Source organism: Paenibacillus sp. J22R232, assembly GCF_056269165.1.
Genome location: NZ_JBWDNK010000010.1, coordinates 57,672 through 115,342, shown reverse-complemented (window position 1 = coordinate 115,342; position 57,671 = coordinate 57,672). Strand labels below are relative to the sequence as shown.

Sequence of the window (57,671 nt, the reverse complement as noted above, 5' to 3'; positions counted from 1 at the left end):
CAAGCTTAATAAGAGAGGGAGCACAACGGCAAGAGCAGTGTTCTGCTTTCTGATGCCTTCGTTGTTTCGAACTAATGTTCCTCGTTAGCGAAGCGATGATCTTGTTGTGAATAAATTATCATGCATGATATACTTATAAAAAATGGAAAGAAGGGATTAAAGATGAACGCAAAATCAAACCTTCGCCACCAACGTTTCAACACATTTCATCATAACCATAATCAACGAGTTGCAGAGTTTCATAAACGTCACGCTACTCAAATCGCGAACGGGGATAATGGTAATCGTTTATTTGCGAGATGGGAAAGATTTGTTTATAACAAAGCACTGGATATATTGAAGATATTTAAAAAATAATTTATTCGAGGCTGTTCCTAAGCGGAGCGGCCTCTTTCATTTCTTCTCAAGTTTACCTCCCCGATACTTCAGTAAACAAAATAGGATCTGCCGCGAAGCAGATCTTAATGTCTAGTTCTTCGTTAGCGTAATACACGGTTCAGCTATTCACAAAACTCAGTGTCATTAGGTCCGACAGAAAAGGCTTTTGTAGTTCCGTCTTGGTTAACAGATTCTAATTCCTAGCCTTCCGTTGGCAACGAATAAACCTCGACTATTGATGCTGTATCTCCTACATATTCGCCTTCTTTAGGATAATTCATGAGTGATTTCGTCACCTAGAACAACTTATTCCTCACAGTTAAAACCTCTATAAGATTAAATTCAGTCTCCCGATAGCTTAATAACTAAAGTCATCAAAACTCATCTTTAATGATTATCATAAAATGCTTAATATTATATAATCTGTAATACTATACATTTGAACATAGTTCTTTTATTTTGGTCTAAACTTCTCAGGCATTTTGACATAACTCTCCACAATAAACTTACTGCTAATATCATTCCTATCCTCAATACATAAGTGTTTGCCATGTTGATTCTGCTGTTAAAAGAAAAAAAGCGATACCGCTGTGAACGGTATCGCTATCCTGCTATATTTCGTAACCTTGAATTTCCTGTTTCATAGCAATAATAATTGACAATTGATTCTTAGGGTAACCTATAACCTTGGTTTTGGTCGTGCACATATCGCACCCGCAATGTGTTTTGCCTTTAGAAAGGCTGCCTTCTTTACCAGGAGCAACATACCATTGTCCCAATTTAACACGCTTCATTTTCTTATTGATCACGCGGTTCCGATGGTGGCGATAATAAGCTCTGTCTCTCACACATATCACACTCGCTCTGAGTTATTCACTCATCCTGAAAATCACCTCAGAGAAGGTTTTAAATGACTTTCAGGCTGGGTGTTGCGATATGTGAGTTTTGAATAAGCATAATGATCATCCTTTGGCTGTGTTGTAGAAACAAATTTATTATAGCATACCGCCGAAGATTGATAAAAAGTACAATTTGTCTCCAGCTATACAGACCTTAGTTTAATAAAATGGGCAGGCCACCTCAGCGCCTGCTCATTTTATTAAACTATAGTTCGCCGTTAGCGTGTAATGGTCAGTGGCGCAAATCTTATTATTGAATGCCTGCAACTCCGAAGGTACTATTAATTACTTTTTTATAGATATCCCACTCAAAATAAAAGGGCCCGATATTAATTTTTTTCATTTCAGGCTCAAGGTAAAAGTCCCTCCAAGTAACAACATTATTCTCTTTATCAATTTTTACGGAGATAAATCCACATCCTTCATCACCACACCACGAGCATACCATGAGGGGATACCTGTACCACATTGTTTCATGTGGTTTTCTAAGTAAAAAATAATCAATCACTTCTCTTTGCCATTCATTACTCATCCAGCCTAGAGAAGGAACCATATTGTACTTTATCAGCATTTTATATAGTGATTTTCCATCAACGATCAGGTCAGCAAATTTTGTGTTTTTCTGCCCCTCCTCGATAGATTCAAAATCAGAGCGACTTACAGGTTTTGTTTCTAAGGTATTCAGCCTCTTCATTTTTACTATTTACCGTCCAATCTCTTTATATGAAAAGCTAGTCCTTTGTTCGGTTCAACTATCGTGTCCCGTTTGCTTAATGGAGAAATTTCTAAATTTTCATAAGGAGTTTTACATATTCACCATACTCATCTTCACCAATAAATAATACGTTTATAAAACCCTTCTTTTCATATAGATGTTTTGCGTTTAAGTTATCTGTATCTACGCCAAGTGCTATTTCCTGATATCCAAGTTGTTTAGCATAATCAACCAAATAATCAACAATAATGCCACCTATTCCAAGATTGCGATGCTCTTCTTTGACAATCATTCGAGACAGATAAATCCGTTTATCTGGAATTGTATAATCTGGGTCATTGTTACTAAAAACTAAGGAACCTTCTCCTATAAATTCGTTATTCTCTAAATAAATAAAGGTATTCTTGTTTCCGCTTGCTAATTCGTCATAAAACATCTTTGCCATTTTCGGATTTTTTTCCATATCCCAAATATTACTGCACTTATCATAGTCATCGAGTTTTAATTTCTTTATTTCAAACGAAATCATAATCTACCCCTCTGTTTTTTAGTTGTAGAAAGATGCGGTTGTTCCATTATACTGCTAGTTAGCTCAACGAGGCTGCCGATTTATGCCGGCAGCCTCGTCCTGGTGATGAAACTATAGTTACCCGTTATCGTAACGTTTACTGCCATACGACGAACTACTCACGCAGGTGTGTCCTCCTGAACCTCCTGAATTCGCTAACTCGAAATGCCTCTGTTGACCGAGGATCGGTGATAAGAATCTGATGCGCGAACATATATGAAGTCCACTTCTACGTAGCTCTAACCGAATACCAATTCTTATCCAGTTTTTTCACTTCCACAAAGCCTCCGCCAAAAAGCATTTCATCAGGGGTGCTATCATTAGCGGTATAAATGAATCCAGCCATATTATCTACTACTCCACGATAGGTATAAAAGAGAATTTGAGCACGCTGTCCAGATCCGTCAACCCAGATCTCACCACCGCCTTTGGACAGTCTCTTATATTCCTCCGGCAAACGAATCAATAATTTATTATTGGATACATTCGGTTTCAATGCGCCATCCAATACCATTCGAACTACGTCTTCTCTTTCTTCCTTATTGAAGCGAAAATCGAAATCTAAGACTATTGAGGTAAACGGAATAACTAACACCAAAATAAAAATAATTAGATTCAACAAAAAGGGTATTCCGTTTCTTGCTTTATTGAAGGATTTACTTGCGACAAAATACACAAAAACAATCAGTGAGCAAATAAAGAAAACAATATAACCCAGTATCTCAATAAATGGCGCAAACAAGGGAGTGAGGATATCAACTAAAGTCAATCGAAAGATATTCAGAAACAATATTATCATTGATCCAATTATTGCGATTGAAAGCATGAAATAGAATACTATATTCGATTGATTATTCTTAATTCGCTTTATTTCATCCTCCATGAAACTCCTCCATAACAAAAGTTTTTAAGTGAAGATCCTATATCGTCTTATTTACTAACTTCACGAAATTTCCATATTCAAGGTATTCGTGACGTGAATTAAACAATCCTGCCCGTTCAATGAAACGCTAACACATGGCGTAGTTTCACCACTTTTATACATTAAACCTTAAAAAAGGAACAGCTGCCGCAGCAAACTACTCCTTGATTGTTAATCAATCGTCTCCCACTAGTTCGATTTGCGCCTTGTATTTCTCTCCAATCAAGAGCATCTTCTGTAACTGAGAGAGTTGCGCATGAAAGACGAAACGGTATCCTGCAGGCTGCAGGATACCGTTTCGTTAGTGCATTTATTTGCCGTTATACGCAGCGCTCAGTGCTTCAACAACCGCCTCGCCGCCAAGCTGTTTGAATTTGGTTACATACTCGTCATAGGCTGACAACGGCAGCGCTCCTGTGATTATTTTCAGGAAGTATTCGTTGCGCAGGTCAATCAGCTCTTGGTTCGTCTTGTCGACCAATTCGACCGGTGGAACAAGGTTTACCACGTTTTCGTATTTCGCCGTTTTATCGACAGCCTCGAAGTAAGGCGCGAATCCCTTCTGCTCAAGGCGCTGCAAACCAAGCTCAACCGTGTCGAACATATTGTAATATACGCGATAACGGATATTCTCCTGCTCCGGAAGCGCAACGATCTTGCCGTCCTTCGTCTCGTAATGCGTGCCTTCGATGCCGAATGAGATCAAATTGATGATTTCGTCATTCGTCACGCCGTTCAAGAATTGCATCGCTTCCTGAGCATGTTTGCTCGCCTTCGGAATCATAAAGTATTTGGCGGTTGTGGAGTTGCGGGAGAATCCGGCGGCACCGTTGTCGCCAACCGGTGGAGACATAAACACCATCTCTGCTCCAGGCTTCTTCTCCGCCAAGGCTTTGCTGGTCGATGGCTCTTCATACCAGCCGACCGTACTCATGGCCGCTTGCCCGCTAACCAACTTTTCCTTTAAATTCTCGGATTTTGATACGATTGCTTCCGGATCGATCAGCCCTTCTGCATACAGCTTGTTCGCGAAAGCAAGGAACTCCTTGGCGGCAGGCAATAGCGGCGTGTACACAACCTTGCCATCCTGCTGGACATAATCAACCGGCGGGTAGAACATGCTCGCGATGGCATCCAGCGAGGATAAGCCTTGCGCCAAATTGGCGGCGTACGGAATGATCGATGGATCCTTCGCCTTCAACGCCTTAAGCGCTTGGTAAAATTCTTCTTGCGTCTTGATCTCGCTAACCCCGGCAGCTGCAAGCAGATCTTTTCTTGCGAGCAGTCCGTTGACCGCACTGGAGAAATTGACCGTACGGACCGCGTAAATTTGGCCGTCGAAGGAAGCCGACTTCCATTGATCCTCCGTCAATGTGTTCTTGATATCGGGTCCGTCGGAATCAAGCAGTTCGTTTAGCGACGTCAGCAAACCTTGCTGCACGAAGTTGCCGAATACCGCCTTATCATTCATGATAATCAGATCCGGCGTGTCGCCGGAAGCCATAAGCACGTTCAGCTTCTGCCTGGCCACTTCCGGGTCCTTCGGCAGCAGCTCCCATTGAATATCGAATCCGGTCCGCTCGCGAAGCTCATTAATGATGACGTTGTTGTTCACATCGGAACCTGCCGGAAATTCCTCCATATTGTTCTCGCCGAGAATGCGCAGCGTCACCTTATCCTTCGGAGCTTCCGTCGCTCCTGTTGTTGGATCCGCGGATGCGCCCGCTCCCTTGCCAGCATTGTTTGTATTGCCGCAAGCCGCCAGTACACTTACTGCCAGCATCAGGACAAAAAAGACAATACCCGCTTTTTTCGTTTTTCTGATCATGCCCATCCAATTGACCTCCCATAATTTGTTTGTTTGCTATTGTCAGCCTTTGACGGCGCCAAGCACCATACCTTTGACGAAGAAACGCTGCAAGAAAGGATAGACGATCACGATCGGCAGCGTAGCCGCTACAACCGTTGCCCCGCGTATCGCTTCCTGCGGCACATCGGCGCTCGATAGCATATCGATATTGCTCGTCGCATCCGACACGCTCATCAGCATCTCTCTCAGAAACACTTGCAGAGGCAAACGTCCGCTGTCGTTAATGTACATTAACGCATCAAAGTAGCTGTTCCAATATTCGACCGCGCAGAAGAGCGCTATCGTAGCGATAACCGGATAAGCAAGCGGAATCATGATTTGGAACAAAATGCGCAGGTTGCCCGCTCCATCCATCTTCGCAGATTCCTCCAGGCTATCAGGTATGCCATAGAAGTACAGCCGCACGATGATCATGTTGAATGGACTGACTAGCGACGGTAGAATAAGCGCCCATAAAGAATTCAACAAACCAAGTTCTTTTATAATCAGATACGTAGGAATGATACCCGCGCTGAAGAGCATGGTGAATACGTACAGCATCATAATTGCCTTGGCTCCCCGAAGCCTTGAACGGGACAAGGCGTACCCGGTGAATATCGTCAGCAGCACGTTGAGAATCGTGCCCGTCACCGTAATGATAATCGAATTTTGGAAGGATACCAGAAATCTCTGGCTGTTCAATACGACCTCATACGCGTCTATATTGAAGTTGATCGGCCACAGGAACACGTCTCCTGCCAGTATGCTCGCTTCATCGCTGAACGACTTGGCCACAAGATTCACGACGGGAATGAGACAGATCAGTATGACGAGCAGCAACAGAACGTAGTTCATGACGGAGAATGCGGTTTCTCCTTTGGATTGCAGCTTGGTGTTCATTTATGCAGCCTCCCCTACCATAAGCTTCTCTCGCCGAATTTCTTGCTTAGCGTGTTGGCGCCGAAGATCAACGCCATGCCAATCAAGGATTGGAAGAGACCAATCGCCGTCGTGAAGCTGTACTTCATCTGGCCAAGCCCGATCCGGTATACATACGTCCCGATTACATCGCCTACGCTGTACACGAACGGACTATATAACATAAGCACCTGCTCCAGGTCGTTGCCAAGCGCCGTACCGATGCGCAGCATAATTATGAAAACAATTACGCTGCGAATGCCCGGCAAGGTGATATGCCAAATCTGTCTCAACTTGCCCGCTCCGTCGATCTTGGCGGCCTCGAACAACTGCGGATCAACGGCCAGAATCGCCGATAGATAAATAATGGAGGACCAACCGGTTTCTTTCCACGCCGACGAAGCGACAAGCACTCCCCGGAAAAACCGTTCGTCCGCGATCATCATCACATGGCTCATGCCAAGGAAAGCGAATACATCTTTGAGAATACCCGTTTGCGGCGACAGCACATTAATGAACACCGCGCTAATGATGACCCATGACAAGAAATGCGGCAAGTAGGTAATCGTCTGCGCAAACCGCTTGAACATCAGGTTCCGCACTTCATTAATCATAAGCGCCAGCAGAATAGGCAACGGGAATTGAAAGACCAGCTTGTAGAAATTGATGAGCAATGTGTTCTCCAGCACGCTGTAGAACTTGGGAGCCCGGAACAATTCCTCGAAATGCTTGAACCCCGCCCACGGGCTCCCCCAAACGCCGCTGATCAGATTAAAGTCCTTGAAGGCAATCACCACGCCGTACATCGGCAAATATTTGAAGAGCAGCAACGCGGCCAGACCTGGCAGCAACAACAGGTACAGCACATAATCTCTCTTCAGGTCCAGCAGCCACCGCGCGCGCGCGGGATGCGCACTCTTCTGCGTTAACTCTGCTTTCTCCATCCTATGCATACCGCAACACCCCCTTCGTAATCCGTTATCTACTTCCTATTGTTATTGTAAGAGTTCTGCGGAAGAACGGAAACGGGACAGGGTTACGGTTAGGTGGCTGTTATTACGCACTTGCAAACGGTTACAGATATGCGGCAATCATCGCGTTATTACTTGCAACACTATTTCAACGAGTCCAATAACGTTTTGATTCGCGGATTAAGGTTCAAAGCATTCAAAATCATCGTCAGTGCCTCTGCGCGAGTGGATGTATCTTCAGGGGAGAACTTGCCGTTCGTTCTTCCGCTGAGCAATCCCGCCTTGGCTGCAGCCGTTATTTCATCCTTCGCGTAAGAAGCATCGATATCCGTGAACGCAGCTGTTCCATCTTGCCTCACCTTTTGCATATTCATCATTCTCGACATCATCACGACCATCTCTTCCCGGCTGATGGTTTGATCCGGTCTAAATGTAGAATCGTTATAACCATTAATTACCCCCGTTTGCACAAGTGCTTCAATCGCTTGGGCCGCCCAGTGTTTATCGATATCCGATAAAACAACATCGGTCCTGCGACCGCCTGTAATATCAAACACGCGAGTAATAATTGAAGCAAACTCTGCTCGGGTCATCCTTTCGTTTGGCCTAAACGAACCATCCGCATAACCCTCGACAATGCCAAGCTTCACGAAAGTTTCTATCGTTTTCTCGGCCCAATGCCCCTGAATGTCCGAAGGTCCTTCTTTAGGCGCATTTTTAAGGGCGTCATTTACTTTAGCCTCAATGCTTATGACAACATGACCAGTCGACTTGACTACGCTGTCGTTGAAAACATCAATAGGTTTCACTTCTGGTTCAGGGGTTGTCTCTGCCGTTGTGTCGCTGCCTGAGCCGGTACTTCCTGTGTTTCCTGAATCTGTTCCGCCACCTGTCGTAACAATAGTACTGACAACAGCGGTTGCTGCCCCTTGATTGCCTGCCGCGTCAACAAACATGAATGTAAAACTGTCGTTTTCAAAGAAAATGTGACTGCTGGCTCCATCATTATTCATGATCGTGGCCGGCTCGCTTGTCGTCAATGTCGCTTCAACTGCTTGTTGATTCCCATTTTGAGGACTTGTGTAGGCTGCATAAGTCACCGTGCCTGTCGGGGCAATACGGTCAATATTGCTCACCGTATAGCTGCTCACAGGGGATACATTCCCCAGCGAATCGCGTCCCCGCGCATACACCGTATCATTATCGGCTACCAGTATCGGTGTAGTGTACGCCGCCCAAGTACCGTCAAGGCCAAGCTTGTATTCCTTAATCGTCGCGTTTGGTGCATAAGTAACCGTCACAGTAACCGTATCATTCGTTGGTGCAGTCACATCAGCCTGCAAGCTTGGAGATGCAATATCATGGGCAATGGGACCCGTTCTTACGAATTTAACGCCGTCTGCCAGCATGAAATTACCGACGGTGAAACTATTCGTAATCGTTACTCTCCCATCCGTGCCGATACTGAAAGGATAGTTGCCAATATTCACCCATTTCCCGCCGTCAACGGATTGGTCAACGACGACAGTATCTGTCCCGAACGCATGTCGGATCGTGTAAGGCGCTTGGGCCGCATTTAGCACAGGATGGTACCAAATGGATACATCATACATGCCTTCTAGCGGAATCGAAGGCGTGTAGATGACGCTTGCATCGCCTGCCTTCTTTGTGTTAAGCGCAAAGTTCCCTTTGTTGGCTTGCGTATTCGTCTTCGTATTCTCCCATGTCGTTCCGGTGAAGGTTACGCCTGCTTCATCCGAATTATCCATGGCGATTTCAACATTCTCTGGAATTAAACTGAAAACAATTTCATCGAATACGACTTTGCCGTTCCCGGATAAAATTCCGATATTCACGGTAAGCGTAGTTGCTTGCGTCACCGTGATCGTATTCGCGTACGATTGGTAAGCATTCGTTAGCGTCACGGCAGGAAGCTGATGATCGCTTGTACCATCCCAGATGTTAAGTTCAGGCTGAACGTCTGCCCCGCCGCTTATTTGCTTGATACGCGCGGATAAGACATAGCTGCCAGGCTCTGTAATATCGAAGGTCTGATACATAAACGTTCTACCGTTGGGAGCTCCTGCTGAGTTGAATTCCGCGGCATTCTGACCTTGATACGCGCCAGTTTGGGTGACATAAGCATTCGTGCCATATACGCCGCGATTATACCCCATCTCCCAGTTATTCATCGTAACCGCTGCTGACCCGCCTGTCGGGTCGCCGGAAATTCTCTCGAAGCCGCCGTTCTTCAGCGCTGTCAGAGAGCCCTCACCCACTACACTTGCGATAACTAGAGGTTCACTGCTAATTATGAATACCGAATTTCTTTTCGTTAACAAGCCAATGCCATCTTCAACTGTCATCGCGACTTCATTGCCATAGCTATCCGTGATGCGGCTCACGCTGTTCGGATTCTGAATATTCACATCAAGCGTCGTGCTGTCCGCGGATAGAATACTTAGATAGCTGCCATCCTTGTTCTGCATATAATGTTTAATTGGAAGCAATTGAGCTCCCGTGAAGCCTGTGTACGAACCTATATAGTGATCGACTTTCCGGATGAAATCCTGCAAAATCGCCGTAGATTGGAACACCTCTGTCGGTGAATTCGAGTGCCGTGTCAGATACGTATCGCCCTCTGGCGTTCCCATGTTAATAAATTTATCAAAGCCCGCTGCCAAGAAATCTGTATATTTCTGTACATGATCATAGATACGCCAAGATTGATCTTTATTGCCTAGCGGATACACTTCCCCCTGCCATAGCTGGAGCTGTGGGCGCGATTGCTTCGCAGTCGCATAAGCCGCAAGAATATCCGAAATCCCTGTCGTTCCCTCATACCCATGAATAACATAAATGTCGTAGTATTGATTATACGGAGCACTTAAGGCATCAATCGCCATCTGGCGATCTGTCGCAGTCGGCGGTGTCCCGAATCCGCTTGTCGTGACATAAAGCTCCAAATCCAGGCCTGTCTCCGCTTTATACTCGGCTTTCACCCGTTGCGCTTGCTCATGTACGATGCGCAGCATGAGGAAATATTCTTCCTTCGTACCCGAGAAGGATGCTGTCGTGTATGGCGGATGGAAATTCACTTCGTTCATGACTTCATAATATTTCACTTTGCCTGCATAACGCTTCATCGTTTGATACACATAATCGGACCAGTCCTCGCCAGACCCCGGAACCCCATCCTTCGTCTGGATATCCTTTGGAACCCAACGCTCCGAACGGTACATGTAAGCATTCTCCCAGCCTTCCTCTGGTATTTCGCTAGGCGCGACTCGGGTAGACGCCCAATCCGCAGGATAACCCAGAACCGCCATAACATCCATGTTCGCGTCCGTCACTCTTTGCACATAACCATCGGTTTGATCCCATGTGAAGTGGCCTTTCGTCGGCTCAATCTTGAACCACATGAACGCTCTCGCATCCTCCCATGTCCGCTGAATGCTCGTGTTGATCTTCTGCCAAGGCAGCATGGAGTAGCTGTAGCTCGTGTGGTTTCCGTAATAGTCGGCATACTTGCCATCGGGCAGCAGCGTATTGTTATTCGGCACTTTCGAAATCGCGCTTTGATACGTAATCGCATCCGATAGCGTTGAACTGATCGTCGTTTCCAAATACCAGAAGCCAATAAGACCATCCAACTGCGGTAACGCCAGATCCTGCGTATGATAATTCCCGTCGGCAGGAACGATAACCGTTTTCTGAGTTGTAAACGCTACGTGACCATACGGATCTTTAGCCTGTATGTTTACAGTATACGCTTTGTTTGAAGTGCCATAATTGACACTCATGATCGGATACACAGCCGCTTCATTCGCAAGGAAAATTTCTTTCTCACTGCGGAACGCAGGCTTAACGATGCTGTACTGGGAAGAAGTATGCCATGGTGTTACGAATTTATTCGACTGAACAGGCTGATTCATTGTCGTTTTGGCGATCAAGGCTGTATCCGCCGCTTGTGAGAAGGCTGTTGTGTTCGTTTCAAGCTCACCGATCGTGAGCGCTTTGGTTGAAACCTTCACGTTCGTGATGTTATAAGGCGCTCCGCGCTCAACCATGAATTCATAGGGAATAAACTTCTCCATGACAGCAGGCAAGGATGTCGCTGTCCGGGACAGCTCTACACCATTCATATAAATAGCTGTATAACCGCCCACGCCCATTTTCCAGGAAAAAGCGATATTGAAAGGAACGCCTTGTACATAATTCATTTGGCTAGGTTGTGCCAAGGTGTTAACACCCTTCGTACCATCGCCATTGCGTACGGTAAAGATCAGCGGTTGCTCATAGATCGGATTCGCTCCTGCTGGCTTCGTTCCCGGTGGCGGAATATGTGCATTGATCAAGGTATTCCCAGGTCCGCTCTGCGCCGGAACTAGACGGAATAAGAAATCCCATTCGTTGCCGAACTCCTTGTAGGGTTTATCTATTCTTGCAGTGAGCTCAATCGTTCCTTCATTCGGATTAAATATGCCAGGCGCAAAGTCCCGGTACCAGGTCGCCGTATCCGTGAAATTGCTGTAGTCCACTGAAAGCGGCGCTTCGATCGTCACCGCTACGTCCAGCGTTGTTGTCGCATTCCCTTTGCTAAAGGTAAGCGTAACATTCTCCACCGCATTCGCAGTCGTTGTATTCGACGCTTTCAAAAAAACATCATTGGCACTACTCTCTAGATATAAGCTTGTCGGCGGTACGGCCGCACTCACTTGTACGCCGCTGTTAGCCGCTTGACCCGCTTTCATCCTCACAATCGAACCATAAACGCTGGAAGCAACTGACGTGTTTGCCCCAATCCATGCATTCGGTTCATATTTGGTTTTCTCAGCCAGAACGGCATCCATGTCAGCTTGATCAACAGGCAGGTCTGCTGTACGAATCAGCTTGACGCCATCAATCGCGATCGGATAATTACCTGTTTCCGTTGTTGGCGGGAAGGCAGTATAGCCAGCTCCTCCTGCTACGATGGTATACAGCCCGCCTGCCTTGAAGGCGAGTGGCTGGGCATTCAGTTGCACCCATTCTTCTTTGGAATCAGCGCTCGTTGGCAGATTGACCACGCTTGTGCCCTCTTCGGAATGAATCGTATACGGCACATTGCCTTGGTAGTACCTGTTTTTGCCCGGCTTGCGGACATAGAAATGATACAAGCCGTCCTGCGGAATCGTTGGCGTAAACGTAATGCTTTGCGGTGTCGTTCGATTCACATTCGCATAGACAAAACCTCCATTGTACGCTTCACTTTCCGTAACGTTAGTAAACGTACCCGTTCTGACGACCCCAGCGCCATTATCGTCTAAGATAACGCCTACCTCACCAGAGGCAAGCGTATCTTCGGTTATTGCCGCAGATACATAATGCGCGGGAAAGGCTGTCAAAAGCAGCAACGCGACTAACCCCCATACCACATGAACCTTACGTCTTTTTCTGGCAGCCGCACGAGATTTGTTTTGTGCCATGTCGAACATTCACTCCTTCACAATTTAAGTTCATATTACGGATCATTCACATAACAATGTATCCGCTTACAAAAGATTATAGGGAAAGAAAAAAGCCCTGTTAACAGGGCTCCTCTACGATTTGGTGTTCATTTCAAAGATCTTGTACCGTCTCAGTATCCAAAACGAGCAGAAGTCTTACAGATGTTCCCTGCCCTTCCTTGCTACGGATTCTAACCCCGCTGCCTTCTCCAAAATAAAGCTTGAGCCGCTCATGCACATTCCGGACGCCATATCCTGCGCCGCCATCCTGAAGCAACGAAGAAATATGCTCCGCGCTGATGCCGGCCCCGGTATCCGTAATGTAGAACACGATGGCATGCTTGCGAAGCAGCCCGCGCACCCGAATTCGTCCTTGCCTGGAAGCGCTTTTGTTAATGCCGTGCAAAATCGCATTTTCCACTATCGGCTGCAGGATCAGCTTAATGATTTCTTTGTGCAGCATCGCGGGGTCCACTTTCGTCTCGTAACGGAGCTTTCCGCTGAACCGGGTCTCTTGTATCGCCACATAAGCCTGGACATGCTCCAACTCCTTCTCCACGCTAAGCCTTGCATGCCCTTTGTTCAGGCTGATCCGATAAAACTTGGATAAATTCGTAACGATTCTGGCAATTTCAGGCGCCTTGGAGGAAAGGGACATCCATTTCACCGTATCCAAAGTGTTGTAGAGAAAGTGGGAATTGATTCGCCCTTCCAGCACCTTCAGCTCCTCCTGCTGCTGCTTTCGGGTCATCGCATATACCTCTCCGATGAGCGACTGGATCTGTAGCGACATATTATTGAAGCTTTGCTGCAGCACCGCAATCTCGTCCTGGCCGCTAACATCCACCACCTTGCCGAATTGCCCTCGTTCCAAATCCTTCATCTTGCGAATCAGATGGGAGAGCCTGCTCGTAATCCGGTTCGACAACAAGTAGGCAAGTCCGATGCCGAAAGCAATCAGCGAAACGGAAAGAAGCAGAATGTACAAACCAAGCAGCGAGCTTTGATCCGTAATGCGAAGAGAGGGAATAAGCACAACCAGCTGCCAGTCCAGATCGTCCATCGGCTGCACAAGATACAAATAACGTTCACCGTGCATGCGAACCGTCGTATAAGACTGCCGCTCTCCGCTTCCTTCGCCCAACGCGGCTTGCAGCTCGTCCGAATCCATCGGGATGCTGTCCATGTCCTGCGAATGGGAGGCGATCGTTTCCTGACGGTTCATTAACACGGCCTGATAAGGCAGGTTTAGGTTCATATCGCGCAATACGGCGTTAATCGTCTCCTGATCTACGTCAATGGCAACAAGCCCCAGCAAATTGCGAACATTTTTGAAATCCTTGATCGTCCGGTACAGAGATACCGTCTCCTTGACGCCAATGCCGGGATAGGTCGTGCCCGGGCTGTAAACCCATTCCATCGATCGTTTCTTGGTTGAAAGTCTCGCATTCCAATCCTCCAGCATGCGGGGTTCAATGCTCAAAATATTGATTCCCTCCATGGCGTACATCGGGTTGCTTGCGACCATAAGCCGAATACGGAAGATGTTGCGGTTTTTCTCCAAATTCTCCAATATCTCAATGATCGATTTGTAATCGTCAATAACTTCGCCTACCGATAGCTTCTCTTGCTGTGATTTGCGCAGCAGCTTCTGCAACGTTTCGTTCGCATACACCATCTCGGAAATATTCTCGATTTCGTCCAACCGGTACGAAATATTAATTGTCGTCTGACGAAGCGCCTCCAGATAGGCGCGGCTGGTCTGCTCGCTAATGATCGCCGACGATTTCTGATAAGAGAAGAAGCCGATGCATACCGATGGAATAAATATCATCAAAACAAAAGAAATCAGCATTTTATTGCGCAGCTTCATACTGGAATCGATGAGAAGAAATCTGCCGAGCAACGTCTTCATCCATATCGCTCCCTATATTCGCTTGGACTGAGACCAAACTCCCGCTTGAACAGCTTCGTAAAATATTTGCTGTCCTTATAGCCGATCCGCTCCGAAATATCGTGAATCAAGAGCCGATTGTCCTCCAGCAGCATACGCTTCGCTTCTTCAAGCCGCACATCGGTCATATAGGCGTTGATCGTCATCCCCGTATCCTTCTTGAACAAATTGGCCAGATAATTCGGGGAAAGATGCGCGTGCTCCGCAATCTGCGCCAGCGTGAGCTCCTCGCCGAAGGCGCTGCGTATATAACCTTTGACCAGCCGGATGACGCTGCGTTGATCTGCCCTGCTGTTAATCGCTTTCATAATTTGCATGATGGCGTCATTGAAGATACGAATCAATGCGTGCTGCTCGCGGGTTGCCCCCATCTCCTCCAACGCTCTCGAAGCTTGCGCCGAAGGCTCCAGCAGCACGGCGAAATGCCGATTCGCTTGCGCGAGAAACATGCTGAAGAATGCTTGCAAATAATCCGGCCTGGCCTGATCGAAGCGGCGGACAAGCCCGGTATACGACTGAAGCCCTTCGCCAAGCGCCTCCTGATCGCACCGCTCCAGCGCATCCAGCATCACCGCCTCGCATGCTGCCATCTCGGAGAGAATCCATTCCTTCTTATCGCCGATCTCTTCCGGCCGATCAACGACTGTAATGGCGCTCTCTCTGCTTTCCTTCGCATCAATCAATGAAATCCTCGCTTGCTGGAAGGAATGATGCAGCTCTTCCGGCCGCTCTGCCGCCGATCCGATGCCGACGGTTGCCCCCGCCTCTGCCAGCCAGGCCTGAACGCCGGGGTATTCAAGCCAATCTCCGCCGGCTACGACGCCGCCGATTGCCCCTTGTTCCATAGTGAATATCGCCAGAACTCCCTCAAGCGCCCGCAATTCGGCCTCCCGCAGCATGGTGCCTTCGATATAAGCGGCGCGGCAGCCCGGCTCGAATATGAGCGCATCCCCCGCATATTCGGAATAAATCGATATTTCCTCGGATGAAAGCGGCCTGTGGCACAGCTCCTGGAGCAACCGTTCCCGCGCGAGCATCCGCGACTTGTCCGCCTTCTCCTCCAACCCGGCGAGACGTTCGGCCTGCCGCCGATCCGATTCGCATGCTTCCACTACTTTGCGCAGCACGTCCTCTAGCTCCTCCGTATGGAAAGGCTTCAGCAAATAATCGACAACCTGCAGCTTAAGCGCCGATCTGACGTATTCGATATCCTCATGCCCGCTTATAATGATGACGCGAATCGGCTTATCCGTAAGCTCCTGCCGCAATCTGCGCACAAATTCGATGCCGTCCATCTCCGCCATCACAACGTCCGTTATAATGATGTCCGGTTTCATGCGCAGAGCAAGCTCCAATCCGATCCGGCCATTCTCAGCTTCCTCCATCTCGTCGATGCCGTATGACTGCCAATCCAGACAATGCCGCATCCCATTGCGGATAACCTCTTCATCTTCTACGAGCAATAACGAATACATAATCGTCCACCCTTCCGTTGTCAGGAGCGTTCCCATACAGCATACCCGATCCGAAATCCGATTTCAGCTAAAAGATGGGGAGAGCGGCGCAGAAAACCTTCCCCTGACAATAAGGAGAAGGTTTGCGGCGACTCATGCGATTACAAGAAATAATATTTGCTCAAATCTTTGCCCGCCAACCCATACCGCTTGAAATGCTGGTAATGCGCATTGTACAGTTGGCCGTTCTTCGATGGAGAATAGGTTAAATAAAGCTGCTTGCGGCTATTCTCAGAAGTATTGGCTCCACTCTGATGCGGCGTGAAGGAATGGAAGATGATGACGTCACCGGGATTCGTTTCGACAATCTCGCCTTTCTGCGGGTCGATCTCTGCGATTTCGGCCGCGTTCATATTGCGAAGCTCGCCTGGCGTCGAACGTAATCGGTCATGATAACCGGGGAACAGCTCCAACCCGCCGTTCTCTACCGTCGCGCCGTCGATGGCGATCATGACGCTGATCAGCCCTTCGATCGGGAAGCCTTGCCACCACGCGGAGTCTTGATGCATGCTGTAGCCATTCGCTCCAGGCAGCTTGAAGATCAGCTTATCCTTGAACAGCAGCGGCTCATCCATATAAATGTCGCGCAGCGGCGAGAGGATACGCTCATCCTTCACCAGTTCTGCAAACAACGGCGAAATATCATGTACCGGATCCATTCTTTCAATCTTCACGTCTCCATTCGCGTAGCTCTTGTAGCCGGCGCGCACATTGCCGCGATCCATGAACCGCTCCGTCGTCAGAAGTTTGTCGCTTTCCGCTTGCAGAACGCGTGCTTCTTCCTCGCTGAATACGTTGCGAAGCACCAGGTAACCTTGCTCGTTATAACTTTTCACTTGCTCGTCGGATAACAGCTTAATATTGCTCATCTTCATTTCCCCTTCACTTTTTTTTTGCGATCGACTTCTTGATTTCTATATTAAACGCCTTTATTTACTTTTGACATGCACACCCTTATACTATTTCATATACTTTTTTCCCAATTTTCCATGAGAGGAGATTGCTGCTTGCAGACGTTGGAAATCAAGAGAAGCTACATCAGCGGAATACGCGCGGAATTTAAGATGGAGGAAGATCAATACAGGGACTGGGTCATGCTTGCCGCGTTGTCGGGACGTTTTTCCTTCGCGATGGAACAGGGAGTCCGAATCGAAGAAGAGGACGGCAATGACGGGGAGAACCTGTCTAAGGACGGCGCTCCCAAGGAAGCCTCGCTCAAGGGGAGCGCATCCAAGAACGGCCTACCCAAGGTCATCCCCTTCGACGAAGCTGGTTACGGCGAGCTTGTCCTTTGTCCTCCCGGCATGAAGCTGAAGCGGAGAGTGCTAGAGCCTCTATCCTTCCTGTTTATCGAGTTCGCAACCGAGCAAGCACTGCCGCACGGCAAGCTTGCCATTCGGGACTTGCAGCGGTTGGAATCCACCTACCGTTATATGCGCATCGCATGCGCGCGTTCAGAGGAAGGCGAAGGCATGGACTATATCAGTCACTTCGTTGGCGACTTGCTAGCCATGCTGTCGCTGGAGCTGGCGTCCTCCGCAGACAGAAGCCGCAGGACGAAGCAGGACCCTGTCATGGTCGGAGTCCAGAGCTATTTGGAGGAGCACGCCCTGGAATATGGCTGGAATATAAGCCAGTTGGCCGATGAGCTGGGCATCGGCCCCTCGCATTTGACTAGACGGTTCCAGCAATCGTTCAGCCAATCTCCAATCGAATATGTGACCGCTCTCAGGCTGCAGAAGGCGCGGTCGCTGCTGGTCGAGACCGACGATACGCTCGATCATATCGCGGAGCAATGCGGATATCAGAACGCCTTTTATTTCAGCCGCATGTTCAAAAGCAAATGCAAAATCAATCCCTCCGAATATCGCAGAAATCATCGTTTCTGAAGATTACCGATTGGCGTATTTAATTTAATGCTTCACAACCATCTACTATCTGTTAAACCTTTTATAACCGTATTTCGCTTGTTTCTTCTTCGTTCTTTATCCTTCGGTAACAGTAACGAGCAGGTCGTTAATAATCCAAAGGGGATCCTTGCCGGCTCATTGCGATATAAGCTTAAAGGAAGAACGCTGCACATAGAAAAAGCTGCCAGGGAAAATCCCATGGCAGCTTTTTCTATGTGTCCTTGAATTAATGTGCATATGAACGGAGCCTGCTTTAACAAACATTTTCTTCATATTTCCTCTAATTATGATTTTCTCCCCAAGCACGCATGGCTTCTGCTGCGAAATTGGCAACCATATCGAATCGGCTGCTATCACTGATATGATGACTTTGAATAGCTCCCCGTAATATAGGTTTTCAAGAAGCTATTGCTGAACTTTCCATGAGGATCGCATTGATGGAGCAATTTTTGAAAGTCGGGCAATTTCTCATATAATGATTGGATATGGACGGGTTCCATGGCAAACAGCTTCCCCCAATGTGGACGGGCACGGAACGGAGCTATCTGTTCTTCGATTAGTGGTAATATTTTCTCAACGGCGATCCAATCCGCTTTCCACGTAAAGTGAATAGCCACCGAGTCCTGCTTGTAACAAGGGCTCATCCACAGCTTGTCTTCCGCAATCGTGCGAATCTCGGATACATAAAGGTGTGGCGATATGTAGTCCCTTATTCGGTCGATCGCACAAAGTGCTTGATAGGCTAAGCGGCGCGGCACGAAATATTCGCTTTGCAGCTCCTCACCGGCGCTTGGCGTGAAATCCATGCGGAAATGCGGCAGCCTTTCATGCCATGGCCCGGGGATGCCAAGCTGCTCGCTGCAATTCTCCGCTGAGTGTCCTGGCACTGGATGACGATTCTCGCTTGCGAGCATGGCGCCAAAAAATTCGGAATGCTCCTCGGCAGGGCTATAATCTGATATTTCCCGCTTTAACCAGACTTGATTGAAAGCGTTTGTCTTCCAATCCGTGAAAAGACTAACACTGTACGCACTAGAGAAGATATCGTCGAAATGATCATTAAGCTGTGCTAAAGGCATATTTTCGAATACATACTGACTCATCTGAAATGCGGGAATCACATCTAAAGTGATTTGCGTGATAACCCCCAGTCCCCCAAGCCCTACGACCGCTCCTTCGAGGAGCCCAGCTTGTTGATCACGGGAGAAAACGATCCTCTCCCCATCCGCTTTGACAACTTCCAAGGAATGAACCGCTGTTGCAAGATTGCCGTTCCGGTCGCCAGAGCCATGAGTGGCCGTTGAGCACGCGCCTGCAATGGTAATGTGCGGCAGCGACGCCAAATTGTGCAACGCATAACCGTATCCGTGCAAATAATTGCAAAGTTCCCCGAATCTAATGCCTGCCTCAACCGTAACCTTATTTCGATTTTGGTCTAATTCGATGACACGGTTGAGCTTGTGAAGAGAGAGGAGGCTCTCGTTGCAATCAGCGATTCCATTGAACGAATGACGGGTGCCAAGCGCCTTTATTTTATTGCTGCGTGCTACTAATTCTTGTATTTGTTCAACGGTTTCCGGAACATGGAGTTCTGAAGCGCTATACTTATAGTTGCCTGCCCAGTTTCTATTGTTTTCCAAATATATACACTCCCGTTAAATCGAATGAATGAACTGTGCAAATGGATTGATATGTAATAAAAACATTCCACATCATATAGGAGTATCCTGCCCTTTGGCTAAAAAAAAATGAACAGTCCGCCGCAGCGCCAGCTCATCCATATTGTAATCAACTATCGTTCCCCTTGGCTTAAATCCTTTATTTGCGATGAAACCATTCAGGTAACGTTACCCTTTCATTTAGATCATGATTTAAACATGTATTTATAATAGGCTGGGAATTCTCGTATTATGGAGTAAATATCTCTAAATTCAAAGATTTTGGCATGAGCTGCATACACTTCTTTCCTATCCATTTTTCTAAACGCTAATTTTGTTCGAGACACATGAAAATATTGCGTAATAACCATAACCGAATCCAATTGTAATTCATCCATAATCCTGCTGGAATTTTGGGCGGTCATATAGGAGTTGTACCCCTTATTATCCTCTATAATTTTATCTTCCGGTATCCCTTTATCAATCAAGTAGGTTTTCATAACCTTTGCCTCATCGAAACCTTCCTTGCCAATGCCGCCACTGACAATGATAAATGTAAAATATTCCCTTTCATAAAGCACTACGGACGTATCTAATCTTGCTTTTAACCGCTCGGATGGCAGTCCGTTAGCTTCTACTTTATTTCCTAATACTACAGCTACGTCAACAGGCTTCAATTCATCATTCAACCCATCTATGATTACGAAAGCAGAGTGAATGATAAACCAGATGAAAAGACTTGCTGCTGCTATTAAAAATCGTTTCATGAAAACAAAGCTCAATATCTCACCTGCATTCGCTTATTTTTTATCCGTAATCCTATCTAAATATTATCATACTTGGGAGTATGAAACATTCCGCACAGACGCCCCATTACTCACGTGTTTATTATGGCTCCCCACATTATCGCCTCATTCAGGTGAGGAACAGCAGCAATTAGATTGTGAGCGTTTGGTTCCTAGGTATAACACTCCCCTATTAAAACCCATTTTTCTAAAAATAGTTTGTAGTCTACCTATTAGTCCATGCCTAAAAAAATCGATTCACGTACACTGAAACATCATTATAGGGAGGTGTCATTATTGGGTTGTCCTGATATAAAAAAACGGTGTAAAAAGAAAGCCATTATTGTGTGTCCTCCAAAAGGAAGAAAAATGAAACGTCATCATCGAGTCAATAAGAAGATACCTTGTAAAAATTGTCCCCCGCCTACTGGACGGCAATTACTTCGAGGACTTGCCGGAGCAATTGCAGAAGCTGGGCCGGCAGGACTAGCAGGAGCACTTGGACCAGCTGGATTGGCTGGACTTGCCGGAGCAATTGGAGAGGCTGGGCCAGCTGGATTAGCGGGACTCGCTGGAGCACTTGGCGCAGCGGGGCTTGCTGGAGCAACTGGTGCTGCTGGGCCTGCTGGGCCTGCTGGGCCTATTGGAGCAACTGGTGCTGCTGGGCCTGCTGGAGCAACTGGTGTAACAGGACCCTCAGGAGCTGGAGGATTAATTCCCTTTTCGACGGGGATCATCCTTAGCGGTGCCGCAGTCGTATCGGCTGCTCCAATATTAATGGGTTTTGGTAGTAGCACGGTCGAAGTTATCAACGGTGCTGGAGAATCAACTATGCCACCCGAGGCAGGCGGTTTTGCTTTCCCAATTCCTTTTGCGGGTACCGTTCATAATTTACAAATAAGTGCAGATCTATTGGTTGCTTCTGTTGTTTCTATAAATACGCTCGGTCTTCAATATGAGTTTACGGTGTTCCGCGCGCCTTCAGTTCCAAACAATGGGATTGACCATAGTACTTCATCTTACGTGACCACACCTTTGACCAGTTCTGTTCGTTTCGGATTTCCGAATAATATCATTACAGCTGGTACTTTCCGAACCGCAACCAATATTAATCTCGGGGGATCGTTAGTCGTTGCGGCGGGTGACCGTATTGGTATTCGCGTAAGGACGCTTGCATCGACGGATGCCTCCGCAGCTGACATCACGCAACTCTCATTCAGCGCCAGCCTAAATTATACACCTTCTTAATAACCCGCAAAATTCACCGAATTACTCTTTGTCACCTCAACGAGGCTGCCATTTCATGTCGGCAGCCTTAATAACGTTTTTCCACCAATAACGCAGCAGAGATGGATACTATTGAGTACAAGCCATGGCCATCTGCTGCTCCGCTGTAGGGCTATCCCTGTCGCATCTGCGCTTCCTTTCAAAACACCGCATGTACCGAAACGATAAAGCTTGTGTTAAGATAGTGCTGTTCTCACGCTCGCTGCTTGCAGGCGAACGATTATTGTTACATAGGAGGCTTATAGCGCATGGAATCCATCCATCGCTTTTCATTGATCCGGTCGCTTAAGGGCAGGCTAGCCATTATATTGACGGTTGCAACTATTATTCCTATTTTGCTCACCGGCTATATCTCCTACAGATGGATCTATATCGTACAAACCGAGAAAATCGAAGGCGACTGGCTCGACAAGGTTCAGCGCGAACGGGACGAGCTCGACCGGAAGCTCGATGAGCTTGGCCGCGTGTCGCAGCTCATGGATATCGAAGGCGGCATTGGACAAGATGTGGTCAACTTCATCACAAGCAGCAGTTCTTTTGACCGTGCCATTCTATATCGCAATATTAACCAATCAGTAGCCAACGTCAATTTTTCGAACCCTAATCTCGGAGTTATGTTTTATTATGCACCGGAGCAGGCAGAGCCACTGCTGTTTCCAAATGCCAACGTGAAGCTCCAGTTCAAACCCGAACATTTAAAAGCCTTTTTCAAGCAAAAGCTGTTCACTTATTACGGACCGCATGAATCATTAGACGAAGCCAATCGGTCCGAGCCTGTGTTCTCATTGCTCCGTAAGCTAGAATATGGTCACGGGCGCTACTTGTACGCCTACATCGAGACGAAGGTTATCGGGCTGGATACGATGTTCGAAGCCGCAGCCAAACCGGGCAGCTCCACGAATTCTCCCGTGTACCATGTGCTGACGGCGCCTGGCGAGCATATTGCCTATAGCAATATGGATAGCGGAGCAGAAGAAACCGGAAGAAGCTTCGCCCATCCTGAAAACGCATACAAAATATTTCAAGCGACCGGAAGACAGGGCTGGACCCTCTACCAGCTTATTCCGAAGGATGCGTACAACCGCGAAATGAACAAATGGCTTTCGCAATTTATGCTGTTTGCATCATTCTCTCTCGTGCTCGGCATCATCCTGGCATGGTTGATCTGGCGCATGGTGTACCGTCCCATTCGGATTATTAACCGCGAAATTACGAGATTTAGCGACAATCCGTCCCTAACTCGCATATCCGCAACCGGTTTAACAGAATTTAACCACATGTTGGATAATTTCCATCAGATGAGCCGCCGCATCTCGGAGCTCATTATAGACGTGGAGGATAAGGAAAAACGGCGCGGACAGCTGGAGGTGGAGAAGCTGCTTGTCCAAATCAATCCGCATTTCCTGCATAACACCTTGAACACCATCCAGTGGCTGGCCCGCATCGAAGGCCACTCCAACATTGCGCGGCTGGTATCGATTTTTACAAGGGTATTGCATTATAATCTGGGCAAGAAAAACATTATCGTAACGGTACGCGAAGAGGTCGATGCCGTTCGGGACTACATCGATTTGCAAAATATAAGATACGATCACTCTTTCAATGTGAAGCTGAGCATCGAGCCAGAATGCCTGGACGTTCCGATTCCCCGCTTTATTCTGCAACCGTTAGTCGAAAACGCGCTGTATCACGGCTTCGATGACGATGACCGCGGGGAAATCGAGGTTGCCATAACGCGGGCTAACAGCTCCTTGTTCCTTCGCGTGAAGGACAATGGCAAGGGCATCCCGGAGGACAAGCTCCTCGCGATGCTCGAGGAGGAGGACGATCAGCTCCGCAAGTCGGGGCTTGGTATTGGACTGCGCTATGTCAAAAAAATGCTGGACGTCTATTATGGCACGGAAGCACAATTAACGATGGAAAGCGGGACAGGAATCGGAACAACGATTGCCATTCGCCTCCCGGATACCTTAAAAGGAGTGGAAGCCCTTGATTCAGGCTCTAATCGTGGATGACGAAAGCTTGGTACGCAAAGGGATGCGGCTGATGTTCCCCTGGAGCAAGTTCGGCGTAGAAATTGCAGGCGAAGCCGCGACTGGCGAGCGGGCCATGGATTTTTTGCGATCCCACCCCGTTCAGCTAATGATGACCGATATTACGATGCCCGGGATGTCTGGCCTCGAGCTAATGAAAAAGGCACAGGAGCATGATCCCGCGCTGAAGGTCGTCATTCTCACCTGCCATCAGGATTTTGAATTCATTCAGGAGGCGCTTCGCCTCGGGGCGATTGACTATATCGTCAAAACGCAGCTGGAGGAATTAGATCTCGATGCGACCATGGAGCGGATACTCAAGGCTGTCCGGCAGGATCCATCGAGCAGCCATTCGGCCAAAGAGAAGCTCGTCCTCGCCCGCAAAGCGGCTGCTGAAACAAGCGCTGATCTGCAGTGGATCATGGAAGACGACAGGTTCAGCCTACTATCCCAAGCGATTAATAAGCTGGAGCAAGCGGGCGGCAGTGAGGCCCATTCCATTCTGTCCGCAGCAGCGGGGCGCTGGAAACGCAGCTTTCCGATGTTTGACTGGGAGCGGCGCCCCTCCTTGCCTAGCAGCGGCGGTACCGCCGGCTGGCTGCAAGGCATGCGATCGGAGCTGGCCGCATGGCTCAGAAGCTCCGCCTATTCCGAGGATGTCATCCGGGCGGTCGTCAAAGCCGTCGATCTGATTGCGGAGCACCCTGGCCAGCATATGAAGCAAAGCGAAATCTGCCAGCTGGTTAATTTGAGCAAAAGCTATTTCAGCACCAGCTTCCGGGATATTATGCGGCTGACGTTCAGCCACTTCCTGCAGACCGCAAGCCTTCACGCAGCGAAGGAGCTTCTCCTGTCTACGAACCATCCGGTCTATCTTATCGCTGAGAAATGCGGTTTTATGGACCAGCGTTACTTCAGCAAGCTGTTCAAGGAACAAACCGGCATGCTGCCAAGCGAATTCAGGCAGCTGCATGCGGAGCGCTCCTAAACCGAAGAGGCCCGAAAGCGGCTGGCGGCATCATCCGCCACGCGCGTTCGGGCTTTTTACCGTCTGCCGAAGCATCAGTCTGGAGAAAATATTCCTCATCTGGTGCGACGGAAATTTTCTGACGGCGCGGCAGTGCGGAAAATATTCTAACTACCTTCGAAATTGAACCACTCACGGCACATCGCAAGCGTTTGCTATACTTACGCTGCAAAGGAATAAAGATAGCAGAAAGGGGATGTCTGCACGATGAAAGGAAAAAAGGGAATAGCGCTTTTACTGTCTTCATTTCTCGTTCTTTCGCTGGCTGCATGCAGCAGCGGCAATAACGGAGGCCATGCACCTGAGGAAAGCGCGACTGGAGGTAACACGCCCAAGGACACCGCTTCAATAGCGCCCTTGGGAAAATACGATCCTCCGATCGAAGTAACCGCCGTTCGGGGAATTACCGAGGGCACCAAGTACGGAGAAGGAGAATCCATCGACAACAACGTGTGGTCGAAGGCTTACGAGAGCGAGCTTGGCGTGAAGGTGAAGTATTTGTGGACAACGCCAACCGCCCAATATGACCAGAAGCTTAACATCGCCATCGCTTCCGATGATCTGCCTGATATTACGCCCGTCAGTGCTTCCCAGCTGAAACGGCTAGTAGAGGATGGCGCTCTTGAGGATCTCACTTCTCTTTACGAGCAGTATGGATCGGAGCTGACCAAAGGCATTATGTCGCAAGACGGCGGCAACGCCATTAAATCCGCAACCTTCGACGGCAAGCTGTACGGTCTGCCGAATATGACTTCCGGCCTTGGACAAACCCATGTCCTATGGGTACGTACGGACTGGCTCCAGAAGCTCGGGCTGCCTGAGCCCAAAACGATGGATGACGTAATCAAAACCGCCGAAGCTTTCGTTAAGCAGGACCCGGACGGCAACAATAAAGCCGACACTTACGGTCTTGGCATCAATAAGGATATTTTCGGCTTCTATGCCGGCATGCAAGGCTTCTTTAACGGCTTTCATGCTTATCCGAACACATGGGTGAAGGATGCCTCGGGAAAATTAGGCTATGGCAGCGTACAGCCGGAAACCAAAGCAGCCTTGCTTAAGCTGCAGGAACTCTATAAGCAAGGCCTGCTTGACAAGGAGTTCGGCACCAAAGACGCGTCCAAGGTAAGCGAAGCTGCCAACGGAGGCAAGCTAGGTTTGTTCTACGGCTTCTTTTGGAACGCAGGCTGGCTGCAGGACGGAAAAAATGCGGACCCTACGATGGAGTGGAAACCGATCTCGATCGTCTCCACCGACGATCAGCCGGCCAAAGCTCAAGTGCCTTTTGCAATCAACACGTATTATGTGGTCAAAAAAGGAGCGAAAAACCCGGAAGCAGCCGTTAAGGTGCTGAACTTCGACTTTGAGAAGCTATGGGGCGAAACGGCCCAACCGGATGTTTACAGCGTAAACAACAACACCGCCATTTTCGAATACGCACTCCTCTATGGCGAAGCGCCTCGCAAAAATCTCGACGCCCATCTCCATGTGGTCAAGGCATTGGAAGCGAATGATCCCTCCGGCCTGAACACGGAGGAAAAAGGCTACTATGACAATATATTGGCGTTCCGTGCGGGAGACCTTAAGCTGTGGGGCAATGAACAGATGTACGGGCCTGCCGGCTCCTTGTCGGTCATTGACGGCTATTCCAAAAAAGCGCAGCTAGTCGATGACGCATACTTCGGCGCGCCTACGCAAGGGATGACCGACAACAGCGCTACGCTTCAAAAGCTGCAGCTAGAAGTGTTTACGCGTATTATCATGGGCGGCTCAATCGACGAATTCGACCAATTCGTTACCCAGTGGAATGATCTTGGCGGCAATACGATTACCGGAGAAGTGAACGATTGGCAGGCTTCCCAATAAGGGACGCCTCTCCGGCAAGAAAGAGGCGAATAACCAATGAAACGTAGGACCATCCGAGAGCTGCCCTTTCATCTGATGATTCTGCCGGGCTTTCTCCTGGTGTTCATCTACAGCTACGTGCCGATGGCTGGCATCATCATGGCGTTCGAGAGACTGGTTCCGTCCAAGGGGATGTTTCGGTCCCCGTGGGTCGGATGGAAAAACTTTGAGTATATGCTGCATCTGCCCGGGACGCTTAGCGTCCTCGGCAACACCTTCTTCATCGCAGGCATGAAGATGGCCGCCGGCATTGTCGTCCCCGTCCTGTTCGCGCTGCTGCTCAATGAAGCGCGCAGCCGACTGTTCAAGCGCAGCATCCAGACGATTATTTATTTCCCGCATTTTTTGTCCTGGATCATATTAAGCGGCATTCTTATCGATATTCTCTCTCCGTCAACGGGTCTTGTGAATGGCTTGCTCGGCTCGCTGGGCATTCCGTCTATTTACTTTCTCGGCGATCCTGACTGGTTTCCGTTCACGCTTGTGCTGACGGATACTTGGAAAGAGTTCGGCTACGGAACGATCGTGTATCTTGCCGCTTTAACCAGTATCAATCCAGCCTTATACGAGGCGGCGTCCATGGACGGGGCAGGCAGAATGAGGCAGACGCTCAATGTCACGCTGCCCGCCTTGCTGCCCATGATCGTCTTGATGTCGGTGCTAAGCCTAGGCAACGTGCTCAACGCCGGCTTCGAGCAGGTGTTTAACCTGTATAGCCCTCAGGTGTACAAGACCGGAGACATCATCGATACGCTGGTATTCCGCATCGGGCTTGAAAATGCCAATTATGGCGTCGCTACTGCCGTCGGGTTGTTTAAATCAGTTGTTTCCTTCGTCATGATCGGCGTTTCCTATATGCTTGCTTACCGGCTGACAAACTATCGGATTTTTTAGGAAAAGTGGGTTGACCATGAATAAACACGCTTCGATAAGCAGACGGACGTTTCTCGCGTTCAACTATTTGTTCTTAACCGCCGTAGCCATTGCCTGCCTCTTTCCCTTGCTGAATGTGCTGGCGATCTCGTTCAGCTCCAGCGCTGCCGTAAGCGCGGGGAAAGTAAGCCTTTGGCCCGTCGACTTCAATCTTAAATCCTATTCCTTCGTGCTGGGCAAGCCCGAGTTCGGGCAAGCCTTCTTGATTTCCTTGGGCCGGGTGGCCGTCGGCGTTCCGCTTAATATGCTGCTGACCATCCTGATTGCCTACCCTTTGTCCAAGCGAAGCCATGAATTCCGCTTCCGCAACGCTTACGCGTGGTATTTCGTCGTGACGATGCTGTTCAGCGGAGGCCTGATTCCCTGGTACATGACCATTAAGATGACCGGCATCATCGACACGTTCTGGGCCATGATCTTGCCTGGCGCCGTACCGATCTTCAACGTTATTCTGCTGCTTAACTTCTTCAAATCGCTGCCCGATGAAATCGATCAGGCCGCCCAGATCGACGGGGCTAGCCGGTGGCAGGCTTTGTGGCAAATCGCCGTGCCCCTTTCCGCTCCGGCAGTCGCTACGCTTACGTTGTTCTGCATCGTGACGCACTGGAATTCTTGGTTCGACGGGTTGATTCTAATGAATAGGCCTGACAACTATCCGCTGCAAAGCTATCTTCAGACCGTAATCGTCAATCGGGATTTGTCGCTAACGGCTGCCCAAGACATTTTGAAGTGGGCAGAGGTATCCGATCGTACGTCCAAAGCGGCTCAAGTGTTTGTAGCCGTGCTCCCCGTCCTGTTCGTCTATCCATTCCTGCAAAAATATTTTGCGGAAGGCATCGTAATGGGCAGCGTTAAAGGTTAACGGCGAGACAACATCCATTCATCATCCAACAGAGGAGTAGAGAGAAATTATGGCAAAAATCGCATTTATCGGTGCAGGAAGCACCATTTTCGTCAAAAACGTACTCGGTGACTGTATACTAACGCCAGCGCTTGCCGATGCGCATATCGCTTTGCATGATATTGATTTGGAGCGCTTGAAGGAATCGGAAAAGATGCTGATCAACTTAAATCAGAATCTAGGCGGCAAAGCGACCATCAAGGCCTACGCTGACCGACGGGAAGCGCTTAAAGGCGCAGACTACGTCATTAATGCGATCTCCGTCGGAGCCTTCGAGCCCGTCATCCGCAGCGATCACGAAATGCCGCGCAAATACGGATTGAAACAAACCTATGCAGATACGCTGGGCATGGGCGGCTTGTTCCGTGGACTTCGGACGATCGACGTCATGCTGGAGTTCGCACGGGATATGGAAGAGCTTTGCCCCGACGCTTGGTTCCTGAACTATACCAACCCGATGGCTATTCTGACTGGCGCGGTTTTGCGAGAAACGGGCATTAAAGCGGTAGGCTTGTGCCACAGCGTGCAGGTTTGCGCGAAGGAACTGCTGGAGGGCCTCGGCATGAGCGCGGAGGATGTACGCTGGCGCATTGCCGGTATTAACCACCAAGCATGGCTGCTCGACATTACGCGCGGCGGCGAAGATCTGTATCCGGAGATCAAACGCCGGGCAGCAGCGCGCAAAGGGCCGCATGATGACATGGTCCGTTACGAAATCATGAACACCTTCGGCTATTACGTAACCGAATCCAGCATGCACGGTGCCGAATACGTCCCTTATTTCATCAAGAACGCCTATCCGGAGCTGCTGGAGAAATACAATATTCCTACGGAAAATTACAAGGGCTGGGGAGATAGCAACAAGCTATATTGGGAACAAGCGATGAATGGGCTAGTCAACAACGCTTCCGTGACGCACACGCGCACGCATGAATACGCTTCTTATATCATGGAAGCGATGGAGACGAATATCCCGTACAAAATCGCTGGCAATGTGCTAAATACCGGCGGGCTAATATCGAATCTGCCGGAGGAGGCTTGCGTAGAGGTATCCTGCATCGTAGACGGCGAAGGCGTCACGCCTACCCGCTTCGGAGCGCTTCCGCCGCAGCTCGCGGCGCTTAACCGTACGAACATTAATATGCAGCTGCTCACGATTGAAGCGGCGGTTACACGCAAACGCGAGCATATTTACCATGCGGCACTGCTGGACCCCCACACAGGGGCAGAGCTGCCTATCGACAATATCAAAGCGCTGGTCGACGAAATGCTTGACGCCAATCAATATTTGCTGCCGAATTACCGGTAATTTTGCAACTTTTCTAAGCAAGCAGCTGTCGCGCAGGTCACGGTTACGGCCTAAAACATGATTTTCGGAGAGTTATATTACCCCTATTGATTCAAAACATGATGAAAAGGGTAATCATTCAATAAGTGGGAAGTGGTATCGAAACACAGCGCAAACCGGAATACCATTTTAGATTCCGAAAGGTTGTTGGTTCACCATGAACACACGAAAAAGGATAGAAAATCCGAGACTTCTGCTTCAATACTTTTTGAGTAAGACGTAGCTTGAGAAGTGCATGTTTGAAATAAACCGCTTCCCACTATAAGAGGACTCTGCGATACATCTCGCGGGGTCCTCGTTTTATGATGGTATCCGTCTAGGAAATTCGAAGAGCCTGCCTTCTCATCCACATCGTTGCAACCCATTTTTCCCCTTTAATTACGGGCGTACCTGCATGAAGGGTGAAATCGTTTAATTCATGGTTGCTATAAAAATATTCAAAATAGACAGCCATGCCTTTGTTGGGGAAAATCGAGATATTAAGATTGGGGAACGCCGTTTCTCCGCCTTCCTCGACGTCATTCAAATACATGACGAGCGTACTAATTCGATTGTTAGCGCTTGCCCGGCTCGTTTCCGCGAAGAAATCATAATGAGGTTGATACTCTTGGCCAGGGGTATACTGCAGAACTTGCAATCCGTCACCATGCGCGATCGGAATATTCATAATTTGTGAGAATCGCTTCTCGATTCTAGTAACCATCTCGTTCTCCTCACAGAAAACTCCGCTGCTCGTTCTAATTGGATTGACTGCATGGTCTCCACCGATTTTCGAACGCTGCAATTGTTCCCTAGAATGTGTGATTAGCTCATCGCACTCCTCATCGCTAAGCACATTGCCTAGTACGACAACCAATGGTGCTTCATACCTCGCAAGAATGCGAATCTCTCGATCTTCTGTCTTGATCGTATTTCCGGCATGATCAAATATCGTCCGCTCATTCTCTGTCGTATCCCCTATCATCCTTATACAGCCCCTATAGTATGACTTGCACCACACAATAACATACCATAAACTGGAACCGCTTACTCTATTATTTTCAGAAAAATCAAAATAATTATATTCTGAACCTATATCGTTATTCGATAATTTAACAAATAGCTGCTAGATCGGTCTGGCCCGCGGCCGTCAGCGCTCTTTTTCTGACTCATCTTCAAAGATATCTTTAAACCGACGAATATGATCAGGCAACGTGTTTTCAAGGAAACCCCAGAACCCTTTCTCATCGAATTGATCACTATACAACAGGTTTGGTAGATTGTGAAATGCATCAGATAGATTATTGATCTCAAGCATAGTCCGTTTTAATTGGATGGGATTATATTCTGCCGACATTTTAGGTGATGATAAAAGCCTTATTTCTAATAATAAATAATACATCAGCTTCACATAAGCGCTTCTCTTTTTCTCATCCATGATCTCATTCCTTTCTAAAAGGCTCAGTAATAATAAAATCAGTACCAAGTAATGCTTATTACTTCTAGCCTGCCCGTTCGCTCAATGCGATCTCCAGTCTACTCATATGCGATTGAAGTCTACGACATAATCGGTCTATTACTTTAATTTCCCTTGGACAAGCTGCTGCTCACAAAAAGCGGTCAAAAAAATCGCGAAGCAAGCTGCTTCGCGATTTCCATGCCTATAAACGCTTCAGGAACGATACGATCGTCAGAAGCCCTTTATCGAAATTGTCCAGATTAAAATGCTCATTCGGCGCATGCAGATTCTCGTCCGGAAGACCAAAGCCCATCATAACGACAGGAGCCGCCAGTTCGCGGAAGAAGGTTTCGACGATCGGAATCGATCCGCCGTCTTTCGTGAACAGTGCTCGCGTGCCGTAAACGTCTTCGTATGCATCCGCAGCCAACTGCAGCATCCGGTCGGAAGGATCGATGTTGAAAGCGCGGGCCTTCTCGCCGTCTTTGATTTGCAGCTTGGCGCCGGGCTGAATATGCTTCTCCAAATGCCGTTTAATCTTGTCTAGAATGTCCTGCGGATCCTGGTCTCCAACAAGGCGGCACGTAATCTTGGCATGCGCCTCCTTCGGAATGACCGTCTTGGTGCCTTCACCCTGAAATCCGCCGTAAACGCCGTTCAGTTCAAGCGTAGGCCTCGCTCCAACGCGTTCCACGAAGGAGAAGCCATCTTCACCGTATAACGAATCAAGACCCAGACTTGCCTTCAATTGATCTTCATCCAGCATCTGCTTGGCGAATTCTTCTCTCATGAGCGGTGATAGCTCCGGCACGTCTTCATAGAATCCGTCGACGCTAACGCCGCCCTGATCATCATGCAAAGTCGCAAGCAGCGAGACGAGGGCATGAAGCGAGTTGGGAACGCCTCCGCCGAAAGATCCGGAGTGCAAATCCGTATTCGCGGTGTTTACAGTGACCTCAAGCGAGCACAATCCCCGAAGTCCCGTGCTGATGGCAGGCTTGCCCGGCTCTAGCAACGATGTGTCCGATATCAAAATGACGTCTGTGGCCAGCTTGTCCCGATTCGCCGTCAAGAAAGGAGGAAGGCTCCGGCTGGAAACCTCTTCTTCCCCCTCGATGCATAGCTTGATATTAACCGGAAGCTCCTCTTCCTGCTTCAATATGGCTTCTATCGCTTTGATGTGCAGAAATACCTGCCCTTTATCATCCGTTGCGCCCCGGGCGTACAGCTTGCCGCCCCGGATATCCGGCTCGAAGGGTGGCGTCGTCCACAAATGCAGCGGATCGACTGGCTGCACGTCGTAATGGCCGTATACCAGCACGGTAGGTTTGCCGGGAGCATGAAGATGATCGGCGTACACGATCGGATGACCGTCGGTTTGATGCACTTCCACGTTCTCGAGACCTGCGCGGGTGAGCGTCTCCGCAAGCCATTCGGCCGCCTTGTTCATATCCGCTTTATGCGCGGACAGCGCAGATATGCTCGGGATGGACAACCATTGCTTCAGCTCGTCCAACTGCTGTTCCCTTACGTTTTGAAAATAAGCTTCATAACTCATTAGTGGTTTTATCCTCCATTCGATTTATATCCCTATCATATACCTTTTCATCCTTGTTTATTATATACTTTTGACATTTCATATAATGGCTTCTGACCCGTTTCTATAATTTACTCCGTCACCATTAACGGTTTCGCTAACTATCGCGTAATTGACTTCTATACTCTGTTGGTCCCATTTCGGCATATTTCTTGAATACTTTCGTGAAATGGGAAAAATTCGAATATCCAACCGATGACGAAATCGAACTGATAGGAATATTCGTTTGCGTTAACAATTCCTTCGCCAGTTTGATTCTTTCCAGCAGTACATAGTCGGTAATGGTATGACCGGTTTCTTTCTTAAATAGTCTGGTCAGATGATCAGGATGCAAATAGACCTGTTCGGACACCGTTTCCCGGGATAGATCCTGGTCGATATTAAGGGCAATATAACGTTTAACCGTCTGTACGACGGAGTCGCTTTCCTTCACTGCCTCCGCTTGATTCATCGCCTTGCTGACGGCATGCTCGGCCCACATCATCATATCCTTTATGGAGCGTCCTGCCGCTTCCGAGATTCCTCTCGATTGTTCATCTCCAAATAATTGATTGGCGTGAATCCCTCTACTGTTCAAGTACGAGTAAAGCACCTGCATGAAATTTTGGTTGAATTGATGCAAAAAATTAGCGTCTAGCCCTTGATTCCGATCGGGGTCTCCGAGAAACGCACCCACCTCATACATGACGGATTCCTTCGTGCCTGTCTTGAGCAGGGAAGACAATACGCTCCATTCAGGCATTATCATAGGCTCGTCACTAAGTTTGGCATCCTCATAGGCATGAACCTTGTTAACCGATGCGACATTGTTTCGATCCCGTGCTTTTAAGTCTGCCACCATATTAGCCATCTCATGAACTTGAACAGGACCACCGCAATAGCAAGAAAGATCACAATAGAAATATCGAATGCAAGCATTAATATAATTGCGGCAAGCATCATGTACTTGATTAATGGCATCATTCGCCCCACCATCGACAGAAACAATGACGAGAAGCATACCGCGATCAAAATGAAAACAAATGCCGTTATTATAATGGCTAATAATGATTTCTTCAGCAGTATTTTTAAGCGCATACTCCAGAATCTTCTCGTCGCTACGCCTGAGCGATTTGTTCCATCTTTGAACGCTGATCAATATGGGAATAAAAAACGAGTCCTCCGCTATCGGAATATGATGGCGTTCAATCTGCTCTCGAACCGCAGCCGGGTGAAGGGTGGTCGAATGATTGATTAGATTTAGCCAAAAATGCTGGATGATTAGGGAATGATGCTTCAACCATAGTTGATGGGATACGCTATTCCTACTGATTTCGGTATTCCGATCAATCACGCCTTGGGCTTTACGGATCGCTTGTTCCAAATCGGTAGCGCGCACGGGTTTCAGTAAATAATCGAGACTCCCGAGCTGCAGCGCTTCCTTCGCATATTTAAAGTTGGTATGGCTTGTCAAAAATATTGTTTCCGTGTTTGGATGGTGCTCCCGGACCCAAGCTAATAGCTCCAAGCCGCTGCCTTTTGGCATTTCAATATCGCAGAGCATAATATCAATGTTCTCCCGCTCGAAGATATCCATTGCTTTCCTCATGCTATAGGCCGTAAACAATCCCGAGATTCCCAGCTTGTTCAGATCGAGATCTGCTTTCACACCTTCTATGGCATGAACCTCATCGTCAACAAGGAGCATTTGATAAGTCATGACATTTCCTCCATTTTCGGGTTGGTAGGAAGGATCATTTCCACTACCGCTCCGCCGGTTTCCTTATCGTTATCATATTGAACGGATACAAACTCGTCATACAGCAAGCCTAAACGGCGCTGAACGTTCCAAATACCGGTATGCTCGCCTTTATCATTCTGGACGCTTCTTCCTGCTTGCAATACCTCAAGCACTTGATTATTAAAACCGCATCCAGTATCTTTAATCGTTATTTTCATCCTCGAACCGCTCTCTTCATCAAAGAACTTGATCCGAACATCTATATGGATAGGTTCATCATCCATTGTTACAGCATGCTTAATAGCATTCTCGACAAACGACTGCACAATGAGTGGCGGCACAGGTGTATCCATTAAATAATCAGGAGCATCGATGACCCAGGCCAGCTGGCCGGGGAAACGCAGATTCTGGATATTCAGATAGTTCCGAGTATGTTCAAGCTCATCGCTAAGCTTAACGAACGAAGTCGTACTGCGGAACAAAAAACGAAAATAGTGTATCAAAGCCTCTGTCATTTCCATAACTAATTCAAAGTTCTTAACCTTGCCGAGATTAAAAACAATGTTCAAAGCGTTAAGGAAGAAGTGGGGATTCACCTGCTGTTGCAAACGCTGCAGCTCTTCCCTTTGTTTATTCAATTGTTCTTCGAAAACGTTGACGCGAAGCTTCTGAATTTCGGTCATCATGGTGTTGAATGATTCACCGAGCATTATAAACTCATCTGACGACTTCCGCATATCAACCTGCGTGCTCCAATTGCCGCTGCGCACTTTCTTCATGGCAAGTAACATTCGGCTGATCGGAGTCAGGAACGCTCGTCTCATCAAGTATAGGCCAATCGGGATAAAAAACATGGATCCGATTGTAATGATCCAAATAATCCGCTGAAGATACGGAAGGTTAGCTAAAATATTCTTGTCGGGAATAAGGGTAATCATGCTGAAGTTCCCTCGATTGGAGTGCTCGCCTACAACAAGAAACTTCCGGTTCGAACCGGACAAGTAATAGTCCGTCAAGTTCTGATCGAGTTCAATACCGTAATCTTGTACGATGCTCGTACTCGTAATCGGTTCACCTTGATCATTGGCGAATAAAATCTCGCCTTCCTTTCCCATCTTAAGGGCCCGGAGTGGTCCCAATAACGTATCCGTGCTAATCCATGAACCAAGGTAAGCATCTCCTGCTTGGACGATATCGATTAAGTAATGATTATTTCCGATCTGGTGATACTGCCATCTTTTAGTTAAATTACCTTTCACAATCCCTTGTTGATGAATCATTTCGATGATTGTATTTTTAACGTTTTCTTTCTCTTCGTTTGAAAAATTGAATGTATTGGGAATATCCATATATTCTTGTCTTTGCTCCTCATATACAAAAAACGAGTTCACTGAAGGATACAAAGCAATGTCTTTCGAAATGGATTTGAATAAATGAATTTTTGCCGTGTAATAATCATCATCTGATACGGATTGGCCGACCGACAGCAAGTCGTTGCCAAAGGCTACCGTATTCATGTATGAATCCACATCGTTCAAGCTTACGTCGATTTGATTCATATACAGGCTTAACGTATCTTTGTACGAATCGGCAACTTGCTCGCGCACGACATGAATCGCATAAAAGTTGTTATAGATAAGCATGCCGACAAGCGGCAGCGTCATAATGAGTACACTTAAAACTAGCTTCACCCGTAATGAATTCGCAGTTATATGCAATGTAAAGAAATTCATGTTAAACAGCTCCTTGTTCCGCTCGCTCTTTATCCCATCATACAAGCAAGGAAAACGAAACGCCATAACCGGAGTGCTTCCAGTCATGGCGTATTGGACGGTGGCTACGTTATGATCAGCCTTTCACGGCACCGATCATAATTCCCTTAATGAAATACTTCTGAAAGAAAGGATAAGCAACCAGAATCGGAAGAACCCCGATTACCGCGATGGCCATCTTCACCGAATCGGAAGGCATTTGCTGCAAGGCATCGCCTGAGTTTGCACTCATATTCGTGCTGATGAACTGAACGTCCTGCATAATGCGGTTGAGCAAGTTCTGAATGCTGAAGTACTCAGGTTTGGTAATATAGACCATACCGTTCTGCCAATCGTTCCAATACATAATCGTTGTGAACAAGCCAATCGTTGCAATAACTGGCGTTGATAACGGAAGCACGATCGACCAGAAGGTCCGGTACTCCCCCGCTCCATCCAATTGCGCGGATTCGATCAACGCCGGCGGGATGGTAGTCTGGAAGAACGTCCGCATCAGCATGACGTAGAATCCGTTCATAAGCAGCCCTGGAACGATCAGTGCCCAGATCGTGTTCTTAATGTCGAAGAGCTGCGTATACACCAGATAAGTCGGTACAAGACCGCCATGGAACAACATCGTGAAGAAGACGATAAACATAATAACATTCCGATGCGGCGTCTCGCTCCTAGCAAGCGGGTACGCCAGTAGCGCTATGATCGTCAGGCCAATTATCGTTCCTACAACGGTTATGAATATGGTAACGCTGTAAGCACGCGCAATATCCGAGCCTCTTTCCAGCAGGTAGGTATACGCATCGGTGCTGAATTGTTTAGGGATGAAAGAGTAACCGTTCGCGATAATGGCGTCTTGATCCGTTAGAGATGCCGAAATGAGCAGAATGAACGGGATGATGCAGACTGCCGCGAATAAGAACATTGCGATATGACTAAACCATGTTAAAGCTCTGCTTTCTGTTTTCATGTATGCCACCCCCTTAGAACAGTGCGTTATCTTTGTTATATAGTCTTACGGAATAGTTCGCCAATACAACAAGAATGAATCCGACGATGGATTGATAAACGCCGGCAGCCGTAGACATCCCGATATCGCCGTTGCCCGTTAATCCCCTAAATACGTAAGTATCGATCGTAGCCGTTGTGTCGAACAATGCCCCCGAATTCATTGGCACTTGATAGAACAAGCCGAAATCGGAGTAGAAAATCCGGCCGACGTTGAGCAGCGTCAGCATAATAATGATCGGAGTCAGCATCGGCAGCGTAATGCGGAGTATCTGCTGCAAGCGGTTCGCGCCATCGAGCCTTGCCGCCTCATAGTACTCCTCGTCAATCCCAAGTAAAGCGGCGAAAAATACGATGCTGGAGTAGCCCACTCCCTTCCAGAAATTCACCAGCGACAAAATGATTGGCCAATATTTCGCTTCGCTGTACCACAGGATTCCATCCTCGATGCCAAACCACGGAAGTACGGTTTTATTAATGAACCCCGTATCTGCACTCAGCAAGGCGTATACTAGGTAGCTGACGATTACCATGGATATCAGATGCGGCAGCGTAATAAGGCTTTGATACGTCTTTAACAACGCCTTGTTCTTGATTTCATTAAGAAGAATCGCACAGGTCAGCGATAGTGTCGTTCCGAGCGCAATGAAGACAACATTATATAGAATGGTGTTCCGCGTAATAATGAAAGCATCTGAAGTTTTAAAGAGGTACTCGAAATTCGCGAGTCCGATCCAATCGCTTTGTAGAATACCCTTGGCGAAATTCACGTCTTTAAAGGCGATAACGATCCCCAGCATGGGGAGGTAGTTATTGATTAACAAGTAAAGAAGACCGGGAATCATCATAATCAGCAGCGGTGAATATTTCCTGTAGTTGATCTTCTTCTTTTTCTTTTTCTTGTTGTCCCGCGGGACGGCAGTTGATGCGATTTGTTCCATAAGCGAATCCCTTCCTTGTCTTTATCTTATGTTTCATACTCTCATCATAAGGGACAATCCAATGTGTAACTAACAGTATGTCGACATTCTCAATAGTGAATTATCGACATCTATCGAGCCGAAACAGACGAAAGCGCCACAAGCGATGTGGCGCTTTCGTCTCTTGCACATTTAAGTACCAAATAATCGTACAGGGCCTAACAATCCGCTTGGTTCAAGCTGACCTAAGCGCGAGAAGAAATCAGGCGTCTCCTTAACAAGCGTATTGGTAACTTCAATGGAAAGATTATTATTGCCATTCAGGATGAGATCGCTTAGTTCAAAACGGTATGGAGCGGAAATACGCACTCCCGCAGATACGCCGTTCAAGAACACTTCTGCCGTTTCATATGCCTCCCCAAGATCAATCACCGCAAACTCCCCATTTGCAGCCGACCAACTCAAATTAGCTTCATAACGAAACGTCCCGGAGAAGGACGGCAGCAGCTCTGGTTTGCTTAAATCGGTGACCTCGGCTATCTCTTTCCAAGGATTAAATACCGGGTATTGTTCGGAGGTTGACGTTGATACTGACCAAGGGCCTTGGATCGATGCAATTAACTTCTCATTCACCATCCGCTTAGCTGCATCTACTTCACCTTGCTGTGCGCCTGCAATGACAACAATCGTTTCTGAAGCCTCCAATTTGAGCTTAAATGCCGTACGGTCTCCTTCTTTCACGCTATCCAACTGATGAATCCGATTGGCATAGGCATCGTATACTTGCACATATTCCGAAACAGGCAGATGAATCTCCGTATCCACCTTAAAGCTCGGATGTTCGTTAAAGAACATGAAAACGTCCATGTCCGAATGCCTCATATGATAGGAACGTAAATAAGGTACGCTATCCGTGATATGAATATCGTAGTAGCCGGATTTTTTCAGTCTATCCGCAAGTTCATCAAGCGGAACAACCTCTACCCTTTCGTTCGTTCTGAGGAGGTCAAGCCGATCAGGATTTAAATTCCCCTCACTCGATCGGCTTGGAAGACCGTTAATGAAGAAGATGGGCAATCCTTGCTCAGCCAAACTAACGATACGAATCAATACATTCCCTGGAAGTGCCTCGCTGTACGGAACAATCAAACAATCAAAGGATTCATTCAGCATCACGAGCTTTCCGTCCCGTACACTGACATCGTTAACAATAGTGTCGCAAGGCAATACATCGCAATCTATCTGATTTCTGAGCAGTTCTTTGACAGGCTTATGAAAATACATATATTCTCCTGACCACTCTGCCTCCGCATGGTAAAGAACGGCTGCCGTCGCAACATGCGTACCGCCCGACAGCAGATGGCTCAGCCGGTTCGTATAATCATTCAAATATTTGTAATAACGAAATTGCGGGTTCTTCCCTCTGGCATAGAGATGCGGGGGGCAATCCCTATCCGGATATTCTTTAGGCGAGAAGGCATGCGGAACGAAATAATTCACGCCACGAACAAGCATATGGTCGGTTAGCCATTTCATCAACTTCAGCCCTTCCGCCCAGCCGTAAGCACCGAACACCTCTGCCATCGTGCGGCCTTTTTTCTTCGGATCCAGATGAGCAAGCGATACCGCCATTTTGGCCATGCCGTAGTTAAAAAACTCCGAATCCCCTTCCCCTACAAACCCTTTTGCCGGAATATCATCGAATCCAGGCCTGAGTTGCCAGAGCACGACATCCAAGCCAGACATATCTTGTCCGCCAAGCGCCCGATAGAAGTGGCCTGCGCCGCTGCCGAGGCGAGCATGAACATTGCTATCTTCCAATACATGACCGATATATTCAACCCCACGCTCCCGGCACCAATCGCCAATTTGTTCGGTGAAGTTCACCGCATATAGCTTGCTTACTAGATTCATATAGCTGTAACGGATTCGCGACATGCTCTCGCCTCCCTCATGCCAGAGAAGAGGCAAATACTTTCTGTATGCAGAGCCGAACTCCTGCTCCATCAAGCTGCACATCTCCCGGCTCCACGGCAGCGAAACCCCTTTTTTGCCTGGCTTGGAGTTAAAGTCCCATGTATCTTTATCGTTATAAAATCCCGGTTCATCGGAGAAAAAGCCCGCCAGCGTCCCGCCAAAATCGTCCTTATAGCGTACGTAGAAGGACTCATGTACGGTATCGATCAGTATGCGGACGGATTGTGCATCTAGTAGGTTGATATAGTCCTTCTTCTCCGGGTCGCCGCCATGTTCACTTTCAATCAACGAGAAGATTCTCCAATATCCATCCGGAACGTTCCAATATAACATCCCATTCTCGACTAAGTGAGTCAATTCAATAGCTTCTTCCGTTAATACGCCCGTTACCGAATCACGCTTAACCGCAACAACGGCGAACGTTGTGCCTCCGTTGCTATAGCCCGGTGCATAAGGCAATGCCGATACGATGAACGAAGAGTGATCTCGCGGTCCGATGGCATCAACATGGCTTTCTGACACAAAGAGACGGCGAAGCTCAGTTGGCGCATCACTCACTCGGCCTGCCGCATGGCCTGTCGGGAAGTGGTCATCATCGAGGATCCATACCCGCATGCCGCGCGTTCTCGCCTCATCCATGATCACATCTATATCTTTCCACCATTTGGGACCAAGAAAATCCGGATGGGGTCTCGCTTCCACGCAAACTGCCCGAATGCCCGACTCATGGATCCTAGCCATTTCTTCCCGAAGAACGTCTTCCTCTTCACCATGCTGCCAAAAGAAAGGCAAAATATAATTATCTTCTTTTCCAGTTAGCACATCTTGCAGTTTCGTTTGCATACACAACTCGCTCCTTTTCGTGGAGGTATCCACCATGCTCTAATATAACTTTTAGCCGCTGTACCTGATGGCATCTTCAATAATTTGCTCTGTCCACTTTTTCATCTTGTTATTCTTATCAAATAGCAAGGGCTGATGGTCACGACCAGCGCAAAACTCACGGTCTAACCAAGTCATGTCGTCCGCAACACCCCAAGTCAATACTGCATCTACCACATCGGAATAACGACGGCAGATATCAAATATGCCGCGGTACAATTCTGATTGCTTCTGATGCATTTCCTCTGTAATTGGTGAGGACGGCGAGAATACACGATCCCGGAGTGAATAGGGATTGACATCCATCTCCGTAATATGGATTCGCAATCCTAATTCAGCAAATGCCTCTACTGTACGTTCGTATTCATCCAGATTGCATTCTACGATATTGACATGAGCTTGTAATCCCATACCGTCAAGAGGTACTCCCCTGTCTAACATCCCTTTTACCAGTTTCAACATTCGTTCACGCTTATAGGGAACAAATTCGTTATAATCATTGTAGAAAAGCTGTACATCCGGTGCATACTTTCTTGCCATATGATAAGCGATATCGATATAATCGGGGCCGATTAATTCAAGCCAATTAGATTGTCTCAAATCTTCCCCTGGAAAATCATTGATTGCCTCGTTTACAACATCCCAAATGGAGAACTGTCCATTGAAATGCTCGCAGAACGCCTTTGTGTGGATATCAATACGCTCTATAAGACGTTCTCTGGAAGCAGGCTTGCCTCTATCCATAAATACATCATCCGGCACCATCATATGCCATATTGGCGCATGTGCACGAAGATCCATGTGATTGTCTTGCGTGTATTTCACTATTTCATCGGCTTCTCCAAATGTAAAGATCCCATCGATTGGCTCTATTGGTCCCCATTTCATTGCATCCTCCGCAACAGCACAGTTAAAGTGTTTTTTAATGATTGCATCATGTCTTTTTATGCTCTCACTACTTAGACAGGCTCCAACCTGAAAAAACTTTTGATGTGCTTCACAAAGGGAAATCAATTCGCTCTCATCCATAAAATAACCCCCATTTTTTCAATCTGCATACCTGCATTCCTTGAAGCGGTGTTGGCCATTATGTTATAAATCCGCACCTGCCCTTACAAGGAAGTAGCAGCGAGGTGAGATCAACCTATTTATTAGAAAGGTCAACCAAATGTTCTGGTTGACCTGAATTTCCTATTCGTAATCTTCAATCCGCCAGTCTTCTTTCCAGTCCAGATAAGCCATTTTCCCGTCAAAACGGAAAGGCAGCCATACATAATCGGCTTTATACGTATTCTCTTCTGCATTATAGGGTTGTCTTGTCCGAGTAGTAGGGAATGGCTCGTCCGCTCGATCAGGATTGTACATACGATCAAAACCATTCTTAATATCTTCATAAGAAATAAACCCTGCTTCATCAGTAATCCAGCGATCTCCCAACGCGATATAGAGATCTTTCTTTAGCGGATGCTTAAATACGGATGAGATCTGGGACCTAAATGACGTATTCGTCGTGTCTTCAACGTGCGGGTTGCCCAAAATTTCGAACGGACCGTGATAGGTTCTCGCGCATGCAACCTCCGACGGATTCGAGTAATAACCTGTCGTTCCCGATGTCACTAAATATTGCAGACCTCTACGCTCAAAATGGGCAGGCGCTTCACGGACGAGCGGCGGATGGATATTCGGAAAATGGGTGGAGTAATATCCCGTTACATCGGTATAATCTAACGTCAAATCCGCACATATAAGCTCGCAATGAACTCTCTCGAAATAATAATAGGCCTTACCATCCTCTGCGATAACTAAATCAAAATCTCCGGCGCTCATATTTAATGGACGATATTTGGTCTTCACGATCGTATAAGGTCCGAGCAGTTGATCCGCAGTCAGGATCGTTAGCGTCTGGGTATGATCCTTTTCCATAATTTTAAGCCAACACACATATTTAGCGGTTTCCTTATTGAAAATAATATGAGGACGGTCCATATTGCTTGTCGGATGGAGCGATGATGTCGTGTCGTCCTCCACGGGGGGAATAATCAGACCCTCGTCTGTCCAATTGTACATATCCTTCGAGGAGTAACAACGAACGCCCCAATGCCAGATCCCGCTGCCAGGTGTCGTTTTCTCTTTATTCTCACCGTACCAATAGAACGTATCGTTCTCGTAGAATATGGAGCCTCCGTGAGCCTGGATTCGTTTTCCATCGGTGTCCAGCCAAACCTGTCCCGGTTTAATCGATGTTTGCATAATAGATCCTTCCTTTATATACGATTTTGCCACGGTGTCTAGAGAAAGGGCAGGACCATTTAGATCCTGCCATAGGATTCACTACATGACTCATTTACTTGGTAGAAGCCCAAGTATCAAGCTGCTTCTGCTTCTCTGCCATATACTTCTCAATGCCTGCGGCTTTGAGCTTTTCGTTGAATTCTTTCAGCCTCTTCTCTGGATCGACCGTACCGGTCTCCAGACTTTGCGCATATTGTTCAATAACGTTTTTCAGAGCAACCCCTTCATTCTTGACGGGTCCTTCGTCAAATAAGAAGCCCATTGCCTTGGAAGGGATGCTTTTCCCCTCATATTCTAGCTCTATCTCCCGCAGTTTCGGATTGTCCGTCTTCGAGAGGTAGGAAAGCCTTTGATTTCCCATAATCCATACAAAGCTTTTCATGTTGTAGCCTACCGTGTTAATATCTAAGCCTTCTGGATAATCGGCTACTGAGTCTGATATTTTTATGTGATGTTTACCTTCAATACCCCAAACGAGTAGGTTGGCGATATCTTTATCGGAATACATGAGATTTAGGAACATCATTGCTCGTTCTGGATTTTCCGAATGTTGAGCAATGGTCCACAATCCGCTCATTACGCTGCCAGTCGCTGCATGCGGAGGATATAATTCAGCTTTTACAAGCTCATAGCCCACTTCGAGCTCGATGCCCTCTTTCTGCCCTGGAGAGCTCGGATAGATTGCGCTAAATGTTCGGCCAGCTTTGATCTGCGCATTAGGAAGCACCGTTGTCGTTGCCGCATCTTTGTTGATATAGCCTGCTTTGAACCATTTGTGTACCCGATTCAGCTGATCTGCGTATTCCTTTGTCTCAAACAAATTAGTGATTTTCAGGCCATTGTCGTAACCCGGAAGGACGCCAAGCCTGTCTCCTAGTCCATCGTAATCTGCAAAAGATGTGACAGGTCCAAGACCTGGGGCTACGCCAAGTGGAATGATATTGGGCTCTTTCTCCTTAATCGTCTTCAGAACATTCTCAACATCGTCTAAGGTTTTAATGGATGCAACGTCAATCTGATGCTTATCGACTAGGTCTTTGCGCATGTAGTAATCCGTACCCTTTGCATAGGCGTCCACGATTGGGACTCCATAGAGCTTCCCATTAACCTTAGGAACGTTTACATATTGTTCGCCAACAGCCACGGTAATGCCTTGACCGTATTCTTTTAGTAGATCGTCAATTTGCAACAATTTCCCGGATGCGGCAGCTGCATTGTACATCCCGCCAGAACCGAATGTAAAACCTAGATCCAGCTTTTCGCCGCCCGAAAACATCAAGTTCATCTGTTGCGAAAACGCACCGATGCTGATAGGCAATATATCAACGGTAGCATTTATTTTCGATTGCGTAATTTTATTTATCGCTGCTTCTACCTCGGCCATATCCTTCGGTTCCGCTCCAAATATCGGCATAGCCATCGTAATTTCATAAGGGTCCAAAGCAGCCTCTCCCGTATTGTTTGTTGCTTGTCCACCATTCGGTTCATTAGATGGATTGCTGTTGTTGTTGCTTGAGCATGCGGCGGCCATTGTTGCCGCGAGCGATACGACCAGCAACAACGAGATGACCTTCAATTTCCGTTTCATGTGATCCCCCCATAGGATTGTATGTGCTTACAACTTCATTATAGCTACAGTATTTGTTGCCCACTAACAAAATCACGACATCGTGAGTAGCGATATCTCGACATTATATCGTATTATAGTTGGACAAAAAAATAGAGCCGAGTCTCTAACTAGACCCACGCTTGCTACCATACAGAGTTTACAATTAATCATGAACATGGATTGGTTAATCATGCTTAAAAAGCAGTAGTAGGCTAGAAACATATTGCATAGTCTAGCCCACCGCTGCTTCGTTTTAAGTGACTACGACCCGGACACGGGACAGATTCAGTACTTGCGTGTACTTGTCGCTGCGATCGCCTTCTCTATGCGATGCCGCTCGCAGTACAGGAAAGTACGTGCCGGGTTTGGAGAACACATACGACGCCTCGATGATGACTTGCGAGCCGTCTTCATTCACACGGTTAAAGATTGCCTCGATCGGAAAAGTAGCGTCTCCTTCAAAATCCCACTCTGCCGACACAATTTCCCCTGTATTCGATGGCAATTCAATGGTCGCCAAAAAAGAGACGGTCTCACCCACTGATACATCGGCTCGTTCGCCGCCGTTTGCTTTTAGGAAAATTACAGGCTGAATGCCATTCCGCTCGGCTGCTTCCTGGGGAACGATGACTTGCCCGTTTTCGATCTCATAGCTGGTGCTCGCCGAAGGGGCAATGCCTTGCTCCACCCAGACACTCAGATCGCGAAGCGCCTGGTTGAGCGCGCCGGCATAGCCTACTATTTGCAGCTCATCCAATGGATGATTCGAGCTCGTTTCGGCGTGCAAGGCGCGATCAATGTACCAAAGCCGGAAATGGTCATCCAGCTTCCCGCCAAGCACTTCTTTCACTTTGGATCTATACCAGTCAGCCTGCCATGGGAAAGCACTCTCATCCATCAACGCCTCTACGACTATCATCTTCCCATCAAAGCGCCCGCTTTGGATAGAACCCGCTCCGCCGTAAGCAATGGCTGGCCCGAGCAGGAACGAACGCTGCGGATACAGCGGCTGACCGTCCTCGTCCCGATACTGATCCCATACGTAATAATCAGGAGTTGGTATCTGATGCCGGTGATACGTCTGTAGCGCAATGTAATCTGAATTGTCCAGCATAATCCCGTCTCCAGGCCTGATTCGATCCAGATATTGAGCCGACTCGTGAAATCCGAAAGCAGATCCAACCGTTACAACATTGCCGTTAATCTCGCCGAGAGGCAGCTTATGTCCAGCAGCCTCACCGCTTGTAACGACGATATAGGCCCCATGCATGTTAAGCTTCCCGTTAGGTACGCTCTCTAACAGAAATGACGGAGCGGAATTCGTTCCCTCCTGAAGCGATTTCCATGCTTCATCGACACCCATCATCTTCGATCTATCCATACTCAAGTCGTCATGCCCGCCTTGTCGAATAACCTCTGATACGACAGTCTTGAACTGAATGCGCGCTCTGGAGGCCGAGCTGCTATCCTCCGCCCCTAGGTAACCGGTAACCGTCCAGAAGTCCTCGAAATAGGAGGGATCACTCTGGAACACGGCTGGGGAGAGAACCGATAATGCGCCATCGCCAATCTCGTTATAGGCAAACCAGCTCCTCGGCGGGAACCCCATTCGGGTCACCTCTTCAAGCGCTTGCCTTTCTTCCTCATTTAATCCATCATACATATCCCCACTTCCGCCTGGCTCCAAAGCGTCAATAATGGAAGGAAACTTATCCTTAAGAACGCGCATGGCATGAACGCGTACCGAAAAAACATTTGGCATGGCCATTGGAGATCCAATTACGAACGGCACCGCGCCGTCCCACACGCCTGTTGTGCTTTCGATACAGCTAATCGTCTTGTATCCGCCTCCGCTTCCACCGAACACATAACCATAAGGGCGATGCCGGCCATATAATTCGGCAGCTTTGACTCGCGAATATTGCGCCACTGCAGCATTCGCACGATAAACAAGCGTAAAATCAGGAGACATTCCGCCCATGTTGGATTCGACAAAATAGGCACCGCTGGAAACAGCAAAGCCAACTGCGTGATCATTGCTTTGGTTTGCGTTTTCACTGCCTTGAACCGGCGAGACGAAGTGAAAGAATCGTCTCTCATAACCCTCTTCAGGCGGGTAATAAAACGAAAATTTGGTGCCCGTTCCTTCGAATCCGCCGTGGATATACCGATGGCGTACCGGTTGGTCGCGCCATTCATCGATGTCCACATAGGGCTGCTGGAACTGCGAGTCTTGCGTTCCGTCGTATAGCGAAGCGTCCGTTTGTGATGCATGAAGTTCCATCAAATGTACCTCCTGTTTGATTTACAACACCTGTACCGTAATGCTCTGCGAAACGCATCCTTCTGCTGAAGCAGTCACCGTTATTTTTCCTGCTTCTGCTTTGGAGCGGACGACCGCAAGCAATTTGCCGTCGAACGCCGTTCTTTCCGTATCATAGAAGTTTTCCTGACTCTTCGGATCTGCGCTGCCAAAGCCTTGCAGCGTTCCCGCTCCTTCTACCGTAATCGATACTTTTCTGTCTGCCGCTGTCTGCAGAATTCCGTACTCGTCCGTTAAGCTGATCATAATATAAGCCAAATCTGCTCCAGTTGCTTGCAGCTCATCACGATCATTTTCCAGCTTTAGCTGCATTCCTGTACCCGCCGTCCTCAGCACCATGCGCCCTGTTTCTTCACCATTGAAATAAGCAACGGCCGTAAGATCACCCGATTGATAGAGCGTATCGAAAATTGCTTTATAGCGGTTAACCTCTCCTACTGCTGCTTTTCCGACGGAATTGCCGTTCAACAACAGCTCCACCTCTTCGGCATCGGAATACACTTCAACCTTCACCGCATGACCTTCCGAGTTCGGCCATGTCCAGCTAGAGATCGAATCGCTCCATGACCAAGCTGATTTCATAAATTTCCGATTGTAATGCTGCGGTCTTTGAACGGCAATGTAAGGCTCTTTTCTAAGGCCCCATACGATTTGACGGTAATAGGACGCAGGCCTGCGATTGCCTACAATATCGATATCACCGCAATAAGCAACATACCATGGATACGGACCGTAGATCGCTTTGCTCTCATCCAACGTATAGTCGATTTTACCGATACCCGCTTCACCTAGATAATCCCAGCCTGTCCACGTGAAATCACCGATGATATGACTATTGGCCTTCGTCATTTTCCAGTTGATATCAATATCATTCGGCATCGTCTCCGTACCGCAAATGACACGGTTTGGGTATAGCTCTTTATCCATCTCATACCTGCCATTCATGTAGTTGTAGCCAGCAAAATCGACAGCCGCGAACGCTTCTTCCGTTACCGTGCCTACGCTTTCATGCCTAACGATTTGATTCATCTTGCCTAGCAGCGTTGACATAACCGTGTTAATCTCATTCGAATCCAATTCGTCAGTACGAGGAGCTGCTTCCCTATTTTCCCCGGCAAAGCTAGCCATAATTTCACCCAGTCGATCCATAACGCATAACCACCCGTTAACCGAAGCGGTAGTAAATCTTGTGTTATCTAAAGAACGGAGCTTTTCGGCCATGATACGATTCAAGCTGGCGCCGCTGCCGGTTGCCACTGACGGGATTTCATTGCCGATGCTGTACATGATAACGCTCGGATGATTAAAATCCTTCTCGACCATCGCTTGCAAATCCCTTTCCCACCACTCTTCGAAATACAATCCGTAGTCATAGTCAGTCTTGCACGCATCCCACGTGTCAAAGGTCTCATCCATGACCAGCATCCCGATCCGGTCACAGGCATCCAGCATCGCCTTGGAAATAGGCTGATGGGCACTTCGGATGGCATTAAATCCCGCTTTCCTCAGAATTTCCACACGCCTCTCCTCCGCACGCTCTAACGTACAGGCGCCGATGACGCCATTATCATGATGCACGCAAGCGCCTCTCAGCTTAACGACTTCGCCATTTATCCTTAGACCGTACCGCGTATCCAGCCGCAGGCTTCGAATACCGAAGTGATTCCTTTCCTCGTCTATTACCTTTCCTTCGACAACCAGCTTGGTACAACAGAAATAGAGGTTCGGCGCTTCGACCGACCATAGCTTTGGCTCCTCGACATAAAGCCGTTGTCTGATTGTTACTGACTCTCGTGAGAACATCGTCACAGGCGCCTTGTCCGATGTTACGAGATTGCCATTTGCATCCTGGATCTCGGTCAGAACATATGCTTTTTGCGTTGCGATCCCTTCATATTGAACGAAGGTGCTGACCTCCAAAGTGGCCTGATCCGCCGAAATATCAGGTGTTGTAATTTTGACGCCGTCTTCCTTGATGTGAAGCAGGTCTCCAATGAGCAAATTAACGTTGCGGTATATCCCGCTTCCCGTGTACCATCTTGAACTGGACTCCGCTCCGTTTTTCACAAGCACTTTGATTTCATTCTCCGCATCCCATTTCAAGAAACGGTTGGCCTTTACGTAGAAATTGCTATAGCCGTACGGACATTTCCCAGCAAAATCCCCATTTATATAGACCATGGCGTTCATATAAACGCCTTCGAATTCGAGAACGATATGTTTATTTTCGTATTCCTTTGGGGCAAACCATTTTTTCTTGTACGTATAATTACCGCCCGGGAAGAAGCCTGTATTGTTCTGATTGATGCATTCAGCATCTCTTTGCTCTAAGATCATGGCGTCATGAGGCAGCGTGATCTCCTGTTCCGGCGCCGATCTTGAAAGCGACAATCCTCCCGCCCCTTTTGAGAAGCTCCATTTATCATTAAAAGATTTCTTCAACATACTAGTTCCCCTCCTTCAAACTTCGTCCATTATCTTCATCTTCATGTAAGGAATGAAAGGTGTCTGATATTATGGTGGTTGGTTAAATATTAATATGCAGTCCAACCAGCATCGGCCGTAACTGTTGTACCGTTGACAAAACTCGACTCATTAGAAGCCAAAAACAACGCAACTTTTGCAATTTCTTCGGGCTCGCCCACACGCGGATTGACACCCATACCAACCTTCGCACGTTCCAAGCCAAACTGATTCGGTGTATGGATCGTGCTGCTGATGTTCGTCTTCACTCCGCCTGGGGCAATTGCATTACAGCGAATGCCAAGCGGCGCTTACTGATAACCGACACTCTTTGTAAAACCGATGACGGCATGCTTAGACGCTGTATATGCCGCGCCCGCACGTGAACCGAACAGACCGCCCGCCGATGCGATGTTTACTATAACACCTTCCTTTTTTGCCGTAAAAATAGGTATCGCCTTCCTTGTTGTTCTCATGGGCCCCGTCGTATTAACGGCAAAGACTCTCTCCCACAAATCGTCCGTGATCTCTCCGGCGGGAACGAAATTATCCATGACTCCAGCATTATTAACCAATATATCGACCTTGTCGAACTCATGTATCGCAGCATCGAATAACCGTTGAACATCCTCTTCTACTGCGACATTCGCCTGAACCGCGATAGCCATTCCGCGCTTTCCTTCAATTGCTTGAGCAACTCTTTCAGCGTCCTGGAGGTTTAAGTCAGAAATGACCACCTTTGCTCCTTCTGCAGCAAAGAGCTCCGCGATCGCTTTGCCAATGCCCGATGCAGCTCCAGTAACAATAGCAACTTTCCCCAATAATCTCATTCGATGAACCTACTTTCTTGTTTTATTTGTTCTGTATCCAAATCATAAATAAATACGTTTAAGGCAACTAACGTTATTTCGACCAAATGAATAGCATATTGTCGACTTTCTTATTCCTATCAAAAAGAAAAACAGTAAATCGAAGCACATCTAAAAAATGCAGAGAACATTAGAGAGGCAGGCAAGAGGAGGGGAGGGTTGAAAAATGGCTTCTACGAACAGAGAAAAAGACTGAAAATTGGTCGGATCATCTCCGGCCAGGTTTCAGTCTTCAGTCATTTCAGCACAGTTATTTGGGGGAAGCAAAGTGATTTTTTTTTGTGATGTGAGTTATAACTTATGTTGGCACTGCAACACCAGTTTAAGCCTAAATCATAGTATACTTCTGACATACCGTATAATGACTTTTGACATAAACCGTTGTTTTGTATAATTCATTCTATCACAAATCATGTTTAGCTTATTTAGATCGTTGGTAAGAGATACGATATTTCTTCCCAGCCTCTATGGTCAACTCATAAGAGGCGTTACCGATTTCTCGGAGTTTTCCTCCGATACACTTCGGGCATTCGGAACTGAAGAACGCAAGAACCCCCGTACCAGTCGTACTTTCGACGCAAATCGTGTTCAAGTCCATCTCCACTGATATTTGCCCCGTTTCTGTCGGTACTTTCCCCTTCATATATTCGAGACCGCCGAGGTTAGGAGCGATCCGGTACGACTCATAGCCTGGTGACGTTGGCGTGACACCAAGAAAGTATTTTCCGAGTATATAAATTGGACCGGCACCCCAAGCATGGCACAAGCTCTTTCCGAACTTCATCCCATACATACCGTAATGATCATCATCCGCTAAAGAAGGATCGTACTCCTCCCAAAACGTCGTTGCGCCTAGCTCGATCATACCTCCCCAGTAAGAAAGCAGCTCCTTGCGAACGAAATCATGTTCCCCGCTTTCGCATAGAACCGCTAACTCGTGGAAACGCATATATGGCGTCCTAATCTTAGGCACGTCAGGATTTAGCATGACATTGCGGACAACGGAATCCCGTTGTTCCGGCGATAAGTAACCATACGTCATCGCGAACATACTTGCATGCTTGGTCAGCGTCGGTCTAGTCTCGCCTTCAACTCGGTGATGAAGCAATCCACCCTTACCCTCATCCCAAAAGAGACGAAGAGTCGTAGTTTTTATTTCTTCAGCCAAAGATCCGTATTTGCCAGATGCGGTCTCGTCGCCCATCAAAACGGCAAACCTAGACATCGCCTCCAAACTGCGCGCGAGCAGAATCTGTTCCGTACTTACGGCACCATCGTTATTGAAGTCCGCCCAATCCACGAATACCCAATCCTGCTTTCTACCTTCCACCAAGCCCTCTTCGTTTAGCTGTTTCAAACAGAATTCCATTAGGCTGACAGCACGATCGTAATACTGGCGGATAAACTCGAAATCGCCCGTATAAAGATGGTAGTCGTAAAGCGAGATAAACCAATACAATGTATAATCCAAAATTGTGTTGATATGCATGGAAATCGGGTCTTTACCCCGCAATGCAACCAACGTTCTGCGTGTCACATCTAGATCGAAAAAGCTGTAATAATTCATCAAAAATGCTTGATACGCATCTCCGCCCCATACCCAGCGGTCTCTCTTGATCCCATCCAGAAAAAATTCTCTCGTGTTTAAATGTAGCGTATACAGTGATATTTCGTAGATTTCATTCAGCTTTGGATCTGAACATTCGAACGAGCTACGGTATTCTACCGGCACATACTCGTATAACATACTGACGCTCTCCCAGCTAACATCAGGATCACCCTGTATCCATACATAACGAAAGGCTTTTGCTTCATTCAACGTATAGATTCCATTTATGCTTTGCTCAATCGCTTCAAGAGCATTGAATCGATCTAAGTTGACACAATCTTCAGTAGAAAGTGCCTCAGCTATCGATTCTCCGTAGTATACTCGTACAGCTCCATTACCTTTTACGTTGTGGAATCGCAGGTAACCGAACGTTTCACGGCCAAAATCCTCCAATGGGTAACCGTCTCGCAGCGTTATTTTTACCGGCTCATAAGGGGTAGTAGGTAATCTGAAACGCGAAGGAGGATTTTCTGTCGAGTCGAACGACCAGGATCCTGCTTGCTTCCAGTCATTTTGATATGAGGTGACCTCCCATGAAGAATCGGTCCGTACCGTTGGACCGTTGATAAACAATGCCGGCACTTCGACATCATTGAAGACGCTTACGCTAATCTCGTGCCGACCAGCGGGCAACGTGATGTATGAGTCAGAGGAGCGATAGTTATCCATGCCGTCAAGGTAGAAGGAAAAAATTCCATCTGCTATGATCTGGATTTGCTCATCTTGTTCCAATTCATATGAATAACGAAATTTAATATTGGAATAATGCCGATCCAACCTCCAATATGCCGGATACATGACACCTCGAGCCCGTCTTGCGACTGACATCTTCTCATGTAACCGAATTTCAAATTCACCGGGATACCAAATCCAAGTTGCCGTCTTATTATTCGTATTTTGTATCATTGAGAGCACAGCCCCTTTCGATTTATATAAGAATGATTGTATAATAGTAGACTAGCAAATAACACAGGAAGAAGTGACATATATGGATGATAAATATGCCAAAAATTTGAATCAGAACGTAAAACAGGCAGCTCGATTGTCAGTCCATCATTCTCAGGTTACGGAACATTTTAAAGACGAATTCCCTCTTTTCTTAAATAGATGGGAGGAAGGTTTCGAACTAAGGGCTCATGATCACGATTACATCGAAATTGTGTATGTAATGGCTGGTGATGGCTATCACTATGTTGGCGATATCGTTGAGCGAACCTATAAGGGCTGCTTATACGTACTACCGGTCGGAACGTCGCATGTCTTTCGCCCGAGTGGAGCATCTAACAAAAACAAACTCATAGTATATAATCTTTGTATTCGACCGGAATTTTTAGATGAGTTAACGGTTTGGCTCTTGCGGTATTCCGATAATCAACCGTTTACGATCTTTAAGGGGAGCCCCGGTACCCACGTTGCGATTGTCGACAAAAGCATGGAACTGGTGAGCTTGTTTGAGCATATGTATAGAGAGTTTTCAGAGATGAAGTCTTTCTATACAACTTCCATTTTTGGGAGTGTGATGCAACTCGCCGTAAGAATATCCCGGATTTGGCATCAAGAGGAGTTATCGGAAGACGGCGATACCGTTCATCTAAGCTCGAATCTGTCGAATATTTTAGACTACGTACACCTCCATTTCACTGAACGGTTAACCGTTGAACAACTATCCGCCAAATTCGGCATTAGTTCCAGGCATTTCATTCGGTTATTTCAATCAGCAACAGGAACCGGATTTTCAGAGTTTCTTCAACATAAGCGGGTTGAATATGCCTGTCGATTGTTATTGGAAACAGATTTTAAAATTGCATATATCGCGAAAAGCTCAGGCTATAAGGACACGGGGCATTTTAACGTATTATTTCATAAAATTGTAGGTTCTAGTCCAAGCCTTTATAGGAAGACAAATAAGTCTTTAAAGTAACGAGAAAAGCCGCCATTCTATGGCGGCTTCAATTGTTCAAACAAACTTGTTCTCGTATAACTCCAACGCATAATATTTAATTGATAATATTATGTGAAGAATTTCAAATTAATCCATTAAGTTAAGGACAACTTGTGCGCTTTCGGCGCGATTGGCAATAGCTTTAGGATCAAATCTATTTCCTCCTCGCCCTTGGAGCAATCCTACCCCAACAGCCTCATTAATGTATTCTTGTGCCCAAGCACTAACATCCTGCTGATCGACAAAATTTGTTTTTGCTAACTCGTTTGCTTTATTCCCTTCCTGCAGCTTATAGGCGCGGACCACCATAACCGCCATTTCTTCACGAGTAATGACTGCGTTTGGCACAAACTCACGAGGTGTTCTTCCCGTAACGATACCTGCCTCGTTTGCTGCAGCCACCGCTTCTGCATACCACGCATTCGCTGCCACGTCCTTAAATGGAAGGGTATTTTTTGCTTCAAGCCCTAACACTCTCACAATCATCGCAGCAAATTCGGCACGTGTAACTTTTTGCAACGGAGCAAATTCCGTTTCGCTTACGCCGGAAATGATATGTTTTGCGGAGAGTTGCTTAATTGCTTCGCTCGCCCAGTAAGATGCAGGTACATCCTCAAATGACTTATCGTATTCAAGTACGCCATACTTACTAAAATGAACCACATCGGTTACTAAAGCTCCCTCTATCAACTTCCCTGCTGCATACTCTAAATTCCCATTACCTGCAAAGTGATAAACGCCCATCAAATTTGAAACGTTTTCCCCATTAATCTTAAGCGAAATCGTCACAGGTTTTGAGAATGTAGTCAGTTTAATTTCCTTCCCATCTTTAGAAATAATGGAAAAGACAAATTCAATAACTTCTCCGATTGCTTTGAGACTCGCCTTGTTTTTTTGTGCAGCGTGATTAATTAGATTTTCTGCCTGCAAATCATCCATCGCTTTCATTGTTAATGAAATATGAGACCCGTTTAAATCTGTCGCAGAGACAAGAGATTTCAACTCCTTCAACACTTCCGATGGAATTTCGACTGTCGAAGCATTCCCGTTTACGTATAAGGAGCGATTTCCATCAAATACGTTCGAGTTAGCTGGGATCAGCACTTGGCTTTTCCCCGATGGCAAATTGACTTCTACATTACCGTCTGCGTTCACGGTCGGGTTATTAACGACCACGACATCGCTGTTACTTCCAGTTGAATCGCCAGGAGTAATAACAGGGTCGCCTCCACCAGAAGAATTGCTGGACTCAAATGACAAGCTGTCAATCCGTAAATCCGGCTCATGAAAAACGACGTAGAGATCATAATTGCCATTGGGAGCCGCTTGACTCAGGTCTACCGTGACATCCTGATATCCAAGTTCATTCACAGGTACCCCCGCATTCGCAATCGTGTATGATTTTGGACCCGTAACCGGTACTTCCAGCGTTGCAAGTGGCATACTATCTGGGGAATCGGCATGTAAGGTAATTATTCCGCCAGTAGTGGTCGATGCAACGCTTGCTGTGACTTTATTTGCTGCTGTCAGGTTAACTTTCGGAATAGCTATCCATGAGTTGCTCTCTTTTGAACGTACCGCGTAATAACCTCCGACTACCTTTTTTTCTTTCAGGTTAACGGCCGTACGCTCCTTTGATACTTCATGATAGATAACATCATTCGACGCAAAAGAATGATCAAACACGTTAAAAGGCCCGTTTATATTAAGCTGTTCCAGTGTTTGACCCGTAACACTTATATCCTTCTGGGTCCGAATATCCTTGGATGATGCACCGATCATAAGCGTATAAGATCCATTTTCCACGATAAGGTCATCTTTATTTACATCCCAAATCGCAAGTTCGCTAGGATCAACTTGTAACGTAACCTTCTTTGTTTCTCCAGCTGCGAGCATCACCTTTTCAAAAGAAACCAACTTTTTAGCAGGTGCGTATTCACCGTAAGCCGACGCATGATTCTTGGCATACACTTGTACAACTTCGGCTGTGTCCACTGTCCCTACATTCTTCACATTTAACGAAACCTCGAATGGTTGTTGAAAATCTGCGGTCGTTGGTGAGGAAAAATCACTATACGAGAAATTACTGTATGATTGACCGTATCCAAATTCGTAGGTTACAGGAGCATCTGTGTACATATAAGTCAGTTTCGTTTCAATCGGATCCGCATTAGTCATGTCAATAACATACCTAGGGTCAGTCGTTGATAGCGTTTGTGAATCATTTCCTTCCGGTATAGAGTATTCCGAGATTGACGGTAAAGCAGACATGTCTGCATACCAAGTAGAAGTTAGTCGACCTGTGGGTGCATAATCACCATAAAGCACTTGAGCTAGTGCCTGTGCGTCATATTGCCCAGCATACGGTTGATATAGTATCGCTGAAACGTTAGGGTTATTCTGAATTTCCTCCAGAATGACTGGGGAACTTGCTCGCACGACAACTACCGTTTTCTTGCCTTTTGCAGCAAAAGCGCTCGAAACCTCCTCAACAAGCTCATAATCGTCGTCGCCTAGGTAAAGGCTGGATCTATCATTACCTTCCCCTGAACTTAGACGCGGTATCGCTCCGACGAATAGGATCGCGTAATCGTCAGTTTCCGCTCTGACCGAAGTAGCAGCGCCTACATCCTGTACCGTTACCATTTCAAACTTCGCTCTGCTATCTTTTTTCACTTCGCTAACAGTAGCAGCATCTGTTAATGTCGTACCTGCAGTTTGTAAACCTCCATCATCGCCAGTAACAATCAACTTTCCGGTTTTGTAATATTTATTAGTGAAATTTCCGAAGAAGCTAAAATGAAAGGAGTCAGACACCAATGAGACCGTATCATCACTGTTAGTTTCAATTCTTAACGTTGGGGGAATGGTACTGGTATTTCCCTGCAAAAGTTCTCCATTCCAGTCATTGCTAGTCAAGTTTAATTTCGTTGAGTCTGTATTTCCGATCTGAGCGTTAAGCGCGCTAGGAGAGGTTACCCACTTATTATTTTTCAACGAAAGCAAGCTGACCGCTTCCTGGCCCCAATCATAAACTTCGAAGAGTTGTGTTGAATCGGAAGTATTTAAAGGATCAGTCGTCGTGATCAGCTGTGCACCGGTCTCATTCTCGCTAGCGGTAATCATTTGATCGTTAGATTTGGACTTTAACGCAATCACTTTGGCGCCTGTGTTATGGAAAACATTCGATACACCAATTTGCTTAATGATGGATGTCAGCGGTGCATCCCCAGAATTCGTTATACCTGGAGTTGAACGTAATGATTTTGCTGTTTTGAACCTAGAATCGGCATAA

General features: G+C 47.2%; 37 protein-coding genes and 1 pseudogene (2 of these 38 cut by a window edge). 10 read left to right on the top strand and 28 right to left on the bottom strand.

The window, feature by feature from the left end:
• A protein-coding gene (locus AC0YN3_RS24075; RefSeq protein WP_475777481.1) for a penicillin-binding transpeptidase domain-containing protein crosses the window boundary here: on the top strand, positions 1 to 88 show its 3' end. 362 nt of this gene lie to the left of the window's left edge; 88 of the gene's 450 nt are visible here — the last part of the coding sequence; the start codon falls outside the window, past its left edge; the stop codon is at positions 86 to 88.
• Between the two features lie 1,439 nt (positions 89 to 1,527).
• On the opposite strand, the gene AC0YN3_RS24070 is transcribed toward AC0YN3_RS24075, so the two are convergent.
• From AC0YN3_RS24070 to AC0YN3_RS24025, 10 genes are all read right to left on the bottom strand, one after another.
• Positions 1,528 to 1,971 (bottom strand): oxidoreductase, encoded by a 444-nt coding sequence (locus tag AC0YN3_RS24070; RefSeq protein WP_475777480.1) that lies wholly within the window; start codon positions 1,969 to 1,971, stop codon positions 1,528 to 1,530.
• Positions 1,972 to 2,062: 91 nt separating this feature from the next.
• Positions 2,063 to 2,521, bottom strand: a complete 459-nt coding sequence (locus AC0YN3_RS24065; RefSeq protein WP_475777479.1) for a GNAT family N-acetyltransferase — start codon at positions 2,519 to 2,521, stop codon at positions 2,063 to 2,065.
• 268 nt (positions 2,522 to 2,789) lie between these two features.
• Positions 2,790 to 3,443: a hypothetical protein gene (locus AC0YN3_RS24060; protein ID WP_475777478.1), complete on the bottom strand. Its 654-nt coding sequence runs from the start codon at positions 3,441 to 3,443 to the stop codon at positions 2,790 to 2,792.
• Positions 3,444 to 3,792: 349 nt separating this feature from the next.
• Positions 3,793 to 5,316, bottom strand: a complete 1,524-nt coding sequence (locus tag AC0YN3_RS24055) for an extracellular solute-binding protein (RefSeq protein ID WP_475777477.1) — start codon at positions 5,314 to 5,316, stop codon at positions 3,793 to 3,795.
• 36 nt (positions 5,317 to 5,352) lie between these two features.
• The gene (locus AC0YN3_RS24050; RefSeq protein ID WP_475777476.1) at positions 5,353 to 6,231 is read right to left on the bottom strand and encodes a carbohydrate ABC transporter permease; all 879 of its coding nucleotides are present in this window, start codon (positions 6,229 to 6,231) and stop codon (positions 5,353 to 5,355) included.
• A gap of 14 nt (positions 6,232 to 6,245) precedes the next feature.
• On the bottom strand, positions 6,246 to 7,202 hold the full coding sequence (locus AC0YN3_RS24045) for an ABC transporter permease (RefSeq protein ID WP_475777475.1): 957 nt from the start codon (positions 7,200 to 7,202) through the stop codon (positions 6,246 to 6,248).
• Positions 7,203 to 7,363: 161 nt separating this feature from the next.
• Positions 7,364 to 12,688: an S-layer homology domain-containing protein gene (locus AC0YN3_RS24040; RefSeq protein ID WP_475777474.1), complete on the bottom strand. Its 5,325-nt coding sequence runs from the start codon at positions 12,686 to 12,688 to the stop codon at positions 7,364 to 7,366.
• A gap of 133 nt (positions 12,689 to 12,821) precedes the next feature.
• Positions 12,822 to 14,624 carry a cache domain-containing sensor histidine kinase gene (locus AC0YN3_RS24035; protein WP_475777473.1) on the bottom strand — a complete coding sequence of 601 codons (1,803 nt, stop codon included), beginning with the start codon at positions 14,622 to 14,624 and terminating at the stop codon, positions 12,822 to 12,824.
• Entirely contained in the window at positions 14,621 to 16,138 is a 1,518-nt protein-coding gene (locus AC0YN3_RS24030) for a response regulator (protein WP_475777472.1), read from the bottom strand. The genes AC0YN3_RS24035 and AC0YN3_RS24030 overlap by 4 nt, the downstream gene beginning before the upstream one ends.
• Before the next feature lie 140 nt (positions 16,139 to 16,278).
• The gene (locus tag AC0YN3_RS24025; protein WP_162341485.1) at positions 16,279 to 17,046 is read right to left on the bottom strand and encodes a phytanoyl-CoA dioxygenase family protein; all 768 of its coding nucleotides are present in this window, start codon (positions 17,044 to 17,046) and stop codon (positions 16,279 to 16,281) included.
• A gap of 138 nt (positions 17,047 to 17,184) precedes the next feature.
• On the opposite strand from AC0YN3_RS24025, the gene AC0YN3_RS24020 reads away from it, so the two are divergent.
• Positions 17,185 to 18,066, top strand: a complete 882-nt coding sequence (locus AC0YN3_RS24020; RefSeq protein ID WP_475777471.1) for a helix-turn-helix domain-containing protein — start codon at positions 17,185 to 17,187, stop codon at positions 18,064 to 18,066.
• A gap of 374 nt (positions 18,067 to 18,440) precedes the next feature.
• On the opposite strand, the gene AC0YN3_RS24015 is transcribed toward AC0YN3_RS24020, so the two are convergent.
• Together AC0YN3_RS24015 and AC0YN3_RS24010 are read right to left on the bottom strand one after the other, a co-directional pair.
• A complete protein-coding gene (locus AC0YN3_RS24015; protein ID WP_475777470.1) occupies positions 18,441 to 19,727 on the bottom strand; it encodes an FAD-binding protein in 1,287 nt (428 codons plus the stop codon).
• Between the two features lie 224 nt (positions 19,728 to 19,951).
• Positions 19,952 to 20,512 carry a YdcF family protein gene (locus tag AC0YN3_RS24010; protein WP_475777469.1) on the bottom strand — a complete coding sequence of 187 codons (561 nt, stop codon included), beginning with the start codon at positions 20,510 to 20,512 and terminating at the stop codon, positions 19,952 to 19,954.
• A gap of 387 nt (positions 20,513 to 20,899) precedes the next feature.
• On the opposite strand from AC0YN3_RS24010, the gene AC0YN3_RS24005 reads away from it, so the two are divergent.
• From AC0YN3_RS24005 to melA, 7 genes are all read left to right on the top strand, one after another.
• Positions 20,900 to 21,778, top strand: coding sequence for a hypothetical protein (locus tag AC0YN3_RS24005; RefSeq protein WP_475777468.1), 879 nt, complete (start codon positions 20,900 to 20,902; stop codon positions 21,776 to 21,778).
• 287 nt (positions 21,779 to 22,065) lie between these two features.
• Positions 22,066 to 23,832, top strand: coding sequence for a sensor histidine kinase (locus AC0YN3_RS24000; protein ID WP_475777467.1), 1,767 nt, complete (start codon positions 22,066 to 22,068; stop codon positions 23,830 to 23,832).
• Positions 23,807 to 24,838 carry a response regulator gene (locus AC0YN3_RS23995; RefSeq protein WP_475777466.1) on the top strand — a complete coding sequence of 344 codons (1,032 nt, stop codon included), beginning with the start codon at positions 23,807 to 23,809 and terminating at the stop codon, positions 24,836 to 24,838. Before AC0YN3_RS24000 ends, AC0YN3_RS23995 begins: the two co-directional genes overlap by 26 nt.
• Positions 24,839 to 25,084: 246 nt before the next feature.
• Complete coding sequence (locus tag AC0YN3_RS23990; RefSeq protein ID WP_475777465.1) at positions 25,085 to 26,743, top strand: extracellular solute-binding protein; 1,659 nt, start codon at positions 25,085 to 25,087, stop codon at positions 26,741 to 26,743.
• Between the two features lie 36 nt (positions 26,744 to 26,779).
• Positions 26,780 to 27,676, top strand: coding sequence for an ABC transporter permease (locus AC0YN3_RS23985; protein WP_475777464.1), 897 nt, complete (start codon positions 26,780 to 26,782; stop codon positions 27,674 to 27,676).
• A 16-nt stretch (positions 27,677 to 27,692) separates the two neighbouring features.
• Positions 27,693 to 28,577, top strand: a complete 885-nt coding sequence (locus tag AC0YN3_RS23980; RefSeq protein WP_475777463.1) for a carbohydrate ABC transporter permease — start codon at positions 27,693 to 27,695, stop codon at positions 28,575 to 28,577.
• Positions 28,578 to 28,626: 49 nt separating this feature from the next.
• The gene (gene melA / locus AC0YN3_RS23975) at positions 28,627 to 29,925 is read left to right on the top strand and encodes an alpha-galactosidase (RefSeq protein WP_475777462.1); all 1,299 of its coding nucleotides are present in this window, start codon (positions 28,627 to 28,629) and stop codon (positions 29,923 to 29,925) included.
• Positions 29,926 to 30,280: 355 nt separating this feature from the next.
• Here the strand turns inward: melA and AC0YN3_RS23970 are convergent, their stop codons facing one another.
• From AC0YN3_RS23970 to AC0YN3_RS23900, 15 genes and pseudogenes are all read right to left on the bottom strand, one after another.
• Positions 30,281 to 30,928 (bottom strand): 2OG-Fe(II) oxygenase, encoded by a 648-nt coding sequence (locus tag AC0YN3_RS23970; RefSeq protein WP_475777461.1) that lies wholly within the window; start codon positions 30,926 to 30,928, stop codon positions 30,281 to 30,283.
• A gap of 165 nt (positions 30,929 to 31,093) precedes the next feature.
• Positions 31,094 to 31,381, bottom strand: coding sequence for a hypothetical protein (locus tag AC0YN3_RS23965; protein WP_475777460.1), 288 nt, complete (start codon positions 31,379 to 31,381; stop codon positions 31,094 to 31,096).
• A gap of 223 nt (positions 31,382 to 31,604) precedes the next feature.
• The gene (locus tag AC0YN3_RS23960; protein WP_475777459.1) at positions 31,605 to 32,960 is read right to left on the bottom strand and encodes a dipeptidase; all 1,356 of its coding nucleotides are present in this window, start codon (positions 32,958 to 32,960) and stop codon (positions 31,605 to 31,607) included.
• Between the two features lie 136 nt (positions 32,961 to 33,096).
• Positions 33,097 to 34,698 (bottom strand): response regulator, encoded by a 1,602-nt coding sequence (locus AC0YN3_RS23955; protein ID WP_475777458.1) that lies wholly within the window; start codon positions 34,696 to 34,698, stop codon positions 33,097 to 33,099.
• Positions 34,695 to 36,452 carry a sensor histidine kinase gene (locus AC0YN3_RS23950; RefSeq protein ID WP_475777457.1) on the bottom strand — a complete coding sequence of 586 codons (1,758 nt, stop codon included), beginning with the start codon at positions 36,450 to 36,452 and terminating at the stop codon, positions 34,695 to 34,697. The genes AC0YN3_RS23955 and AC0YN3_RS23950 overlap by 4 nt, the downstream gene beginning before the upstream one ends.
• 115 nt (positions 36,453 to 36,567) lie before the next feature.
• Entirely contained in the window at positions 36,568 to 37,452 is an 885-nt protein-coding gene (locus AC0YN3_RS23945; protein WP_475777456.1) for a carbohydrate ABC transporter permease, read from the bottom strand.
• A gap of 13 nt (positions 37,453 to 37,465) precedes the next feature.
• Positions 37,466 to 38,431 carry an ABC transporter permease gene (locus AC0YN3_RS23940; protein WP_475777455.1) on the bottom strand — a complete coding sequence of 322 codons (966 nt, stop codon included), beginning with the start codon at positions 38,429 to 38,431 and terminating at the stop codon, positions 37,466 to 37,468.
• Positions 38,432 to 38,602: 171 nt separating this feature from the next.
• Positions 38,603 to 41,230, bottom strand: a complete 2,628-nt coding sequence (locus tag AC0YN3_RS23935; protein WP_475777454.1) for a glycosylhydrolase-like jelly roll fold domain-containing protein — start codon at positions 41,228 to 41,230, stop codon at positions 38,603 to 38,605.
• 51 nt (positions 41,231 to 41,281) lie between these two features.
• A complete protein-coding gene (locus AC0YN3_RS23930; protein WP_475777453.1) occupies positions 41,282 to 42,298 on the bottom strand; it encodes an endo-1,4-beta-xylanase in 1,017 nt (338 codons plus the stop codon).
• 162 nt (positions 42,299 to 42,460) lie between these two features.
• Positions 42,461 to 43,519: a family 43 glycosylhydrolase gene (locus AC0YN3_RS23925; protein ID WP_475777452.1), complete on the bottom strand. Its 1,059-nt coding sequence runs from the start codon at positions 43,517 to 43,519 to the stop codon at positions 42,461 to 42,463.
• A 94-nt stretch (positions 43,520 to 43,613) separates the two neighbouring features.
• Positions 43,614 to 45,149, bottom strand: coding sequence for an ABC transporter substrate-binding protein (locus AC0YN3_RS23920; protein ID WP_475777451.1), 1,536 nt, complete (start codon positions 45,147 to 45,149; stop codon positions 43,614 to 43,616).
• A 274-nt stretch (positions 45,150 to 45,423) separates the two neighbouring features.
• A complete protein-coding gene (locus AC0YN3_RS23915; RefSeq protein ID WP_475777450.1) occupies positions 45,424 to 47,454 on the bottom strand; it encodes a hypothetical protein in 2,031 nt (676 codons plus the stop codon).
• A 21-nt stretch (positions 47,455 to 47,475) separates the two neighbouring features.
• Positions 47,476 to 49,938, bottom strand: coding sequence for a glycoside hydrolase family 2 TIM barrel-domain containing protein (locus AC0YN3_RS23910; protein WP_475777449.1), 2,463 nt, complete (start codon positions 49,936 to 49,938; stop codon positions 47,476 to 47,478).
• A gap of 89 nt (positions 49,939 to 50,027) precedes the next feature.
• Positions 50,028 to 50,786 (bottom strand): annotated as a pseudogene (locus AC0YN3_RS23905) (SDR family oxidoreductase).
• A gap of 460 nt (positions 50,787 to 51,246) precedes the next feature.
• Positions 51,247 to 53,340, bottom strand: coding sequence for an alpha-L-rhamnosidase-related protein (locus AC0YN3_RS23900; RefSeq protein ID WP_475777448.1), 2,094 nt, complete (start codon positions 53,338 to 53,340; stop codon positions 51,247 to 51,249).
• Between the two features lie 82 nt (positions 53,341 to 53,422).
• Here AC0YN3_RS23900 and AC0YN3_RS23895 point away from each other — a divergent pair, with 82 nt between their 5' ends.
• Positions 53,423 to 54,355, top strand: a complete 933-nt coding sequence (locus AC0YN3_RS23895; protein ID WP_475777447.1) for a helix-turn-helix domain-containing protein — start codon at positions 53,423 to 53,425, stop codon at positions 54,353 to 54,355.
• A gap of 108 nt (positions 54,356 to 54,463) precedes the next feature.
• Here the strand turns inward: AC0YN3_RS23895 and AC0YN3_RS23890 are convergent, their stop codons facing one another.
• Positions 54,464 to 57,671 carry the 3' portion of a glycoside hydrolase family 3 C-terminal domain-containing protein gene (locus AC0YN3_RS23890; protein ID WP_475777446.1) on the bottom strand. 1,358 nt of this gene lie beyond the right edge of the window, so the window shows 3,208 of its 4,566 coding nt (coding positions 1,359-4,566); its start codon lies off the right edge, out of view — the gene reads right to left on this strand; it ends in the stop codon at positions 54,464 to 54,466.

Bases quoted from the DNA above. Each gene is read 5' to 3' on its own strand.
- AC0YN3_RS24070 (WP_475777480.1), bottom strand. From the start codon at position 1,971: ATGAAGAGGCTGAATACCTTAGAAACAAAACCTGTAAGTCGCTCTGAT.
- AC0YN3_RS24065 (WP_475777479.1), bottom strand. From the start codon at position 2,521: ATGATTTCGTTTGAAATAAAGAAATTAAAACTCGATGACTATGATAAG.
- AC0YN3_RS24060 (WP_475777478.1), bottom strand. From the start codon at position 3,443: ATGGAGGATGAAATAAAGCGAATTAAGAATAATCAATCGAATATAGTA.
- AC0YN3_RS24055 (WP_475777477.1), bottom strand. From the start codon at position 5,316: ATGGGCATGATCAGAAAAACGAAAAAAGCGGGTATTGTCTTTTTTGTC.
- AC0YN3_RS24050 (WP_475777476.1), bottom strand. From the start codon at position 6,231: ATGAACACCAAGCTGCAATCCAAAGGAGAAACCGCATTCTCCGTCATG.
- AC0YN3_RS24045 (WP_475777475.1), bottom strand. From the start codon at position 7,202: ATGCATAGGATGGAGAAAGCAGAGTTAACGCAGAAGAGTGCGCATCCC.
- AC0YN3_RS24040 (WP_475777474.1), bottom strand. From the start codon at position 12,688: ATGGCACAAAACAAATCTCGTGCGGCTGCCAGAAAAAGACGTAAGGTT.
- AC0YN3_RS24035 (WP_475777473.1), bottom strand. From the start codon at position 14,624: ATGAAGACGTTGCTCGGCAGATTTCTTCTCATCGATTCCAGTATGAAG.
- AC0YN3_RS24030 (WP_475777472.1), bottom strand. From the start codon at position 16,138: ATGTATTCGTTATTGCTCGTAGAAGATGAAGAGGTTATCCGCAATGGG.
- AC0YN3_RS24025 (WP_162341485.1), bottom strand. From the start codon at position 17,046: ATGAGCAATATTAAGCTGTTATCCGACGAGCAAGTGAAAAGTTATAAC.
- AC0YN3_RS24010 (WP_475777469.1), bottom strand. From the start codon at position 20,512: ATGAAACGATTTTTAATAGCAGCAGCAAGTCTTTTCATCTGGTTTATC.
- AC0YN3_RS24005 (WP_475777468.1), top strand. From the start codon at position 20,900: ATGAAACGTCATCATCGAGTCAATAAGAAGATACCTTGTAAAAATTGT.
- AC0YN3_RS24000 (WP_475777467.1), top strand. From the start codon at position 22,066: ATGGAATCCATCCATCGCTTTTCATTGATCCGGTCGCTTAAGGGCAGG.
- AC0YN3_RS23990 (WP_475777465.1), top strand. From the start codon at position 25,085: ATGAAAGGAAAAAAGGGAATAGCGCTTTTACTGTCTTCATTTCTCGTT.
- AC0YN3_RS23985 (WP_475777464.1), top strand. From the start codon at position 26,780: ATGAAACGTAGGACCATCCGAGAGCTGCCCTTTCATCTGATGATTCTG.
- AC0YN3_RS23980 (WP_475777463.1), top strand. From the start codon at position 27,693: ATGAATAAACACGCTTCGATAAGCAGACGGACGTTTCTCGCGTTCAAC.
- melA (WP_475777462.1), top strand. From the start codon at position 28,627: ATGGCAAAAATCGCATTTATCGGTGCAGGAAGCACCATTTTCGTCAAA.
- AC0YN3_RS23970 (WP_475777461.1), bottom strand. From the start codon at position 30,928: ATGATAGGGGATACGACAGAGAATGAGCGGACGATATTTGATCATGCC.
- AC0YN3_RS23965 (WP_475777460.1), bottom strand. From the start codon at position 31,381: ATGGATGAGAAAAAGAGAAGCGCTTATGTGAAGCTGATGTATTATTTA.
- AC0YN3_RS23960 (WP_475777459.1), bottom strand. From the start codon at position 32,960: ATGAGTTATGAAGCTTATTTTCAAAACGTAAGGGAACAGCAGTTGGAC.
- AC0YN3_RS23955 (WP_475777458.1), bottom strand. From the start codon at position 34,698: ATGACTTATCAAATGCTCCTTGTTGACGATGAGGTTCATGCCATAGAA.
- AC0YN3_RS23950 (WP_475777457.1), bottom strand. From the start codon at position 36,452: ATGAATTTCTTTACATTGCATATAACTGCGAATTCATTACGGGTGAAG.
- AC0YN3_RS23945 (WP_475777456.1), bottom strand. From the start codon at position 37,452: ATGAAAACAGAAAGCAGAGCTTTAACATGGTTTAGTCATATCGCAATG.
- AC0YN3_RS23940 (WP_475777455.1), bottom strand. From the start codon at position 38,431: ATGGAACAAATCGCATCAACTGCCGTCCCGCGGGACAACAAGAAAAAG.
- AC0YN3_RS23935 (WP_475777454.1), bottom strand. From the start codon at position 41,230: ATGCAAACGAAACTGCAAGATGTGCTAACTGGAAAAGAAGATAATTAT.
- AC0YN3_RS23930 (WP_475777453.1), bottom strand. From the start codon at position 42,298: ATGGATGAGAGCGAATTGATTTCCCTTTGTGAAGCACATCAAAAGTTT.
- AC0YN3_RS23925 (WP_475777452.1), bottom strand. From the start codon at position 43,519: ATGCAAACATCGATTAAACCGGGACAGGTTTGGCTGGACACCGATGGA.
- AC0YN3_RS23920 (WP_475777451.1), bottom strand. From the start codon at position 45,149: ATGAAACGGAAATTGAAGGTCATCTCGTTGTTGCTGGTCGTATCGCTC.
- AC0YN3_RS23915 (WP_475777450.1), bottom strand. From the start codon at position 47,454: ATGGAACTTCATGCATCACAAACGGACGCTTCGCTATACGACGGAACG.
- AC0YN3_RS23910 (WP_475777449.1), bottom strand. From the start codon at position 49,938: ATGTTGAAGAAATCTTTTAATGATAAATGGAGCTTCTCAAAAGGGGCG.
- AC0YN3_RS23900 (WP_475777448.1), bottom strand. From the start codon at position 53,340: ATGATACAAAATACGAATAATAAGACGGCAACTTGGATTTGGTATCCC.
- AC0YN3_RS23895 (WP_475777447.1), top strand. From the start codon at position 53,423: ATGGATGATAAATATGCCAAAAATTTGAATCAGAACGTAAAACAGGCA.